This window comes from Reella acinonychis (assembly GCF_052384575.1).
Lineage (GTDB): Bacteria > Pseudomonadota > Gammaproteobacteria > Enterobacterales > Pasteurellaceae > JBQSUQ01.
The window spans coordinates 1-57671 of sequence record NZ_JBQSUQ010000019.1; the positions used below are offsets into that span (position 1 = coordinate 1).

Annotated in this window: 56 protein-coding genes (1 of these 56 running past the window's edge); 27 read left to right on the forward strand and 29 right to left on the reverse strand. The window is 38.3% G+C overall.

Annotation, left to right across the window (positions count from 1 at the left end; all coding sequences use genetic code 11):
* The 13 genes from ACT2CV_RS08950 to xylA form a co-directional block, all read right to left on the reverse strand.
* Positions 1-1498 (reverse strand): autotransporter outer membrane beta-barrel domain-containing protein (locus tag ACT2CV_RS08950; RefSeq protein WP_464974062.1); only part of this gene is annotated, 1498 nt, incomplete at its 3' end.
* A 162-nt stretch (positions 1499-1660) separates the two neighbouring features.
* Positions 1661-2245, reverse strand: a complete 585-nt coding sequence (gene slyD / locus ACT2CV_RS08955; protein ID WP_464973386.1) for a peptidylprolyl isomerase — start codon at positions 2243-2245, stop codon at positions 1661-1663.
* Positions 2246-2300: 55 nt separating this feature from the next.
* The gene (locus ACT2CV_RS08960) at positions 2301-3020 is read right to left on the reverse strand and encodes an SIMPL domain-containing protein (protein WP_464973385.1); all 720 of its coding nucleotides are present in this window, start codon (positions 3018-3020) and stop codon (positions 2301-2303) included.
* Between the two features lie 70 nt (positions 3021-3090).
* A complete protein-coding gene (gene rraB, locus ACT2CV_RS08965) occupies positions 3091-3522 on the reverse strand; it encodes a ribonuclease E inhibitor RraB (protein ID WP_464973384.1) in 432 nt (143 codons plus the stop codon).
* Positions 3523-3617: 95 nt separating this feature from the next.
* Complete coding sequence (locus tag ACT2CV_RS08970; RefSeq protein ID WP_464973383.1) at positions 3618-4598, reverse strand: carbohydrate kinase family protein; 981 nt, start codon at positions 4596-4598, stop codon at positions 3618-3620.
* Positions 4585-5469: a ketose 1,6-bisphosphate aldolase gene (locus tag ACT2CV_RS08975; RefSeq protein ID WP_464973382.1), complete on the reverse strand. Its 885-nt coding sequence runs from the start codon at positions 5467-5469 to the stop codon at positions 4585-4587. Before ACT2CV_RS08975 ends, ACT2CV_RS08970 begins: the two co-directional genes overlap by 14 nt.
* 1 nt (position 5470) lies before the next feature.
* Positions 5471-6151, reverse strand: coding sequence for a D-lyxose/D-mannose family sugar isomerase (locus tag ACT2CV_RS08980; protein WP_464973381.1), 681 nt, complete (start codon positions 6149-6151; stop codon positions 5471-5473).
* A gap of 39 nt (positions 6152-6190) precedes the next feature.
* Positions 6191-7102 (reverse strand): fructokinase, encoded by a 912-nt coding sequence (gene mak / locus ACT2CV_RS08985; RefSeq protein ID WP_464973380.1) that lies wholly within the window; start codon positions 7100-7102, stop codon positions 6191-6193.
* A gap of 70 nt (positions 7103-7172) precedes the next feature.
* Positions 7173-8102, reverse strand: coding sequence for an ABC transporter substrate-binding protein (locus ACT2CV_RS08990; RefSeq protein ID WP_464973379.1), 930 nt, complete (start codon positions 8100-8102; stop codon positions 7173-7175).
* A 34-nt stretch (positions 8103-8136) separates the two neighbouring features.
* Positions 8137-9108 (reverse strand): ABC transporter permease subunit, encoded by a 972-nt coding sequence (locus tag ACT2CV_RS08995; RefSeq protein ID WP_464973378.1) that lies wholly within the window; start codon positions 9106-9108, stop codon positions 8137-8139.
* 32 nt (positions 9109-9140) lie between these two features.
* Positions 9141-10652, reverse strand: coding sequence for a sugar ABC transporter ATP-binding protein (locus tag ACT2CV_RS09000; RefSeq protein WP_464973377.1), 1512 nt, complete (start codon positions 10650-10652; stop codon positions 9141-9143).
* Positions 10653-10902: 250 nt separating this feature from the next.
* Positions 10903-12372, reverse strand: coding sequence for a xylulokinase (gene xylB / locus ACT2CV_RS09005; RefSeq protein ID WP_464973376.1), 1470 nt, complete (start codon positions 12370-12372; stop codon positions 10903-10905).
* A gap of 60 nt (positions 12373-12432) precedes the next feature.
* A complete protein-coding gene (gene xylA / locus ACT2CV_RS09010) occupies positions 12433-13755 on the reverse strand; it encodes a xylose isomerase (protein WP_464973375.1) in 1323 nt (440 codons plus the stop codon).
* Positions 13756-14011: 256 nt separating this feature from the next.
* On the opposite strand from xylA, the gene xylF reads away from it, so the two are divergent.
* The 4 genes from xylF (at position 14012) to ACT2CV_RS09030 (ending at position 19002) form a co-directional block, all read left to right on the forward strand.
* On the forward strand, positions 14012-15010 hold the full coding sequence (gene xylF / locus ACT2CV_RS09015) for a D-xylose ABC transporter substrate-binding protein (RefSeq protein ID WP_464973374.1): 999 nt from the start codon (positions 14012-14014) through the stop codon (positions 15008-15010).
* Positions 15011-15071: 61 nt separating this feature from the next.
* The gene (xylG, locus tag ACT2CV_RS09020) at positions 15072-16586 is read left to right on the forward strand and encodes a D-xylose ABC transporter ATP-binding protein (protein WP_464973373.1); all 1515 of its coding nucleotides are present in this window, start codon (positions 15072-15074) and stop codon (positions 16584-16586) included.
* Positions 16587-16589: 3 nt separating this feature from the next.
* Entirely contained in the window at positions 16590-17717 is a 1128-nt protein-coding gene (locus ACT2CV_RS09025; protein WP_464973372.1) for a sugar ABC transporter permease, read from the forward strand.
* Between the two features lie 115 nt (positions 17718-17832).
* Positions 17833-19002, forward strand: a complete 1170-nt coding sequence (locus tag ACT2CV_RS09030) for a XylR family transcriptional regulator (protein ID WP_464973371.1) — start codon at positions 17833-17835, stop codon at positions 19000-19002.
* A gap of 186 nt (positions 19003-19188) precedes the next feature.
* On the opposite strand, the gene trmL is transcribed toward ACT2CV_RS09030, so the two are convergent.
* Complete coding sequence (gene trmL, locus ACT2CV_RS09035; RefSeq protein ID WP_464973370.1) at positions 19189-19665, reverse strand: tRNA (uridine(34)/cytosine(34)/5-carboxymethylaminomethyluridine(34)-2'-O)-methyltransferase TrmL; 477 nt, start codon at positions 19663-19665, stop codon at positions 19189-19191.
* Between the two features lie 107 nt (positions 19666-19772).
* Here trmL and ACT2CV_RS09040 point away from each other — a divergent pair, with 107 nt between their 5' ends.
* From ACT2CV_RS09040 to ACT2CV_RS09075, 8 genes are all read left to right on the forward strand, one after another.
* Positions 19773-20234, forward strand: a complete 462-nt coding sequence (locus tag ACT2CV_RS09040; RefSeq protein ID WP_464973369.1) for a YchJ family protein — start codon at positions 19773-19775, stop codon at positions 20232-20234.
* Positions 20231-21100 carry a virulence factor BrkB family protein gene (locus tag ACT2CV_RS09045; protein ID WP_464973368.1) on the forward strand — a complete coding sequence of 290 codons (870 nt, stop codon included), beginning with the start codon at positions 20231-20233 and terminating at the stop codon, positions 21098-21100. Before ACT2CV_RS09040 ends, ACT2CV_RS09045 begins: the two co-directional genes overlap by 4 nt.
* Positions 21097-21531, forward strand: a complete 435-nt coding sequence (gene dtd, locus ACT2CV_RS09050; RefSeq protein WP_464973367.1) for a D-aminoacyl-tRNA deacylase — start codon at positions 21097-21099, stop codon at positions 21529-21531. Before ACT2CV_RS09045 ends, dtd begins: the two co-directional genes overlap by 4 nt.
* A gap of 85 nt (positions 21532-21616) precedes the next feature.
* The gene (locus tag ACT2CV_RS09055) at positions 21617-22054 is read left to right on the forward strand and encodes a rhodanese-like domain-containing protein (RefSeq protein ID WP_464973366.1); all 438 of its coding nucleotides are present in this window, start codon (positions 21617-21619) and stop codon (positions 22052-22054) included.
* 9 nt (positions 22055-22063) lie between these two features.
* A complete protein-coding gene (gene secB, locus ACT2CV_RS09060) occupies positions 22064-22558 on the forward strand; it encodes a protein-export chaperone SecB (RefSeq protein ID WP_464973365.1) in 495 nt (164 codons plus the stop codon).
* A gap of 48 nt (positions 22559-22606) precedes the next feature.
* The gene (gene gpsA, locus ACT2CV_RS09065) at positions 22607-23611 is read left to right on the forward strand and encodes an NAD(P)H-dependent glycerol-3-phosphate dehydrogenase (RefSeq protein WP_464973364.1); all 1005 of its coding nucleotides are present in this window, start codon (positions 22607-22609) and stop codon (positions 23609-23611) included.
* Positions 23612-23620: 9 nt separating this feature from the next.
* A complete protein-coding gene (cysE, locus tag ACT2CV_RS09070) occupies positions 23621-24418 on the forward strand; it encodes a serine O-acetyltransferase (RefSeq protein ID WP_464973363.1) in 798 nt (265 codons plus the stop codon).
* Between the two features lie 8 nt (positions 24419-24426).
* Positions 24427-25242, forward strand: a complete 816-nt coding sequence (locus ACT2CV_RS09075) for a shikimate 5-dehydrogenase (RefSeq protein WP_464973362.1) — start codon at positions 24427-24429, stop codon at positions 25240-25242.
* Between the two features lie 51 nt (positions 25243-25293).
* On the opposite strand, the gene ACT2CV_RS09080 is transcribed toward ACT2CV_RS09075, so the two are convergent.
* A complete protein-coding gene (locus ACT2CV_RS09080; protein ID WP_464973361.1) occupies positions 25294-25977 on the reverse strand; it encodes a 2,3-diphosphoglycerate-dependent phosphoglycerate mutase in 684 nt (227 codons plus the stop codon).
* 150 nt (positions 25978-26127) lie between these two features.
* Here ACT2CV_RS09080 and envC point away from each other — a divergent pair, with 150 nt between their 5' ends.
* On the forward strand, positions 26128-27345 hold the full coding sequence (gene envC / locus ACT2CV_RS09085; RefSeq protein ID WP_464973360.1) for a murein hydrolase activator EnvC: 1218 nt from the start codon (positions 26128-26130) through the stop codon (positions 27343-27345).
* A 1-nt stretch (position 27346) separates the two neighbouring features.
* Positions 27347-28195 carry a divergent polysaccharide deacetylase family protein gene (locus ACT2CV_RS09090; protein WP_464973359.1) on the forward strand — a complete coding sequence of 283 codons (849 nt, stop codon included), beginning with the start codon at positions 27347-27349 and terminating at the stop codon, positions 28193-28195.
* On the opposite strand, the gene ACT2CV_RS09095 is transcribed toward ACT2CV_RS09090, so the two are convergent.
* On the reverse strand, positions 28196-28747 hold the full coding sequence (locus ACT2CV_RS09095) for a DNA topoisomerase family protein (protein WP_464973358.1): 552 nt from the start codon (positions 28745-28747) through the stop codon (positions 28196-28198).
* 99 nt (positions 28748-28846) lie between these two features.
* Here ACT2CV_RS09095 and ACT2CV_RS09100 point away from each other — a divergent pair, with 99 nt between their 5' ends.
* Complete coding sequence (locus ACT2CV_RS09100) at positions 28847-30325, forward strand: DNA recombination protein RmuC (RefSeq protein ID WP_464973357.1); 1479 nt, start codon at positions 28847-28849, stop codon at positions 30323-30325.
* The gene (glpE, locus tag ACT2CV_RS09105) at positions 30303-30629 is read left to right on the forward strand and encodes a thiosulfate sulfurtransferase GlpE (protein WP_464973356.1); all 327 of its coding nucleotides are present in this window, start codon (positions 30303-30305) and stop codon (positions 30627-30629) included. The genes ACT2CV_RS09100 and glpE overlap by 23 nt, the downstream gene beginning before the upstream one ends.
* A 29-nt stretch (positions 30630-30658) precedes the next feature.
* Here the strand turns inward: glpE and ACT2CV_RS09110 are convergent, their stop codons facing one another.
* Positions 30659-30970, reverse strand: coding sequence for a DUF5389 family protein (locus ACT2CV_RS09110; protein ID WP_464973355.1), 312 nt, complete (start codon positions 30968-30970; stop codon positions 30659-30661).
* Between the two features lie 47 nt (positions 30971-31017).
* On the opposite strand from ACT2CV_RS09110, the gene ACT2CV_RS09115 reads away from it, so the two are divergent.
* Positions 31018-31590 (forward strand): rhomboid family intramembrane serine protease, encoded by a 573-nt coding sequence (locus tag ACT2CV_RS09115; RefSeq protein ID WP_464973354.1) that lies wholly within the window; start codon positions 31018-31020, stop codon positions 31588-31590.
* Positions 31591-31647: 57 nt separating this feature from the next.
* On the opposite strand, the gene ACT2CV_RS09120 is transcribed toward ACT2CV_RS09115, so the two are convergent.
* The 8 genes from ACT2CV_RS09120 to rbsK all read right to left on the reverse strand — a co-directional run bounded on the left by ACT2CV_RS09120 (position 31648) and on the right by rbsK (position 40229).
* Positions 31648-32769, reverse strand: a complete 1122-nt coding sequence (locus tag ACT2CV_RS09120) for a M20/M25/M40 family metallo-hydrolase (protein WP_464973353.1) — start codon at positions 32767-32769, stop codon at positions 31648-31650.
* A 9-nt stretch (positions 32770-32778) separates the two neighbouring features.
* Complete coding sequence (locus ACT2CV_RS09125; RefSeq protein WP_464973352.1) at positions 32779-33246, reverse strand: YjiG family protein; 468 nt, start codon at positions 33244-33246, stop codon at positions 32779-32781.
* A complete protein-coding gene (locus tag ACT2CV_RS09130; RefSeq protein WP_464973351.1) occupies positions 33243-33887 on the reverse strand; it encodes a nucleoside recognition domain-containing protein in 645 nt (214 codons plus the stop codon). The genes ACT2CV_RS09125 and ACT2CV_RS09130 overlap by 4 nt, the downstream gene beginning before the upstream one ends.
* Positions 33888-34053: 166 nt before the next feature.
* The gene (locus tag ACT2CV_RS09135) at positions 34054-35766 is read right to left on the reverse strand and encodes a ribonucleoside-diphosphate reductase subunit alpha (protein WP_464973350.1); all 1713 of its coding nucleotides are present in this window, start codon (positions 35764-35766) and stop codon (positions 34054-34056) included.
* Complete coding sequence (locus tag ACT2CV_RS09140; RefSeq protein ID WP_464973349.1) at positions 35753-36730, reverse strand: ribonucleotide-diphosphate reductase subunit beta; 978 nt, start codon at positions 36728-36730, stop codon at positions 35753-35755. The genes ACT2CV_RS09135 and ACT2CV_RS09140 overlap by 14 nt, the downstream gene beginning before the upstream one ends.
* A gap of 242 nt (positions 36731-36972) precedes the next feature.
* Positions 36973-37989 (reverse strand): aldose 1-epimerase family protein, encoded by a 1017-nt coding sequence (locus ACT2CV_RS09145; RefSeq protein ID WP_464973348.1) that lies wholly within the window; start codon positions 37987-37989, stop codon positions 36973-36975.
* Positions 37990-38003: 14 nt separating this feature from the next.
* Positions 38004-39293 carry an L-fucose:H+ symporter permease gene (fucP, locus tag ACT2CV_RS09150; RefSeq protein WP_464973347.1) on the reverse strand — a complete coding sequence of 430 codons (1290 nt, stop codon included), beginning with the start codon at positions 39291-39293 and terminating at the stop codon, positions 38004-38006.
* Positions 39294-39308: 15 nt separating this feature from the next.
* On the reverse strand, positions 39309-40229 hold the full coding sequence (gene rbsK, locus ACT2CV_RS09155) for a ribokinase (RefSeq protein ID WP_464973346.1): 921 nt from the start codon (positions 40227-40229) through the stop codon (positions 39309-39311).
* A 172-nt stretch (positions 40230-40401) separates the two neighbouring features.
* Between rbsK and deoC the strand changes: the two genes are divergently transcribed.
* From deoC to ACT2CV_RS09190, 7 genes are all read left to right on the forward strand, one after another.
* Positions 40402-41076, forward strand: coding sequence for a deoxyribose-phosphate aldolase (gene deoC / locus ACT2CV_RS09160; protein ID WP_464973345.1), 675 nt, complete (start codon positions 40402-40404; stop codon positions 41074-41076).
* A gap of 20 nt (positions 41077-41096) precedes the next feature.
* Positions 41097-41849 carry a DNA-binding transcriptional repressor DeoR gene (gene deoR / locus ACT2CV_RS09165; RefSeq protein WP_464973344.1) on the forward strand — a complete coding sequence of 251 codons (753 nt, stop codon included), beginning with the start codon at positions 41097-41099 and terminating at the stop codon, positions 41847-41849.
* 89 nt (positions 41850-41938) lie between these two features.
* Entirely contained in the window at positions 41939-43753 is a 1815-nt protein-coding gene (gene tamA / locus ACT2CV_RS09170) for an autotransporter assembly complex protein TamA (RefSeq protein ID WP_464973343.1), read from the forward strand.
* Between the two features lies 1 nt (position 43754).
* Positions 43755-47669 (forward strand): autotransporter assembly complex protein TamB, encoded by a 3915-nt coding sequence (tamB, locus tag ACT2CV_RS09175; protein ID WP_464973342.1) that lies wholly within the window; start codon positions 43755-43757, stop codon positions 47667-47669.
* A gap of 15 nt (positions 47670-47684) precedes the next feature.
* Entirely contained in the window at positions 47685-49229 is a 1545-nt protein-coding gene (gene ppx, locus ACT2CV_RS09180; RefSeq protein WP_464973341.1) for an exopolyphosphatase, read from the forward strand.
* 245 nt (positions 49230-49474) lie between these two features.
* Positions 49475-50407, forward strand: coding sequence for a sugar ABC transporter substrate-binding protein (locus ACT2CV_RS09185; protein ID WP_464973340.1), 933 nt, complete (start codon positions 49475-49477; stop codon positions 50405-50407).
* Between the two features lie 78 nt (positions 50408-50485).
* A complete protein-coding gene (locus tag ACT2CV_RS09190; RefSeq protein ID WP_464973339.1) occupies positions 50486-51418 on the forward strand; it encodes a sugar ABC transporter substrate-binding protein in 933 nt (310 codons plus the stop codon).
* 62 nt (positions 51419-51480) lie between these two features.
* Here the strand turns inward: ACT2CV_RS09190 and ACT2CV_RS09195 are convergent, their stop codons facing one another.
* Positions 51481-52983: a helicase HerA-like C-terminal domain-containing protein gene (locus tag ACT2CV_RS09195; RefSeq protein ID WP_464973338.1), complete on the reverse strand. Its 1503-nt coding sequence runs from the start codon at positions 52981-52983 to the stop codon at positions 51481-51483.
* 184 nt (positions 52984-53167) lie between these two features.
* Between ACT2CV_RS09195 and dprA the strand changes: the two genes are divergently transcribed.
* Positions 53168-54280 carry a DNA-processing protein DprA gene (gene dprA, locus ACT2CV_RS09200; protein WP_464973337.1) on the forward strand — a complete coding sequence of 371 codons (1113 nt, stop codon included), beginning with the start codon at positions 53168-53170 and terminating at the stop codon, positions 54278-54280.
* 1 nt (position 54281) lies between these two features.
* Here dprA and pdxH read toward each other — a convergent pair whose 3' ends face one another.
* The 3 genes from pdxH to ACT2CV_RS09215 are packed head-to-tail and all read right to left on the reverse strand — an operon-like array spanning position 54282 to position 56486.
* Positions 54282-54914: a pyridoxamine 5'-phosphate oxidase gene (pdxH, locus tag ACT2CV_RS09205; protein WP_464973336.1), complete on the reverse strand. Its 633-nt coding sequence runs from the start codon at positions 54912-54914 to the stop codon at positions 54282-54284.
* A 10-nt stretch (positions 54915-54924) separates the two neighbouring features.
* On the reverse strand, positions 54925-55515 hold the full coding sequence (locus ACT2CV_RS09210) for an aminotransferase class IV family protein (protein WP_464973974.1): 591 nt from the start codon (positions 55513-55515) through the stop codon (positions 54925-54927).
* Positions 55515-56486, reverse strand: a complete 972-nt coding sequence (locus ACT2CV_RS09215; protein ID WP_464973335.1) for an aminodeoxychorismate synthase component I — start codon at positions 56484-56486, stop codon at positions 55515-55517. The genes ACT2CV_RS09210 and ACT2CV_RS09215 overlap by 1 nt, the downstream gene beginning before the upstream one ends.
* A gap of 98 nt (positions 56487-56584) precedes the next feature.
* Between ACT2CV_RS09215 and ACT2CV_RS09220 the strand changes: the two genes are divergently transcribed.
* Both ACT2CV_RS09220 and recA read left to right on the forward strand, forming a co-directional pair.
* A complete protein-coding gene (locus tag ACT2CV_RS09220) occupies positions 56585-57166 on the forward strand; it encodes an anthranilate synthase component II (protein ID WP_464973334.1) in 582 nt (193 codons plus the stop codon).
* Between the two features lie 148 nt (positions 57167-57314).
* Positions 57315-57671, forward strand: the 5' end (the start) of a protein-coding gene (gene recA, locus ACT2CV_RS09225) for a recombinase RecA (protein ID WP_464973973.1). It continues 705 nt past the right edge of the window; 357 of the gene's 1062 nt are visible here — the first part of the coding sequence; it begins with the start codon at positions 57315-57317; the stop codon falls past the right edge of the window.

Genomic DNA, 57671 nt, shown 5'->3' on the forward strand with positions numbered 1-57671 from the left:
TATTCGGTTTTACCTCTGGTTTATTTGGCACTACCGGTGGATTGTCCGGTGTTACCTCTGGTTTATTTGGCACTACTGGGTCTGGCAATCTTGCCTTTAACGACCAATAATAATCATTGCCGATTTTTAATAATTGCGCTTCGCCACCGTTTTGCGTAGGGGATTTACCAACAAATAAATTATTTGCGTGTTCGCTCGCTACCTTCACAACAGGTAATGATAAGAACTGCTCTTCTGTGGTTTGTGTAATATCGCCCCATATGCCATTTTTAGTTTTTACTGTGGTGATACCATCTGGATTAATATTACCTTTAATATGCAAGGTATCCGTACCCGAAGTTTGAGTATCTTTATTCCATAAAGAATCCACTAAAAGCAAACCACCACCTTTATAATTTTCAACAGTAAATTCTGTGAATTTCGGCGAATTGGTACCATCTGCTAAATCTAATATACCTAAATGCTCAAAGTTTTTTGCTTTAACATCCGTAGCACCTACAGCTGCGGGATCTGTTTTTCCAATATTGGTTAATGAGAAGGTAGCACTAGGTTTTAAATCTATTAAGTATGAAGTTTTAAAACTATCAAACGTATTTTGATCTTCAATACCTACTGTGCCTTTATTGATTCTGAGCAATCCAGTCGTGATCGCTTTATCACTATTTTTAAACAAAAACAGAGATTCATTAGCATTATGCTGAATAGATATGGATTCGCCATTGAGAGGCAAAATAATTTTTTCTTCAGCCAATTTATTTACAACTAAGTTGGCCCATATAGTGATACCTTCTGCAAAATTAACAGCTCCCCCTTTTGTGCCATCATCACTACCTATTTGTAAATTTCTAACAATTAATGGTTTTTGAACAATCAAATTTCCACTGCGATTAAACACTTTATCTAACCATACTTGCCACTTACCATTAATCTCAAGGGTACCACCATCTTCTAAATACACTTCACTGTCTAAAGTTGATATTCCTCGTTGTCCTAAATTTAAGGTAATTTTTGAATCTTTACCTTGAACATAAATACGAGCAGTTTTGGGTGCTGGCCCATTTGGTGTATCATATCCAAAATAATTATTATCATGTACAGCATTAGATTGGATTAATTCAGCACCATTTGTCACATAAAGCGTACCTTTGGAAGATGAACCTCCCACATTTAAACGATTATTAATAATTTCAATTTTTGTACCAGCACCATCAACTATTAATGTACCATCACCTGTTCCATTATTTCCAACATGAATTTCACCTGTTTTTAACTTCGTACCATTATTTACTATGACCTTCCCAGAAGGTCCAGGACCAATATACAGATCGCCAAAACTATAATATCCACCAGAATCAGCTTGCTTACCAGCTAAAGCATCACCAATGATTGGCTTATCAGGTTTTTCAAGCACAGTTCCTTCAGCAAACATATCAGCATAGGCAAATTGCAATAGGAAGAAGATATTAGAAAGTATTAGGGCTAGTTTTGTCTTTTTCATAAAAAATTTCCGCTTAAGTTTACAACTACGCAATATTATAAATTTTTTTGAAAAAAGTATATTATTCACTCAGAATTTGATCAAAAAATTACTGAAATAAACATAATTAAAGCCGAAATAACGCATGTCATTTCGGCTTTATCTAATTAATGGAAGGATTTATTAATGGTGTCCGCCACAACCGCAACCACCGTGTCTATGGTCATGATGATGGTGGTGATGTGCACCGCCACAGCAACTATGACCTTCATCTTCATGATGGTGGTGACCACAACAACCACCTTCTTGGTGGATATGACCATGTGCGATTTCTTCTAAGGTTGCTTCACGTGTTGCTACAACTTCTACATTAAATAAAAGTTCTTGACCCGCTAACATATGGTTACCGTCCACCACAACATCACTTTCACCTACTTCTGTGATGATCACTGGTAATGGTCCCATATCTGTATCCGCAATAAAACGCATACCCACTTCTAACTCATCAACACCTTGGAACACTTCTTTTGGTACACGTTGCACCATATTTTCATTGTATTCGCCATAACCTTCTTCTGGTTTAACACGCACTTCAAATTTATCGCCAACTGCTTTACCTTCCAACGCATTTTCCAAACCAATCACAAGATTATTATGACCTTGGAGATATTCTAACGGTTGATTTACAGGTGCTTCATCCACTAATACACCATCTTCTGTACGAACTTGATAAGCAATGCTTACCACAACATTTTTTGCTACTTTCATATTATTCTCCTCAAAATAAAAGTGTGTTCATTCTAGCGGAAATCACCGCAAATAGCTAATTTTCAATTAACTCAATTTGCGCATCCACACGCGCTTTCACGCTGGCTTTACCGCCCTCTAATCGCACAGGCTCTGCCATTTTTTCACTGCTCATTGACACCGCAGCATAAGGCATAGCACGATTATAACGCATATCATAATTAGGCTCATTTAAGCTTGGCATATCTAAAGATAAAATGTGGTACTCTTTTGCTTGTAATGACTGTTTGATTAAATCTGCTTTATGACGGAACTTAGCCAACGCCTCTTTTGATAAATCATCTTCTAATTTACCCAACGCTTCCGCAGATAAAATAGAATCAATGTTCTCAATAGAAAGCACATCAGAAACCTCTTCGATCAATTGTGATAAGGCATAAAAATCTTTACTTTCTAACACAAATTCTGCGCGCTCTAACCAACCATTTTTACGCCCTTTTTCGTTATAATTCACATTGGTATAACGATTATTGCTTTTAATTTCAACCGCTGATTGCGCTTTAATTTTTGCTAACACTTGTGCCACTTTATCGGAAACTGTTTTATGTAACGCTTTCAAATCCGCATTTTCTTCCTGCACAAACAATTTCACTTGTAATACATCGAAAGGCACATTTTTTTCCACTTCAACGCTAAAACGCACTGTATTTTTTGGCTCATCACCTTTCACTGTATCAGTCGCGAGCGCAAAACAAGGCAATGCCAACAAGGATAACCACAATGCTTTATATTTCATAAAAAACTCCTAAAAAAATCACCGCACTTTACGGATGTTCCTTTGACCGAAAAGTGCGGTGAAAATTCAATTATTTTTGTTCTTCTTCATCATCAAATTCATCTTCGAAGAATTCGCCATCATCGCCGTATTCATCTTCGTCTGCATTGGGATCTTCAAAATAAGTGCCCCAACCATCGTATAAACCACCATGCTTAGTAATCAATGGCAAGAGTTCTTTTTGTTGCGCATCAATAATTTCTGGTTTTAATTCCACCTCGGCAATAATATCAAAGCAGAATAACAACTTGTCATTATCATCTTCAAATTCTTCCGCTTCAGAAACCTCATAACCCGCTTTAAACGCATCCACAGCGATTTTTTCTAATTTATCAAAATCATAATGCGCCACATGATGCTCAACAATATAAAGCGCGTTAGGATCGCTGCCATCATTGAATAGATCTGTAATAATTTCTCGGGTTTCTGCCTGCAATTCCGCTGGTGTTGGGTGATTAGCCATGTTGTTATCCTCTTAAGCTAAAAAGTTGGCTTATACTAGCACGAAATAAAAAAGTGCGGTGGATTTTTCATAGATTTTATGAGCGAAAATTCACATCATTCCGATTGCTGAATAAATGCTTGTAGTTTCGTATAATCGACTGCACCGCCCGTCGCTGATAATGAAAATAGGTTGAAATAAGCCATCCCATGCCCTAATTTTAAAATATCAGGGAGATCAAGATGTTGATGTAAACCATACAACACTCCTGAACAAAAAGCATCTCCGGCACCTAAGGTACTAATAATTTGGCTTTTATCTAACCAATAGGAAGGTTGTATCGCTAATTTATTGCTTTTATCTACTGCGACAGCCCATTTAGGATGGTGCACAACCACAGTCTCTCTAACACCTCGCGCCATCAAATCCTGTGCCATTTGTTGCAATAACGCTACATTAGATTCTTTATCTTCACAATTCGTTAACCATTTAGCTTCGACATCATTAATGATCAGATAATCTATATCAGAAAGAATGGGTAATATTTGTTGATTAAAAAGCTGCTTATCTGAAACAGACACCAAATCAATAGAAATAAGAAAACCATGTTGTCTTAAGTAGTTTAAACTTTGTTTTAGTAATGTAATTTGTCGTAATTTAGGCAATAAAGGGAGATAAGCAATATGTGCAATTTTTGCATAGGGTTGAATATTCACTATTTGTTCTACACCATATTCAGCCATTGCGCCAATATAATGAAAAAATGTGCGTTCACCTGTTTGTGAATTAATCATCACGTCTGTAAAGGAGGTGGGCAAATCAAACTTAACGACATTTTCTATATTAAGATTTTGTTGACTCGCCTGTTCCAAGATAAACTGCCCTTCACTATCTTTACCTATTGCGCCAGCTAAATATAAAGGCAACTGGGGATCAAGTTTAGCCAAATTAAACAATACATTAGTACAACCACCTCCACAATGGCGCTCCATTGTGGAAATAGTTGCTAACATTGATTCTTTCGGGTAATCAGAAATGACTAAGGCGCGATCAACTAATAAATTGCCAATCGCTATAATGCCATTACGCATTGTCATATAACTTAGCCTTATTCACACTACCAAATATATTCATTTGCTCCGCAACGGTATGACTAATTGCTTTACGCATATTTTCCATCATCATTGGATAGTAATTATATTTGGTCTCAAGCTCAGCAGTTTTAATCACCGTTTCCAAGCATTGCAAAGCTGATTGTGACATACCTGTGAAAAAGTTAATTTTACAAATACCAAGTTGAATTGTTTTTTGGAAATCTTCCACACTTAGTCCTGAACCGCCATGTAAAACCAAAGGTACTGAAACTGCTTGGTGAATTTGAGATAAGCGTTGGAAATCTAATTTTGGAACACCTTTATATTTACCATGTGTATTACCAATAGCAACCGCTAAAGCATCAATTCCTGTTTCTTGTACAAATTCAACTGCTTGATCAACTTTGGTATATAACGCTTCATCAGCACAACTTTCTAAAGCACCACCTTCATCACCACCTACTGCGCCTAACTCTCCCTCAACAGAAATACCATAATTCTTACATAACTCGACCACCTTACGCGTATGAGCAATATTTTCTTCATAACTTAATTGCGATCCATCAAACATAATTGATGAAAAACCACATTTAATTGCACGTTCTATGGTAGAAAACGTTAAACCATGATCCAGATTTAAACAAACAGGCACCCCTGTTACTTGCGCTTTTTTCTTGATATATTCCGTTGTCGATTCTAAATCAAGGTAAGGTAAATGAACTTCAGCTACATTAATAATAACCGGTGATTGTTGCTCTTTAGCCGCAGAAAAAACTGCATCAACAAAGTTAGAATCAATTGCATTAAATGCACCAACCGCAAATTTATGTTTATTTGCAACAGCAAGTATTGATTGTAAATTTAATAATGCCATTTTAAGCTCCTATATAATTTGAGTAGTCACTGCATAACAAATACATTGGCGGTTCATCTTCATCAATTTGAGAAAAACGTCCTAGAGGTTCCAAAAAACGATTATCGGTCAAATCATCATTTGCCATTGATACTTCTCCAGCTAATACCGTATCACCTTCTGCCCAAAAACTATGATATAGCAATTGAGGTAAACAAATACTTTGCCCTGGTGCTAATCTGACAACCTCACCCGCAGGAACCGTTAATTGCTTACCATCAACAGTCACCTGAATTTCTGTTTTCTCATCCAATAAGTCGGTTTGTTCATCTCGCTTATATAAACGAATGGCTAAGGTGCCACCACCGCGATTAATGATGTCTTCCATTTTCTTCCAATGGTAATGCATTGGCGTAATTTGCCCCTCTTTGACCATCATAATTTTTTCAGCGTAGGGCTTATTATTCAAGCTTGACTGATTACGTAGCGTAAAGAGGGCTAAGCCAAATTGAGTGAAATTATTTAGATTAAAGTCGGTGACATCCCAACCAAGACGGGCGTCCAAGATCTCTTGCTGAGAAGACAAATCGATTTGCTGCCAATCGGATAAGCGATAATGTGCAAAACTTGGTAAATGGAAGCAATAACGCTGCATAAGCGCTTTTGCTTCGTTAAGGATTTGATTAATTTCAGAACGTTTCATATTGCGCCTCTTAACCAGAAAAGTGCGGTGGATTTTTGCTTATTTTTCTAACGGCCACAACCAAGCTGCACCACGTACACCGCTCGAGTCACCATGTTTTGCTTTTCTAATTGGTGTATTGAATTCTTTACCAAAAATATAATTTGGCATTAATTTTGGTACGTTTGTATAGAGGCGATCAATGTTGCAAACACCACCAGCAAAGACAATGACATCAGGGTCAAGCATATTGACATAGGCTGCTAAGGATTTAGCTAATCGACGTTCGTAGGCTTGAATAGATTGTTCTGCTAACTCATCACCTTGTTCAGAAAGTGCTAAAATTTCATTACCTTTGAGGCGTTTTCCAGAACGGCGTTCGTAGTCATCACATAAGCCTGTGCCTGAAATAAACTGTTCAATACAACCATGTTTGCCACAATAGCATTGGTTGTTTCGGCTCACTTCTTGTTCTTCTTCATCTTGCCAAGGCAATGGATTATGTCCCCATTCACCGCCAATACCGTTACCACCATTATGTGGCTTACCATTAATCACAATACCCGAACCACAGCCAGTGCCTAAAATTAAGGCTAAAACCACCGCACTTCCTGCACCAGCACCATCTGCCGCCTCGGAAACTGTCATACAGTTAGCATCATTTGCCACTCGTACTTCACGATTTAATAGAGTACACAAATCTTTATCTAAAGGTTGTCCATTTAACCACACTGAGTTGGCATTTTTGACTTTGTGGCTAAAAGGCGAGACCGTTCCAGGAATACCAATACCAACCGTCCCCGTTTGTCCCGTTGCCTGTTCAGAATCATCCACTAAACTTTTAATGGCTAATAAGGTTTCCTGATAAGAACCTCGCGGAGTGGCAATTCGTTTGCGAAATAACTCTTCGCCTTCATTAGACAGAGCGATCACTTCAATTTTTGTACCACCTAAATCAATACCAATACGCATAACAACCTCATATTTATTCATTGCTTAAAAGAAAGAAGGGACGGTATAAACCGTCCCTCGTGTCAGACGATTATTTTACAGTCCAACCTTTATAGTCTTTGATATTGTCACGATTAATTAAGCTTACGGGGATTAACACTGGCTCTTTTGGCGCAGGTTTACCTTGTAAAATATCGTAACCGATTTTCACCGCTTCAGCTGCCATCACTTGTGGATCTTGAGCTGGTGTACCGATAAATAATGTACCATCTTGTTTTAATGCTTCTTCAGCATCTGGCGAGCCATCTACACCAAGAATAAAGAATTCATTGCGTTGTGCTTGTTTTGCCGCTAAATCTGCACCAATTGCTGTTGGGTCATTGATAGCAAATACCGCATCAATTTTCGGATGAGCGATTAATAATGAAGTCATTACTTCTAAACCACCCTCACGACTACCTTTTGCATTTTGGTTGTGAGATAACACTTTGATGTCAGCGTGTTTAGCAAACACATCTTGGCAACCTTGTACACGATCTTGTACTGCTGATACTGGTGGTCCATTGATGATAACAACATTACCTTTACCATTTAATTTATCAACGATAGTTTGACACGCAATTTCACCCGCTTGGTAGTTGTTTGAAGTTACTGTTGCATCTGCACCATCCGCAGCTACGTCAACTGCAACCACAACAACACCTGCATCACGTGCACGTTGCACTGCTGGCCCAATACCTTTTGAATCCGCCGCATTTAAAATAATCATATCGGTTTTCGCAGCAATAAAGTTATCAATTTGAGCCACTTGTTGACCTAAATCATAACCACTGGATACAGAAACCACATTCACTTTGTCACCAGCTAATTCTTTTGCTTTTAACTCCGCACCTTTAGCAATTTGCACGAAGAATGGGTTAGCAAGATCCCCTACAGTAACACCGATAGATTTTAACTCTTTTGCTTGCGCAAAAGGTGCCACTGCTAACATTAAAGATACAGCTAAGGTTTTTAATTTCATTACAATTTCTCCTCTTTGAAGTTTGAAGTGAAGTTTAAGCTGAACGGGTACGGTATTTATCGATTAAGACAGCTACGATGATTACCCCACCTTTAATAACGAGTTGCCAGAAATAAGACACGCCCATTAATGTCATACCATTATTTAAGGTTGCGATAATCAAGGCTCCAATAAGCGTACCTGTAATAGTACCGATACCGCCCACAAAGCTGGTGCCACCTAAAATAACAGCTGCAATCGCATCGAGTTCATAACCGACACCAAGGTTACCATTGGCGCTGTATAAACGAGATGCACTCATTACCCCACCTAAGCCTGATAATAGGCCACTGGTAGCATAAACGAAGATTAAAACCACAGACACTTTGATACCTGTCAAACGTGCTGCTTGTAAGTTACCGCCCACTGCATAAATATGCGTACCTAATGTGGTGCGGCGTAAGATAAACCAACAAATTGCGATGGTCGCGAAAGCAATAATCACTAACCAAGGGACTGAACCTAGATAACCATTACCAATCCAACTAAATGAAATTTTTGAGTTAATCACTGTTGTACCATCTGCAACAAGGTAAGCTGCACCACGAAGTGCGGTGTAAGTACCGAGCGTAACGATGAATGGTGGTAATCCAGCAAAGGCAACTAATAGGCCGTTGAAAATCCCCATCCCCAAACCAGCTAACAGGGCTAAAGGTACCGCAAACTCTGCTAGTGCAGGGTTTAATGAAGTGACTAATCCAATAACGGCAGTTACCCCTAATATTGAGCCAACAGAAAGGTCGATCCCCCCAGTCAAAATAACGAATGTCATCCCTGCTGCCAACACAATATTAATAGAAGCTTGACGTGTAATATTCATCATATTGGCTTCGGTCATAAAGTTTGGTGCAACAAATGAAAAGACAATTACAATTAAAACTAAAATTGGCAGAATACCCATGGCTTGCATGCTATCTGCCAGCGCCATTTTCTTAAATCCTGCTTTTTCTGGTTGTGTTGTTCCCATTTTACTTCTCCTCAAATATGAATTCTGCTCAGTTATTCCGCGCCACAAGCAAATGCCATAATGCGCTCTTGATTAATATCATCACCTGTTAATTCGCCTACGGTATAGCCTTCTCGCATCACATAAACGCGATCGCTCATGCCCACAATTTCAGGTAATTCACTGGAAATCATCAAAATTGCCACGCCATTTTTCGCCATTTCGATCATCATGCGGTAGATTTCACTCTTCGCACCAACATCCACGCCTCTTGTTGGTTCATCCAAAATAAAGAGTTTTGGATTAATCGCTGCCCAACGAGAAAGTAACACTTTTTGTTGGTTACCACCTGATAAACCACTCACATTCACATTGGCACTCGGCACACGCATTTTTAATCCTTCAATTGCAGCTTGTGTGGCTTCTTTGCCTTTTGCTTGGTTGATCACCATCATGGTTGCATCGCGTTCCATGGTTGCCATAGTGACATTTTTTAAAATATTTAAATCAAGGAATAACCCTTCTTCCTTGCGGTTTTCAGGTAGTAATGCCACATGATGAACAATGGCATCTCGTGGAGAACTAAAACTAATTTCACCACCACTTAAGTAAATTTTACCTTTTGTCGCAGGTTTTACCCCAAATAATAAATGGGCTAACTCTGAGCGACCTGCGCCAACTAATCCAGATAAACCAATAATTTCACCCGCTCTCACTACTAACGAAGCATCCTGTACTTTATTGCCATCGGACAAATTTTCTACTCGCAATACTTCTTCGCCAGCAAGCACTTTTTCTTTATTAAATAAATCTGTTAGCGGACGACCCACCATCATTTGCACTAAGGTGGATGAATCTAAATTCTCACGCGTGAGCGATCCCACATATTTGCCATCACGTAGCACACTCACACGATCTGCTAATTCATAAATTTCCGCCATACGATGACTGATGTAAATAATCGCCATACCTTCATCGCGTAATTTTTTCACTAACGCAAACAAACGTTCGGTTTCACGCGAAGAAAGTGCCGCTGTTGGCTCATCCATGACTAAAATGCGACTATTACGATGTAAGGCGCGTGCAATTTCAACTTGTTGTTGCTCTGCAATGGTTAAAGAAGAAACTTTTTGCGTGGATTGAAATTGCGCACCTAAACGATCGAGCACTTTTTGTGCTTCTTCTGCCATGGTTTTACGATCTAAACCAAAGAAATTTTTGATTTCACGCCCTAAAAAAATATTTTCTGCTACAGTCAGGTTTGGGGAAAGATGAATTTCTTGATAAATCAAGGTAATACCTGCTTTAATCGCATCATTAGGCGAAGAAATATTGAAAGGCTGTCCATCAATCTTAATCTCACCAGCAGTGGCGGTATAAGCCCCTGCCAAAATCTTCATCAACGTACTTTTGCCTGCTCCATTTTCCCCCATTAACGCATGAATTTCGCCACGATAAATGGATAAATCCACATTCTGCAAGGCATAAAATGAACCAAAACGTTTCTGAATACCTTGCATTTCAAGGAGAGGAAGAGGAGTCGAAGCACTGTTCACTTGTTCCATCTTAAAAATCCTCTGTCACATTAAACATGGTAGAATTTAAACATAACCATATGAATACACAATGTAAATTTGCTTCGTAGCCTCTGTTTTTTCTGATTATGTGAGCTATATCACGAAATAAAACGCGTAGGGAAAATCAATCTCAAACGATGAACTAAAAGTGCGGTGGATTTTTGTGCTACTTTTATGAAATAGGAATGGAAAATGAAAGGTGAAAAAATAGGCTAAGTTAAACTTAGCCTAATTCATGTTAATAATATTGTTTTAGATAGCCTAGATAACGCTGATAAACTTCCTCGTATTTCACCGCACTTTGTGGGTTAGGTTGCACCTTGGATTGTTCATCTAAATGCACGAATTCACGACATAGGGTTTCCAAATCTGCTTCGCCATTTGCCCACATTGCCTGAATAGCACCACCCAATGCTGCCGCCTCTTCTTCCTGTAAGCAAACCACTTCAGCATTCATTATATCAGCAATCATCTGCCGCCAAACCGCACTTTTCGCACCACCACCAATTAAGCGAATTTGTGAAGTCGATAAACCAGCTTGACGGAATAAATCTAACCCATAACGCAAAGTAAAACTCGCCGCTTCCATCATCGCTCTGCATAAATTGGCTTGTGTAAAGTTCGCTGCATCAAGTCCTAAAATACTGGCTTTCGCTTGCGGTAAAGCCGGCACACGCTCACCGTTAAAGAAAGGCAAAATTGAAATACCCTCTGCACCAATAGGGCTTTGCTGGATTAATTCATTAAATTGTTGAACATTTATTTGTAATAAATCCATCATATTTTTATTGGCAGAGGTCATATTCATCACACAAATTAATGGTAACCACCCACCACTGCTCGAGCAAAAATTCGCAATTTCCATTGGCAATGCAGTTAATGGCTGATCCGTATAAGCATAAAGCGTACCCGAAGTACCCAAACTCATGGTGGCAATACCTTGCTTAATATTACCCGTACCAATCGCCCCCATCATATTATCACCACCACCTGTGGCAACAATCACATTGTCAGATAAGCCAAGTAAAGCGGCAATTTCAGGACGCACTGTGCCTATTTTCTGTTGAGCAGACACCAATGTCGGCAACACCGTATTAGCGTCTAATTCAGGGGCTAACAAGGCAAAGGCTTTATGATGCCAAACACGATGAATCACATCAAAATAACCCGTACCAGAGGCATCACCATATTCCATACAAAAATGACCTGTTAGCCAATAATTGAGGTAATCATGCGGCAACATAATTTTTCTAATACGTTGATATTGTTCAGGATAATGTTTTCTAAACCATAAAATTTTAGAGGCGGTATATCCCGTTTGAGGCATAATACCTAATTCAGCAAATGCCTGTTGCTGACCGCCCAATAAATCGATGAATTCTTGATTCTCTTGCGCTGTTTCCGTATCACACCATAATTTTGCATTATACAAAGGCTGATCATGCTCATCTAACATAACCAATCCATGTTGCTGCCCAGAAACTCCGATGCCTTTAATCAAGTGCGGTTCAATTTTTGCCATTTTTATGGCATCACGCAATGCACTAATTAAGGCATCAACCCACCATTGTGGCTGTTGTTCACGCCGCCCATTACTCTGTTCAATTAACTGATGCGCGGCATACCCCACACCAATCACCTTTTTGTTTTGGCTATCAACAACAATCGCCTTTGTCCCTTGCGTACCGCAATCAATCCCAATATACATTTTCTCCTCCAAATGAAAAGTGCAGTATAAAATTGTTAGAAATTATACCGCACTTTATGCCTAGTGATTAAAAATATATTGATTTACTAGATTCTCGAGATATTCTTGTTGACCAGAAACTGGTTTAGGATCAACACCTTGAGTTTCAACCCATTTTGCTAGACTTTCTAAAGAAGCATTACCTGACAAAATTTGTTGACCAAATTCATTATTCCATCCAGCATAACGTTGCTCAACAACTTGTTGTAATACTTGCTCTTCCAACATTTTAGCTGCACGTTTTAAGGATAGAGCAAGCACGTCCATCGCACCAATATGTCCATGGAATAAGTCATAAGGATCTGTACTTTGACGTCTAATTTTCGCATCAAAATTAAAACCACCTGTTTTAAATCCACCAGCTTTTAAGATTTCATACATAACAAGCGTATTTTCTTCCACACTATTTGGGAATTGATCCGTATCCCACCCCAATTGAGGATCGCCTCTATTGGCATCAATCGATCCGAAAATATCTAATGACGCAGCTGTTGCAATTTCATGTTGGAATGTATGACCAGCTAATGTAGCGTGGTTTGCCTCAATATTAACTTTAATTTCGTTCTCTAACCCAAATTGTTTTAAGAAACCATATACAGTAGCTACATCATAATCATATTGGTGTTTCGTTGGTTCCTGTGGTTTTGGTTCAATTAATAATGTACCTTTAAAACCAATTTTATGCTTATGCTCCACAACCATTTGCATAAAGCTGCCAATTTGCTCACGTTCACGTTTTAAATCCGTATTTAATAAGGTTTCATACCCTTCTCGCCCACCCCATAATACATAGTTCTCACCACCTAAACGTTTTGTTGCATTCATTGCAGTAAATACTTGTGCTGCTGCCCAAGCAAAAACTTCAGGATTTGGATTCGTCGAAGCACCAGACATATAGCGAGGATTAGTAAAGCAATTCGCCGTTCCCCATAATAGTTTCACTCCTGTATCTGCTTGTTTTTGCTCAAGGATATCAACCATGGTATTGAAATTAGTTAGGTATTCTTTAAACGAATTTCCTTCGGGGGCAACATCTACATCATGGAAACAATAAAAAGGCACACCTAATTTGCTAAAAAATTCAAATGCAATATCTGCTTTTTGTTTTGCCCCCGCTAGCAAATCACCTGTTTTCTGCCAACTACGATCTAATGATCCTACGCCAAACATATCATTTCCTGTCCAACAGAATGTATGCCAATAACAAACTGCTAAACGTAAATGTTCAGCCATTGTTTTTCCTAAAATAATTTCATCGGGGTTGTAATGTTTAAAAGCAAAAGGATTTTTAGAATGCGCTCCTTCATACTGAATTTTTTCAATCTTCTCAAAATAATTAGACATGATGCTTTCTCCTACAAGTTTGAACTAAGACGATAGAGTCGATAGCATAATGATAAAAATCACATTAACTCTCAATTACGTTATTTCACTTTTCTATTGAGATTATTCGTTATTGTGTACTAAGTCACAAAAAACAAAAAACATAATAGCATTACGAGATCTGATAATTGCGCTCTGTTCTTAATATCCTCAAACTACCAATGAGTAAATTAAACCTTACTCTAAATATCACTTATTCAACTCATTGAGGTGTCATATGAAAATTAAATCAACATTATTGGCTATAACTGCCGCTCTTATGGTTTTTGGTAACACAGCTGTAGCTAAAGATCTAAAAATTGGAATGTCCATTGATGATTTACGTTTAGAACGTTGGCAAAAAGATCGTGATATTTTCGTTAAAAAAGCTGAATCATTAGGCGCTAAAGTATTTGTACAATCTGCAAATGGTGATGCCACAGCACAAATTTCTCAAATTGAAAACATGTTAAATAAGGATGTAGATGTGCTGGTCATTATTCCATTTAATGGAGAAGTGTTAACTAATGTTATCGCTGAAGCGAAGAAAGAAGGTGTTAAAGTCTTAGCCTATGACCGATTAATTAATAATGCAGATATTGATTTTTATGTTTCTTTCGATAATGAAAAAGTAGGCGAATTACAAGCACAGAGCATTATTGATAAAAAACCTGAAGGTAATTATTTCTTAATGGGAGGTTCACCTGTTGATAATAACGCCAAATTATTCCGTAAAGGACAAATGAAAGTGTTACAACCACATATTGATAGTGGCAAAGTAAAAGTAGTTGGCGATCAATGGGTTGATTCATGGTTAGCTGAAAAAGCTCTTCAAATTATGGAAAATGCGCTTACTGCAAATAAAAATAACATTGATGCGGTTGTTGCTTCGAACGACGCAACTGCTGGTGGTGCAATTCAAGCATTAAGCGCTCAAGGATTAGCAGGAAAAGTGGCGATTTCAGGACAAGATGCAGATTTAGCTGCAATCAAACGCATTATTGATGGTTCACAAACAATGACTGTTTATAAACCAATTACTAATTTGGCTGATAAAGCAGCAGAAATTGCAATTGAGCTGGGTAAAGATCAAAAAGTTGAAAATAACTCAACATTAAATAATGGCTTAAAAGACGTACCAGCTTATTTATTAGAACCTGTCGTAGTCACAAAAGACAATATTGAAGAAACTGTTATTAAAGATGGTTTCCACAAAAAAGAAGCAATTTATAAATAATCCTCTTTACTCAGCATAGATGGCAGAAAATATTTCTGCCATCTTTAAAAGGGAGTCAATTATGGCGAAATTACTAGAAATGAGAAATATCACTAAAAAATTTGGTGATGTCGTTGCATTAAATGATATTTCTATTTCGCTAGAAATGGGCGAGGTTCTTTCTCTTTGTGGAGAAAATGGATCGGGCAAGTCGACCTTAATGAAGGTATTATGTGGTATTTACCCATTCGGTGATTACGAAGGAGAAATTTATTTCTCTGATGAAAAGCTTATTGCTAAAAACATTAAAGATACGGAAGAAAAAGGCATTTCAATTATTCATCAAGAATTAACTTTAGTAAAAAACATGTCGATTCTTGAAAATATGTTTCTCGGCAATGAAACCGTAAAATTTGGTCTTGCTGACGATAATGCAATGTATCTACGCTGTAAAACATTATTACAACAAGTGCAGTTGGATGTAGACCCTAATACAAAAGTCGGTGAATTAGGTTTAGGACAACAACAATTAGTTGAAATTGCTAAAGCCTTAAATAAAAAAGTGCGGTTGCTTATTTTAGATGAACCTACCGCTTCATTGACAGAAAAAGAAACTGCCATTCTATTGAATTTAATTAAAGACTTACAAGCACATAATATTGCTTGTATTTACATTTCACATAAACTCAATGAAGTAAAAGCAATTTCAGATAATATCTGCGTTATTCGTGATGGCGAACACATAGGAACCTTACCAGCGAAAGGCATGACGGAAGACGATATTATTACAATGATGGTTGGACGTGAAATAACTTCTCTCTATCCTCATGAGCCTCATCCAATTGGCGAAGAAATCTTGCGTATAGAAAACTTAACTGCTTGGCACCCAACAAATACACATATCAAACGTGTTGATAATGCAAGCTTTAACTTAAAAAAAGGAGAAATTTTAGGGGTTGCAGGGCTTGTAGGTTCAGGTCGAACGGAAATGGCACAATGTATTTTTGGGTCTTATCAAGGAAAAGCCGAAGGACAGATTTTCATTCATAACAAACCGGTAAAAATTAGAAATTGTCCTCACGCTATTGAAAATGGCATTGTAATGGTACCAGAAGATCGAAAAAAACATGGCATCATTCCAATAATGGGTGTAGGAAAAAATATTACTTTATCCTCGTTATCTCAATTTTGCTTTAATAAAAAAGTAATAAATGAACCCTTAGAAGAAACCATTATTAACCAATCAATAGCTAAATTAAAAGTAAAAACATCTTCACCTGAACTTGCAATTGGTCGTTTAAGTGGCGGTAATCAACAAAAAGCTATTTTAGCCAAATGTTTATTACTCAATCCTAAAATATTAATTTTAGATGAACCAACAAGAGGCATTGATGTTGGTGCTAAATATGAGATTTATAAGTTAATCAATCAACTAGCTCAGCAAGGAATAGCAATCATTGTCATATCATCTGAATTACCAGAAGTTTTAGGGATAAGCGATCGCGTACTCGTTATGCACCAAGGAAAAATTAAAGCGGATCTTATAAATGATCATTTAACTCAAGAGCAAGTTATGGAAGCGGCACTTAAGGAGTAACCTATGAATAAATTAAAAAATATTAATTTACAAGTTTACATCATGTTGATGGCTATTGTTGTCATTATGCTGTTTTTCTCTTTTGCAACTGATGGGGCTTACTTAAGTGCACGAAATATATCTAACCTACTGCGTCAAACATCCATTACTGGAATTCTGGCAATTGGGATGGTATTTATCATTATTTCAGCAGAAATTGACTTATCCGTTGGCTCTTTGATGGGGTTATTAGGGGGATTTGCAGCTATCACAAATGTTTGGTGGAATTGGCCACTACCACTCACAATTATTGTGACATTATCTCTCGGATTAATGCTTGGCGCATGGAATGGATGGTGGGTTGCTTATCAGAAAGTCCCTTCATTTATCGTAACCTTAGCTGGTATGCTTGCTTTTAGAGGAATTTTAATCGGTTTAACCAACGGAACAACAGTTTCACCTATAAGTTCAGAAATGGCATCTATTGGGCAAGGGTATTTAACTGATATAACAGGAATGATTATTGGTGTTATCGCAGTCTTTTGTTTTATCAGTTGGGGAAGTTATCAACGCAAAGCGAGACAAAACCTCAATCTGAATGTGCCATCAATTAGCAAAGACACATTAAAATATGCTGTTGTAGCAATTCTCTTATTAGGCGCCATTTATTTATTAAATAATTATCGTGGTGTGCCATTCCCAGTATTAGTGCTCGCATTCCTCACTGTAATTGGTACATTTATTGCAAGAAAAACTGCATTTGGTCGTCATATCTATGCTATTGGTGGCAACATTGACGCTGCCCGTTTATCTGGCATTAAAGTTGAGAAAGCAAAACTTACCATATTTGCAATCAATGGATTACTTGTCGCTATCGCAGGTCTTATTTTAAGTGCTCGATTAGGGGCTGGCGCACCATCTGCAGGACAAAATGCAGAATTAGATGCGATCGCAGCTTGTGTTATTGGTGGGGCAAGTTTGGCTGGAGGTATAGGTACAATTTATGGCGTTGTAATAGGCGCATTCATCATCGCCCTACTTGATAACGGAATGAGTATGTTAGACGTCCCAACATTCTGGCAATATATCGTTAAAGGCAGCATTCTACTTTTAGCTGTTTGGATGGATACCATGAGTAAGAAAAAAGCTTAGCCCTCCCTTTATTCCACATCAAATGCACCACAGCATAAAAACTGCGGTGCATTTTTCACAATTTTGCCAAACCTGCTTTTTTATCTTATAGTTATCTTCAACATAGGAGGTAAAAATGCCAGAACAATACTATAAAGTCGCCTTACTATTTAATGCTAATAAAATCTATGATCGTGGCGTTATTGAAGGTATCGGACAGTATATTCAAGCGTCTCAATGCAATTGGGATATATTCATGGAAGATGACTTTACTTACCATAAAGATGAGATAAAAAATCTCTCTATTGATGGTATTATTGCTGATTTTGACGATATAGAAACAGCCAAACTATTACATAATATGTCGATTCCCACCATTGCTGTGGGAGGATCCTATCAAAATACTGATGATTATCCTCATCTACCTTATGTGGCAACAGATAATTACGAACTAGTCCATACCGCATTCTTACATTTAAAACAAAAAGGATTAAGTCATTTTGCTTTTTACGGCTATCCAACAGAAAATCAAAAGCATTGGGCAGTTGAAAGAAAAAATGCATTTATTCAGATCATGGAAAATAACGAACATCAGCCACGCTACTATTTAGGAGACAAAACGCAAGCTGATAATTGGGCTGAATCCCAAACAAAACTCTGCGATTGGATAAAAACATTACCTAAACATACGGGGATTATTGCAGTAACAGATGCCAGGGCAAGACATTTACTACAAGCCTGTGAACACCTCAAAATTGCTGTTCCTGACGAGATATGTATTATTGGTATTGATAACGAAGAATTAATCCAATATCTTTCTCGGGTATCTTTATCTTCTGTGGTTCAAGGTACAACTCAGATAGGTTATCAAGCCGCCAAGTTATTACATCGTTACTTAAATGGCCAGCAAATATCTCATACCCCAATCCTTGTTCCTCCTGTAAAAGTAGAGGAACGGCGCTCGACAGATTATCGTTCTTTACAAGACCCCCTTGTTATTCAAGCAATGCATTTTATCCGACATCGAGCTTGTCAAGGCATAAAAACAGAACAAGTACTAGATCACTTACGTATTTCCCGCTCGAATTTAGAGCAACGTTTTAAATTAGAAATGGATAAAACCATCCATCAAGTTATTCATGAAGAAAAATTAAATCGAGCTAAACAACTATTGCAACACACAGATATTTCAACTCAGGAAATATCCGAGATTTGTGGCTATCCCTCATTACAATACTTCTATGCTGTCTTTAAAAAAGAATACAACAAAACCCCAAAAGAATTCCGATATTCGACGAATATCTAGCCAAGATCTTTACACTTCTTTTACACTATTTGAATTTACAGCAGGGATTTTTTATCTATAATGGTCATCGCCTTATCGTGATTAGGGACGCGAAATAAGGTAGGTTTAGAATAAAAAGAGGATTGAGTTCCTCTCAAATACTGCGGTGAAAATAATGAGATTTTCACCGCATTTTTTATGCCTTTCTTAAGGCGCTAAATTCACTGCACCCTGGTAGCCAAATTGTCGCCAAGCTTCATATACGGCAACGGCAACAGAATTGGATAAATTCATACTACGACTATTTTCTGCCATTGGAATGCGAATTTTCTGTTCCATAGGCAAGGTATCCAAAATTGACATTGGAATACCGCGGCTTTCTGGTCCAAACATTAAATAATCACCTTGCTCAAACTGTACTTGACTATGTGCAGGGCGACCTTTCGTTGTCATGGCAAAAAGACGAGTTGGCTTTTCATTTTCAAGGAATTGTTCAAATGTTTTATGTTTTTTGATGTTAACAAATTCATGATAATCCAAGCCTGAGCGGCGTAATCTTTTGTCATCCCAAGTAAAACCAAGAGGTTCAATTAAATGCAAACGAAAACCTGTATTGGCACATAGGCGAATAATATTTCCTGTATTTTGTGGAATTTCAGGTTCGTAAAGTACAATATCTAACATAGATGTTCTCGCAATAAAAATAATAGCGAATTGTAGCCTACCCCTAAGCAACTTTCAATTTTCTGCGCTTATGTTATGCTACAAAGGTTTAAATGGATGGAAGATGTATGACGATGAAATGCCCTTGCCAATCAGGTCAATCTTATTCAGAATGTTGCCAACCTTATCATTTACAGCAACAATTTCCCTCAATGGCGGAACAATTAATGCGTTCTCGCTATGCTGCTTATGCATTAAAAAACATTGATTACATTGTGCAAACCACTGCGCCTTCTCAACAATGCTTATTAGATCAAGCCGCTTTACAACAATGGGCAGAGCAAACCCAATGGCTAGGTTTACAAATTGTCGCACAACAACAGTTATCCAAACAGCATAGTGCGGTGGAATTTAACGCTTTTTTTGCCGCCGAAAATGGCGAGCAAACCCATCACGAACATTCGCTTTTTGTGCAAATTGATCAACGCTGGTATTTTGTTGATCCAACCGTTCCCTTGCCCACAATGAAGCAAGCTTGCTTATGTGGTTCAGGCAAAAAATTTAAACATTGTTGTGGAGGTTATTTATGAGCAAAAACACCTCGTTTTTCACCGCACCTTTATTGTTCTTAAACGTATTTTGGCAGCGATTCCAGCAAAACAAACTGACACAAGCAGCAGGTTCACTCACTTACAGCACCATGCTCGCGATTGTGCCATTGGTCATGGTAATTTTTGCCATTTTTTCTGCGTTTCCCATGTTCAATGAAATGACCAGTTCCTTAAAAGAACTCATTTTTGATAACTTTGCCCCAGCAGCGAGCGGTGTCGTTGGGCAATATATTGATGAGTTTGTGCATAACTCTAAACAAATGAGCGCCATTGGGATCGTCAGTTTAATTTTAGTCGCATTGATGTTGATTAATTCAATTGATCGCACCTTAAATGATATTTGGAATGCTAAAAATCGAAGTGCGGTGTTTTCTTTTGCGATTTATTGGACAATTCTGACATTGGGACCTATTTTCATTGGTGCAAGCATTGCTATCTCAACCTATGTGTCTTCCTTTGAACTGTTTGATAACGAGATCAATCTGCCCTTTGGTTTAAAAGTACTTAGTTTGGTGCCATTTTTTATTACTTGGTTAAGTTTTACTTTAATTTATATGTTGGTACCCAACCAAAAAGTCTATATGAAACACGCAGCAGCAGGCGCTTTAGTTGCAGCAATCTTCTTTACTTTAGGCAAAAAAGCATTCACTTGGTACATCGCAACTTTCCCGTCTTATCAACTGATTTATGGCGCCATGGCAACCTTACCGATTATGTTATTATGGTTCCAATTAAGTTGGATTTTTGTGTTACTTGGTGCTCAGTTATCCGCCGTATTAGGCGATATGAGATTAATTAAATTGGGCGAATTAAACTTACAAGAAATTAAGGAACATAAAGAATGATTGGATTAATTCAACGTGTAACGCAAGCGAAGGTAGATGTTGAAGGAAAAACAGTAGGTGAAATTGGCAAAGGGTTGCTTGTTTTACTGGGCGTGGAAAAAGAAGACGATCGACAAAAAGCTGACAAATTGCTAGAAAAAGTCCTGCATTATCGTGTATTTAGCGATGAAAATGGCAAAATGAATTTGAATGTACAACAAGCAGGCGGTGCAGTTCTAGTGGTTTCTCAATTTACCTTAGTAGCGGATACAGAACGCGGTTTACGTCCAAGTTTTTCCAAAGGCGCATCACCCCAAGTTGCCGAACAACTTTATGATTATTTTGTGCAAAAGTGCGGTGAAAAAATTACCGTTTCTAGTGGGCAATTTGCCGCGGATATGCAAGTGAGTTTAACCAATGATGGTCCTGTTACCTTTTGGCTTACAGCATAGCAGATCGAAACTAAATTAATTTTTGCAAGACGAAGAAAGTCGGTTATACTTAACACCTATTTTATTCACTTATTTTGAGAACAACATGGAAGAATTTATGCCCTTGGCAATCCAATTTGCCAAAAACCATACCTTACTTGTAGCGGCTTGGTTCGCTATTTTTGGTGCGACCATTTACGTTTTCGTAAAAACCGCATTAAGTAAAGTTAAAATCATTTCTAACTCACAAGCCGTAGCATTAATGAATAATCAAGATGCGGTTATTATTGATTTGCGTAGCATTGACGAATTCAAACGTGGTCACATTATTCATAGCCAACATTTCTTACCGACAGATATTAAAAATCACAATTTAGGTAAATTAGAACAACACAAAGACAAGGCTGTGATTTTAGTTTGTGCAACAGGTATGAATGCACGCACATCAGCAGAAATTTTAGCCAAACAAGGTTTTAGCCAAGTACATGTATTACAAGAAGGTATTGCTGGCTGGAACGGAGCAAACTTACCATTAGAAAAATAAGGATTGTCTATGACTGAAGAAAATAAACCCGTTGAGCAACCAGAAGTGGTTTTCCAAATTCAACGTATTTATGTAAAAGATGTGTCATTTGAAGCACCCAATTTACCGCAAATTTTCCAACAAGAATGGAAACCAAATTTAAGTTTTGATCTCAGCACCGAAGCAAAACAATTAGACGACGATTTATACGAAGTAACTTTAAATATTTCTGCTGAAACCACTTTAGAAGACAGTGGCGATGTAGCATTTATTTGCGAAGTAAAACAAGCAGGCGTATTCACTATCAGTGGCTTAGAAGATATGCAAATGGCGCATTGCTTAACATCACAATGCCCAAATATGCTTTTCCCTTATGCGCGTGAATTAATTTCTAGCTTAGTAAATCGCGGAACTTTCCCACCATTAAACCTTGCACCAGTTAACTTTGATGCATTGTTTATGGAGCACTTACGCCGAATCGAAGAAGAAGAGGCGAAAGAAGAACAGCAAGAAACCACACATTAAATCTTAACAGGCCTCTCAAATTGAGAGGCTTTTTTCCAGGAGCATTTTATGACGGCGCAAACACCAATTACCGTACTTGGTGCTGGTTCTTATGGCACTTCACTGGCGATTGCTTTTTCTCGTAACGGTTTCCCCACTTATCTTTGGGGACATAATCCCGAACATTGCCAACAACTTGCTGTTGAGCGTCAAAATGCCCGCTTTCTGCCAGATATTCGATTCCCAGACGCATTACATATTGAGGCAGACCTAAAAACTGCGGTGCAAAAATCACGAGATTTACTCATTGTTGTACCCAGCCATGTGTTCGCTGAAATAATCGACCAAATTAAACCGCACTTATTGTCTCATCATCGTATTGCTTGGGCGACAAAAGGCTTAGAACGTGATACCGGGCGTCTATTACAAGAGGTCGTCACCGAAAAATTAGGAAACGATTACCCTCTTGCTGTTTTATCTGGCCCTACTTTCGCCAAAGAATTAGCCGCTGGTTTACCAACAGCAATTGCCCTTGCGGCAAATAACACTGAATTTGCACAAGAATTTCAAGCAAGAATCCATTGCAGTAAACATTTCCGCGTTTATTTAAACCAAGACATGATCGGCGTGCAATTAGGGGGTGCAATCAAAAATGTGATCGCCATTGCCGCAGGCATGTCCGACGGCATGGGCTTTGGTGCCAATGCACGTACTGCATTAATCACACGAGGTTTAGCAGAAATCAGTCGTCTTGGTGCTTCTTTGGGTGCTAACCCAACAACTTTTATGGGAATGTCAGGATTAGGCGATTTAGTCTTAACCTGTACGGACAATCAATCTCGCAACCGCCGCTTCGGTATGATGTTGGGACAAGGTATTCATACCGAACAAGCCATGGAAGAAATCGGGCAAGTAGTCGAAGGTTTTTATAATACAAAAGAAACCTTTGTGTTAGCACAACGTCAAGGCATCGAAATGCCGATTACAGAGCAAATGTACCACGTGTTATTCCATGGCAAAAATGCACAAGACGCGGCAAGTACCTTATTAGGACGTGAAAAGAAAGGCGAATAGGAGGACGCAATGTTAAATCAAGTTTGGCATAAAATTCGGACAGAAGCGAAAGAATTAGTTGAACAAGAGCCTATGCTTGCGAGCTTTTTCCACTCCACGATTCTAAAACATAAAGATTTGGGCAGTGCATTGAGCTATATTTTGGCCAATAAACTCGCGACCACCACCATGCCAGCCATTAGTCTGCGTGAAATTATCGAAGACGCTTATCAAGATGATCCGAGCATTATTGAAAGTGCGGCGGCAGATATTAACGCTGTGCGCCAACGCGACCCAGCCGTCGAGCTGTGGTCAACACCATTGCTCTATCTCAAAGGTTTCCACGCTATTCAAAGTTACCGCATTACCCATTATTTGTGGCAACAAAAGCGACAATCTCTTGCTATTTATCTGCAAAACCAAATTTCTGTCGCCTTTGATGTGGATATTCACCCTGCGGCTCGCATTGGTTGTGGCATTATGTTCGACCACGCGACCGCAATTGTGGTGGGTGAAACTGCGGTGATAGAAAATGATGTTTCCATCTTACAGGGCGTTACTCTAGGGGGAACGGGCAAAGAATGTGGCGATCGCCATCCGAAAATTCGTGAAGGTGTGATGATCGGTGCTGGAGCAAAAATTCTCGGTAATATCGAAGTGGGGAAATACGCTAAAATCGGTGCTAATTCCGTTGTATTACAACCTATCCCTGAATATGCAACCGCTGCAGGTGTGCCTGCGCGCATTATTAGCAAAGATACGCAAGCCAAACCGGCTTTTGACATGAATCAGAACTTCATTGATAACGATCATATGTGTAACATTTAGGTACAACCATGCTCAATAAAGATACACAACTTTGTATGTCCTTAGCGGCAAGACCAAGCAACTTTGGCACAAGATTTCATAACTATTTATATGAAAAACTCGATTTAAATTTTGTTTACAAAGCTTTTACTACAACGGATATCGAGCACGCAGTAAAAGGTGTCCGCGCTTTAGGAATTCGAGGCTGTGCAGTGTCCATGCCTTTCAAAGAAAGCTGTATTCCTTTTTTGGATGAACTATCCACATCAGCCAAAGCGATTGAATCAGTCAACACCATTGTCAACAACGATGGCTATTTAAAAGCTTATAACACCGATTATATTGCCATCGAAAAGTTAATTGAAAAATATCAATTAAATAGCCAATCCAGTGTTATTCTCAGAGGCAGTGGCGGCATGGCTAAAGCGGTCGCTGCTGCTTTCAAAAATGCAGGATTCAACCAAGTCACAGTATTAGCGCGTAATGAAAAAACAGGCAAATATTTAACCGCACTTTATGGCTATCAACATATCACTCAGCTTGAAGACCAACAAGCCGATATTCTCATTAATGTAACGCCAATAGGTATGGCAGGTGGAAAAGAAGCAAATGAACTTTCATTTCCTGAAAGCTTAGTAGAAAGAGCTACCACCATTTTTGATGTGGTCGCTATGCCAGCGGAAACACCATTAATCAAATACGCTCAACAACAAGGCAAACAATGTATTTCAGGGGCAGAAGTTGCCGTATTACAAGCCCTTGAGCAATTTGAACTCTATACTGGCGTTCGCCCAGCTGAAACCTTAGTCAAAGAAGCAGCCGACTTTGCCCGAGCGAATTTATGACAATAAAAAAGTGCGGTGATTTTCACCGCACTTTTTCTTAACTTACTGAAATTATAAATAATATTTTTTCAATACTTTGAAGTTGTCATCTAAATCATAAACCAATGGCTGACCAGTTGGGATTTCTAAATCCATAATGTCAGCATCAGAAATACCTTCAATGTGTTTTGCAAGTGCACGTAATGAGTTACCATGTGCAGTCACTAACACGCGTTTACCTGATAATAATGCTGGCGCAATTTGATCTTCCCAGAATGGTAATACACGCTCAAGAGTGATTTTTAAGTTTTCTGCATTTGGCACGACATCGCTTGGTAAGTGAGCATAACGACGGTCGTTATGTGCAGAGTTTGGATCTTTTGGATCTAAATCTGGAGGAGAAATATCGTAAGAACGGCGCCAGATATGCACTTGTTCGTCACCATATTGTTCGGCAGTTGCTTTTTTATCTAAGCCTTGTAATTTACCGTAGTGACGTTCATTTAAACGCCAGTTTTTTACTTGTGGAATCCATAATTGGTTAGATTCTTCTAACACGATGTTACAAGTTTTGATTGCACGAGTTAACACAGAAGTGAAAGCAATATCAAATTCGAAACCAGCTTCAAGTAATTTTTTACCAGCGGCTTTTGCTTCTTCGATACCACGTTCTGTTAAGTTAACATCACGCCAACCTGTAAATAAGTTTTTTGCGTTCCATTCACTGAAACCATGACGGATAAAAACTAATTGCATAAGGAACTCCTCATTAATTAAAAATAAACAAAATCTCTCCGCACTTTATAACAAAATTCCTCTGGATTTAAAAGTAAAAAGCCAATGTTTCCTGATCTTTCGCAAAAATAATGGTATATTTAGCTCAAAATTGATTTGGATTACAAAAGTATGTTGCAGCCTTTCTCTGTCAAAAAATTCATAAAATACACCGCACTTTGTTGTGGTGCGTTACTCTTGTCGCTTTCTAGTCAAGCCAGTGATTTGCAGAAGATCCAGCAACAAATTAAACAGCAAGAACAAAAAATTGCGGAACAAAAACGCGAACAAAATAAATTGCAATCCACTTTAAAATCCCAAGAAAACAAAATTAACGATGTCGTTGGCGTATTGCGAGAAACGGAAACCAGTTTAAAAGAAACCAAGAAAATCATTGCAGAAACCACGCGCCAAATTCAACGTTTACAGCAACAACAAAAATCACAGAAAGAAAAACTCGCCAAACAATTAGATGTGCTTTATCGCGCAGGCAATCCTAATTCCGTTATTGAGCATTTATTATCAGAGGATGCGAAAAATAATGATCGCATGATGATGTATGCCAAGCATATGAATCAAACACGCCTACAATTAATTGATGAATTAAAGGCAACAAGAGCGCAATTAGAACAACAAAAAGCCTATTTGTCAGGACAACAAAAAGAGCAACAAACACAGCTCTCCGAACATAAAAAACAACAACAAGAGCTACAAAAAGCAAAAAATGAACGCCAAAGTACGTTAAATAAATTAAGTAAAACGTTAGAGCGTGATCAAAATAAATTAGACACTTTAAAAGCAAATGAAAATGCGTTGCGCAATGAAATTCAACGAGCAGCACAAGCTGCGGCGCAGCAAGAAAAACAAGAACGTGAGCAGTTAACTCAGAAAAAACAAGCTGAAGAAAAACGCACTAATACCGTCTATCAACCAACGGAACAAGAGAAAAAATTATTACGTTCAGGTGCTGGATTAAGTGGTAAATATCCTCGCCCTGTGGCTGGAAAAATTCTGCATAGTTTTGGTTCAACCCAAGTGGGTGAAGTCAAATGGAAAGGCATTGTAATTTCCGCTAGCGCTGGCACAGCAGTGAAGTCCATCGCTGCAGGACGCGTTATTCTGTCTAGTTGGTTAAGTGGTTATGGTCAAGTTGTGGTGATTGATCATGGCAAAGGCTATATGTCCTTATATGGTTACAACCAAGCTGTGTTCGTCAAAGCGGGAAGTTTAGTTAATGGCAGGCAGAAAATCGCGGAAGTGGGCAATAGCGGCGGACAAAATCGTTCCGCACTTTATTTCGAAATTCGCCGCCAAGGTAATGCGGTTAATCCAATGAGTTGGTTGCAATAACATGAAATGCCGTTGTCTTTTAAGTGCGGTTAAAAAAATCCTCTTTTTTTGTACCGCGCTTTTCACGCTAAATCTACAAGCACAACCCGCTAAGTTAGCCATTGTGATCGACGATATTGGCTATCATCCGAAAGAAGACGCAGCGATTTATGCGTTACCGAAAGAAATTTCTGTGGCGATCATTCCAGTTGCTCCTTATGCCAAACAACGTAATCAGCAAGCCAAAGAACAAAGCAGAGATGTTCTGATTCATCTGCCCATGCAGCCTCGTCAAAAAATAAAAATTGAAGAAGGTGGATTGACCTTAGGCATGTCTGCGCAACAGGTGGCACAACGTGTGAATAATGCCAAACAAATCGTTTCTGCCGCCATTGGTTTAAATAACCACATGGGCAGTGCAGCGACTTCTGACAATCAACTTATGACATACTTAATGCAAAGTTTACGTCAGCAAGGCTTATTTTTCTTAGATAGCCGCACCATAGGTTCTAGCGTGGCGGGAAAAGTAGCAAAAGAGCAAGGTGTGAATGCCTTAGATCGCCACATTTTCCTCGATGATAGTGATAACTTTGCCGATGTTCAACGACAATTCCAACTTAGCTTACAATATGCGCGTAAACATGGCACCGCGATTGTTATCGGACATCCACGAAAAAACACCGTTGCGGTTTTACAGGCAGGATTACGTCAATTACCTAATGATATTCAGCTAGTTGGCATGGGCAGTTTATGGCGTAATGAAAAAGTGGTGCCAACAAAACCATTTATTCTCTTGTTTAGCGATTTACCTGCTCCAACAAATATCAGTCCTTATCGCCCCATCCCAATGCTACGAGGCATCCCAGAATAATTATTTGGCGATCTCAAATTGATGTTTACAAGCTTTGTTAGCACAAACTAACAACAAATGGGTGGCAGTGCTTTTCTTTAAACTCGCCAAATTTCCACCGCACTTTTCACAACAAATTTTGTAGGGCTGGCTGGGTAAGGTAAATTTACATTGTGGAAATCGGTTGCAAGCATAGAAAGTTTTACCTTGTCGTCCTTGACGCGCCACTAACTCGCCCTCTTGACATTCAGGGCACATAAATTGTTGATCGCCGGATTGCTCTACCTCATCTTGCACAATAAAATGACAATCAGGATAGGCGCTACAGCCAATGAAAATCCCAAAATGTCCTTGTTTTACTTGCAATAAATTGCCACATTCAGGACAAACCTCCTGTAGCTCTTTTAACACTTTGCTTTCATGATGAGGTTGTAATGGCTTGAGATAATCGCAATCAGGGAATGTAGAACAACCTAAAAACAAGCCCTTTTTGCCTTGCTTAATAACCAAACTGGCCCCACATTGTGGGCAGTTTTCTTGCTGTTTTTTATAATGAAAAAGTTGTTCTTTCATCGCCACTGTTGCCACTAAAATAAGAAAATTTACCTATATACTGCCTGATTTTACGCATTTTCGTTTATACTAGCCACCTATTTTCACAAGGAATTCACTATGCAGGCACTGTTACAAAATCCTTATTTTTTAACCGCACTTTTCTTCGCATTGTTATGTTTCATTTTGATTTTCTTGCTAGCACGCCGTAACCGAGATGTAACGGAGCTACAACAGGATTTAAATAAAAACATTTTAGATTACAATGCATTAGTCGAAAAATTTGATCAGATCAATATCATTAAAAATCAACAAGATTTAGCCATTGTTCAGTCGCAAACTCGCCTTGAATATTTACAAAATGAGATCACAGAACGCGATGAACTGATCAAACAAAAAACAAACGACTTAGAAAAAACGCAGCTAAATTTAACCGCACTTCAGCAGCAAGTGACTGCATTTAAAATTACTTTATCAGAAAAAGAAAAAAGTTTTGCAGAGCAACAACAGCAATTTTTACAAAGTAAACAACTACTTAGCACTGAATTCCAGAATCTAGCCAATCGCATATTAGAGGAAAAAGCGCAATCCTTTAATCAAACGAATCAAGCCAGTTTGGATGCGTTGCTTAAACCTTTCCGCGAACAAATAGAAGGTTTTCAAAAACGCGTGAATGAAATCCATTCAGAAAATGTGAAAGGCAATGCAGGGCTCGAAGCAGAAATTAAGAAAGTGTTAGAGATTGGTTTATCCATGTCGCAAGAAGCTAATAATCTGGCGTCAGCATTAAAAGGTGAGAAGAAAACCTTGGGCAATTGGGGAGAAATTCAGTTAGAAAAAACGTTGCAGCTGACAGGTTTAATATCAGGCGAGCATTATCAACCGCAAGCGCATTTTAAAGATGAGCAAGGGCGAAACAATTACCCTGATTTTGTTATCAATCTCCCCGACAATAAGCAACTGATTATTGATAGTAAAATGTCATTGGTCGCCTATGAAAAAGCAATGAGTAGTGAAGATGAAACAGAGCGTCAACAATATTTAAAAGAGCATGTCAAAGCCATTCGTCAACATATGGCTGACTTATCGCAAAAAGATTACAGTAATCTTATTGGTATGCGTAGCCCAAATTTTGTGTTAATGTTTGTCGCCGTTGAGCCAGCCTATATTGAAGCCATGAAAGCCGACAGCGAATTGTTTAACTTTGGTTATCAAGAAAATGTAATTTTAGTTTCCCACACAACTCTCATGCCGATTTTGCGTACGGTGGCAAATTTATGGCGAATTGAACGTAGTAATACAGAAGCCAGAGAAATCAGCGAACGTGCGGGCGATATTTATAATCAGGTTTGTTTGCTGGCAGAACGCTTCGTCAAACTCGGCGGCACCATTGCCAATGTGAATACGCGTTACAATGAAACCGTTACCGCCTTGGTGGGTCAACAAGGATTATTTGGTAAAATTGACCGCTTTAAAGATTTGTCAGCCAAAGCCAACAAAACATTGCCTGAGGTTGAATTATTACATGCCGATATTAATACGGAAAAATTAGCTATTTTAAAAGGAACAACATCCAATGACACAATTAATCGAAATTAGCCCACAGCAAGCTTGGGATTTAATGCAGCAAGAAGATTGCGCCTTATTAGATATTCGCGATCTCCCGCGTTATCGCCAAAGCCACGCGCAAGAGGCTTTTCATTTAACCAACCAAAGCTATGGTATTTTCCAAGATGAATATGATTATGACCAACCAGTGATCGTGATGTGCTACCATGGCGTAAGCAGCCGCAATGTTGGTGCGTTTTTAATTGAACAGGGTTACGAACAAGTCTATAGCGTTGAAGGTGGCTTTGAAGCCTGGGAACGTGCAAACCTTCCTATTGAACGTGAATTTCCATAACAAGAAAGGCTTCCAATTGGAAGCCTTTTTTAAAATCCATATAATGCGATGTAAAGAAAAACTGCAATAAAAATCACCGCACTTATGATTAAGATTCGTTTTGCTAGCCTTGGTTGAGTTGGTTGAATTTTAAAACTCATTCGAGCAATAAGTCCCAACACAAAGGGATAAAACCACATTGAAAAGGACATAAAAGTGCGTTGCAATTCGGTTAAATTTGGATTTTCCAATATAGCTGGCGAAAGTAACAAGGCTAAAGGCCATAATAAAATCGGTGAACAAAAACCCGCAATGATCCAACTAAATCGGCTAAAACCTTCGGGCAAACTTCCATTTTCCATTTTAATCCCCATATTAATGTGACTGAATTATGAAAGGAATATAACAAATGCTATCCATTTTTAGAAGTCATCCACCTAAATTTACCCTATTTATTACCGCACTTTGCGGCATTTTATTTATTTTCAGCCACTTGATTGATTTTGATGTTTTAATCAACTTCTTTAACTTTCCTATTGATTACAATGAACAGCAGGATTATTGGCGCTATTTCAGCCATACGCTTATTCACCTGAGTATTATGCATATTGGTTTTAATCTCAGTTGGTGGTGGTTATTTGGTGGAGCCATTGAGAAAAAATTTGGCACCTTCAGTCTTGTGATACTTTATTTTTTATCCGCAATCATCAGTGGTTTCGCACAGAATTGGGCAAGTGGCCCTTTGTTCTTTGGGTTATCTGGCGTGGTGTATGCTGTAATGGGCTTCGTATTTATCGTAGATAAACTCAATCCTCATACTCAATTTGACCTGCCAGAAGGCTTTTTTACCATGATCATCGTTGGAATTTTATTTGGTTTTGCCGCCCCATTAATCGACGTAGCTGTTGGTAACGCTGCCCATATTGCAGGCTTAATAACTGGGCTAGCTTATGGCTTTTTGTTCACGAAAGTGAAAAAGTAGCAAGAAAAACACCGCACTTTTTGGGATCAAAGTACGGTGTTTTTTTAGATAGTTTTATTAAGCAAATAATTTCTTGATGACAGCTAACACCAAATTACATTTAGGCACAACAGAATCGACAACTAAATATTCCGTTTTAACATGCATATTTCCACCTGTTGGTCCAAGCCCATCAATAGTCGGGCAACCGGCAGAAGCAGCAATGTTTCCGTCACTCAATCCACCTGCATCAACCCATTTTATAGGCACATTAAGTTCTCGACCCGCTTCATCAAAGAGCATCTTGATTTTTGGCAAATGCACCAAATCTATCATTGGTGCTTCATCATTGAGAAGGATTCGCTTATGGGTAACCCCTTCTACAAAAGGATGATTCAACACACGATCTAGCTGTTGTTCAAAATAGGCAGCTGAAGAAGGTTGAACATAACGCATTTCAATGGTTAGTGAAGCAAAGTCTGCGATAACATTATGTGCGGTTCCACCATGGTTCATCACGCAATTGAATGTATGTCCGACAGAAAAGTCATTCAATTTGGAGAACTCAACAATAAAGTTCGCAGCTTCAACTAAAGCTGAACGACCTCTCTCTGGGTTGTTGCCTGCATGCGCTGCAACGCCATGAAAATCTATTTGATAGCTCACCATGCCTTTACGCGTTGCAACCATTGAACCATCTTCTCGAGCAGGCTCCATAACAAAACAATATTTAGATTTACGTGCATATTCACGAATGCTTTCTTTCGCATAAGTAGAAGATGTTTCTTCATGGGAATTAAGGAAAATCGCAATATTGAATTTTGTTAAGTCTAATTCTTGCAGAATATAGAAAGACAATAACGCCCCAGCTTTATCATCAATAATACCTAATGCATTGATATGATTGCCTTGTTGAGTAAACGGCACATCTTTTCCATATCCTACAGGAAACACTGTATCCATATGCGCAACAAATAAAATATCAAATTTTTCTGCATCTAGGTTGTTACTAATGACTAAGCAATCTGCAACCTTATCTGTCTCCATCGAAATTCTCGTATGAGATAATCCGAGTTGATTTGCTTTATTAATAAACCAATCTGCAACTAAATTAACGCCTTCAATAGATGAAGTTGGACTTTCAATATCAGTAAGCTGTTTTAATTCTGCAAGGAAACCATCTAATTGTTGCTGTTTCATTGTGTCCTCCTAAAGAATAAAACGCATTAATAACATTGCTAAATAAGCGTTCACAATACAAATACCAAATAGAACGAGATAATGTTTGCCTGGCACACCCAACACGCCTAATACCCGTCCCATATATTGTACTGTGGAGCCAACTAATGCCATGCCAGGTAATAAAATAGCAACATGATGTGCATTTAGTGTACCTTCTTGTAATAAGGCAACTAATACCCCCGCAGAACCACCCCAACTCAAAAATGCAGCTAGAAATACCGCAATAGACTCACCTGGCAATCCCAAAGGTGCCATAATAAAGCCAATATATTCACCAAGTAATTTTAATAAACCTGAAGCATTTAAAATATAGATGATGACAAAAGCCATGATCACATTAGGAATGGTACTATGAATCGCAATATTCCAACCTTTTCTAGCACCTTCAACAAAGATATCTGTGATCAATTTCTTTTCAGTTGTTACATTACTCATACTTCCACCTCATCATCTTTAACGAATTTACTCACATACAAACGCATTAAATTTGCACCAAACACTTTAAATAAGAAAATCACCCCTAAGCACATAGCAATGGACATAGGTACAGAATTATTTGCCTTATCAGTGAGTAAAAGTAATGGCGCAAAAGAAGCTAGAAAGTTCGTTAAGAATGCACCAGCACTAAATTGAAAGGCTGCAAAAATTAATAATTCTTTATGTGTAATTTGCCCTTCATTACGTAAAAATTTAGTGGTAGAACTTCCTGCATCAGTACTTTGCGTACTTGCGATCAATGAAATAGAACATACACCTGGAATACCAACTAATGGTTTCAAAATTGGGCTTAACCACTTAGATGCAGCAATTAATGCACCATAATGTTCGAAGATGGCAACGAAACCTAACGCAAGCATCACACTAGGTACTAAGGTCAATGCAAAAAGAAATCCTCCTTTAGCACTGGTACCACCAGATGTTTTTAACCACTCAGGGAAATGGCCCGTTAACTTACCAAAATCAAAAATACCGCCAAAAATTTCTTTAGCAAAACCACCAAAGAAAACAACGGCACATAATAATGATAAAGTACCAATAATCAGTGTTTTTAGACTGACATTATCTTTACTACTCATACCTCTCTCCTTACCAGTTAGAATGACTATTTTTACTGTACTATAAACTCATCGTAGAAACCATGAGCTATATCACAAAAGTGAAATCTCATTAAAATTCCACCGCACTTTAACCAACAAAAAAGCCTTATCTTCACAGATAAGGCTTTTAAACGGGGAATAAGAATTACCCTTCACAGCTTGAACAAGTACTCAATAGGTTACGGTTAAATACCTGTGCTGCACTCATTGAATATTGGTAGTAAATGGATTTTAATCCTAATTCTTCCGCGGTTAAGTATAACTGGTTCAAGTCACGTGCTGGGGTAGATGGATGTATCATAATATTGATACTTTGCCCTTGGTCAATATAACGTTGACGCTGTGCGGCTTGTTGAATCACACTTAATTGGCTAATTTCAGAGAAGGTTTTAAACACATCTTTTTCTTCTGCACTTAATTGTTCTAAATGCTGAACAGAGCCATCGTTGTGTAAAATACTTTCCCAAATTTCCTCACGATCTAATCCTTTCTCTTGTAATAATTTTTCCAAGAATGGATTTTTATAAACCGTTTTAATTTTCGCCAAATCTTTTACATAGTAATTTGATTTGAACGGTTCCACCGAAGGCGAAACGCTGCCTAAAATAAAGGAAGAAGATTTCGTCGGTGCAATACTCATTAAAGTCGTATTACGGCGACCATAACCTTTTAACAATTCAGGTTCACCAAAACGCTTCGCTAAATCCTGTGAAGCAGCAAGGGTTTTTTCTTGTAATGTTTTGAACACTAAGTTGTTTTTCTGCATGGCTTCAAAGCTATCGAATGCGATGCCATTTGCTTGCAAATAGCTATGCCATCCCAATACCCCTAAGCCTAAAGCGCGGTGTCTTCTCGCAAACTTATTGGCTTTATTTAAGAATGGAATATCATTACTTTTCTCGATGAATTCAGTCATCACAACATCCAAGAAATAAGTTAATACTTCTGGTGCATCTGTGTCTTTCCACTCATCAAAATAAAGTAAATTCATTGAAGATAAACAACAAACGAAACTTTCATCTGCACTTGCTGGCAACATAATTTCAGTACAAAGATTTGAGGCATGAACCACCATATTTTTATCTTTGTACACATCTGGACGACCTGCGTTCGCATTATCTTTAAAGAACAGATAAGGGATACCTGTTTCTGTTTTACGTTGTAATAATTTCGCCCAAATCTGACGTTTGTAAGGATCGCCGGCTTTCATGCTTTCTAGCCAATCATGTCCTACACATACACCGTAATACATTAATTGGATTGGGTTACCTTCAGTATGAATATCTAACCATTCATCAATATCGCCATGTTCAATATCAATATAACCCGCAAATTGACCTTTGCGTGATGTTCCTTGCGAGATAACATCAATTACCGTATCAAATAATTTCGTGAAATTAAATGAACCGTCAGACTTACCATTATTTTTAATTGCCGAACCACGTGGACGGATATCACCAAAATAAGCCGACGTACCACCACCAATTTTGCTCATCATGCCAACTTCAGCTGTTGTTTCCATAATATTAAAAATGGAATCGCCAATATAGCTACCAAAACAAGAAATCGGTAAACCGCGATCTAAACCAAAGTTAGACCAAATAGGTGAAGAAAGAGAGAAATAACCACGCCCCATATAATAGTAGAATTTATCTGCAAAACCTTCTATGCCTAATCGACGTTCAGCATGTTCTGCAATAAAACGAATACGGTCTAACGCGGTGGTTCCTTCTAATAAGTATCCACGTTGTAAAAATAAACGACTATCGTCATTTAACCATTCAAAGTCAGGACGATTTGTATTGGTGTAGCCAAGGTCGAAGAGCTTTGGCTGATGGTAAGCATTAGAATAAGTCATCGGCGGTAATCTGTTTCATTTTTTTACTATAATCGGTACTACGTTTGTTAAAGAAATCTGTTTCTTTAGTGGACAGAATTTCAATATCAAACCACTCGGTTTCTTTTAATAAAGTCGGATTGATATCATGTGGCGGTTCCAATCCTAAGATCATTAAAGAATTGTTATAACGACTCTTAATATAATTCGCTACCGTTTCCTTACTGATAAAGCTCAAATCGCCACCTTCAAAAATCCAATCTAAAATACCGCACTCTGCTTCAAATGCTTGATCAGAAAGTTGTTTTAATTCAGCAAAGAATTGATCATCAAATAAATCTGGGTGTTCGTCACGTAAAATTTCATATAACGCGATACCAAAACGACCATGAATTTCTTCTTCTTTAGAGGTTGCTTCCACCGCATTAGAAATACCTTTAAACAAGTTTTTATGCTTATTAAAAGACATCATAATTAAGAATTGGCCAAACAAAGAAATATGCTCAACAAATAAAGAGAAAAGAACAAGTGATAAAACAAATTCGCCCTTGCCTGCGTCTTTATCGCGCATAAAGCTTTCCATATAACGAATACGGTTCATTAATGGCTCAATGTCTTGAATTTGAGCAAACATATCGTTTAAACCCAACTTCTCCAACAAGAAAGAATACGCATCTTTATGACGAACTTCTGATTCTGCGAATGTACCACCTACATCATCCATTTCTGGTTTTGGGAAATAGCGATAAAGTTCGCCCCAGAAACGTTTTACATTCACTTCTACTTGCGAAATCGCTAGCATAGCTCGGGTTAACACATGACGTTCATGATCATTAATCGTTGTACGATAATCTTGAATATCACCAGTGAAATTAAATTCCGTATGTAGCCAATAAGAATGACGAATCGCATCCTTAAACTCAAGCAACTCAGGGTACTCATAAGGCTTAATGTTTAAGCGTTTTTCAAAAATATTTCTGGACATAGGCGTTCACTTATTTTGAGCTGTAAATGGGCATTATTTTAGGTAAAAAAAAGTTGATGAACAAGACTTGACAACGCATTATTCCAGTAGATAGGTATTAGACAATTGATTTATAACGAAAAATATTTTTTGGCATATATATGGTGTTTTTATATCAACAACCACTAGATATAGTATTGAACAAACAAAAAGTGCGGTTAAAAACACCGCACTTTCTATTAGAAATCCGATGAGGATTTAAGTTATTCCTCAATACCTGTTGTCACAGTAAAGTGTCTTGTTTCATGAGGTTGTAATTTAATTAAAGCCCCTGATTTTTCAGCAGCAAGATAGCCCTCTGGGCGACAGGTTGCTGGTAAAACAAAAGCACCTACTTGTTGATCAGCATTATATAAAATCCAACGTGTCGCATAATTAAATTGACTTGATGAGAATTTCGCCAAATAATTATGACCTTTTGGAGAATGCATACGATATTCCAAGTTCTCTTGATATTGTTGCAAATTATCCATAAAGAACACAATTTCTGGATTATATAGCTCATCATTTTCCAATGCATCAAGGCGATATTTTCCTTGATTAATCTGCTCATTGAAGGCTAACCACTCTGGTGTTGGTTTAACATGACCAGGAATAGTTTGGCGTAATTGCACCGCACTATCAGGAATATTTTGGCTAAATGTTGCACCATGTTCATAACAATAATTCATGTGACACATATATTGTAATGGCATTTCTACGCTTGCCAAATTGGTCACTTTCATATTGATATCAAATAATGAACTGTCCGCTTTTAAAACAACTTCTGGTTCAGCTAAATAATGGTCACCAAATCCTTTTACATACTCAACCTGACCACCTACACCTAATGAATCTTCATCAATAACTAACCAAATTTTATCCATCGCAGCACATGGCATTTCGCCATGTAAAGGATGATCATCTTCAGGGCTAGGGCAACCATTGCGAATTAATCCAGAGTGGAAGGCAAAGCAACCATAAGTATCAATAATAACGGATCCCTGTTTAGGCTCGCTGAACATATTTTTCATTTTCAGGGTTTGCCCATTAAATTCAGCATCCCAAATAATTTGTCCATAAAAAGGTAGTACAGTGATAAAACCTTTGCTATTAATTAGTTTGATTGCTTCTATCCCTGAATCATATTTAAAACTCACCGCACTTAGCTTGTCATTTTTAAAAATAACACGTTCTTTCTCACTAAACTGTTCTTTACAGAGATAAATATAACTTTTCATCTTATCCCTCCTCATTAAGCGTTATTTTTTAATTTGCCGTAGAAATAATAACCTACATAGGCAAAGCATAATAATGGCACAACAAAGGCTAATTGAAGTGAACCAACAGAATCTGATACATAACCATGAATTGCTGGAACAACTGCTGCACCAATGATAGACATAACAACTACTGCGCCACCCACTTCACGATGTTCTTGTGATACGGTACCTAATACGGAAGCATAAATTGTCGCCCAGCATGGCCCAAATAAAACGCTAGCAAAAATAGCAGCATAAACAGCAGAGAAATCATGCACAAAAGCCGTATAACCAAGCGTAATAACACCTAAAATAGAATACCAAAGTAATACTAAATCAGATTTGAATTTGGTCATTAAGAAGTTAGCAATAAATTTACCAACAAAGAAACCAATGAAACTGTACACCATGAAGTTAGACGCATCACGCTCATTCATATCACTTAAATTTAATGCTAGACGAATAGTGAATGACCACACTGCAACTTGCATACCAACATACAAGAATTGAGCCACAATTCCTTTCTTAAAGGCTGAATTACCTGCTAAATATTTTAATGTATCAGTAAATTTAACTTCTGATTTGGCGTTACCCGCATTTGCTACTTTACATTTCGGGAATTGTGTAACTAAGAATAAAATGGTTACGGCAATTAATACAAAAATCAGATACTTATATGGCTGTAATGTATGCTCTAACATTGAAAGTTTGAAATTATGGATTTGTTCTGGCGTCATTCCTGCCATTTGTTCTTCAAGGCTTGCACCTTCTTGGAAAATTAAATATTTACCTAATAAAATCCCTGCAATCGCACCAATTGGGTAGAATGTTTGGCTAATATTCAAACGTAATGTAGCGTAATCCTTATGACCAATCATTGAACTATATGTGTTCGCAGATGTTTCTAAGAAACTTAAACCAATAGCGATAGAGAAAATAGCGGCTAAGAACATGGTATAAGTTGCCATATGAGAAGCAGGATAGAACATTGAACAACCTGCAATATATAGCGTTAAACCAATCAAAATGGCAATCTTATAGCTTGTTTTCTTAATAACTAAAGACGCAGGAATTGCAATTAAGAAATAACCTCCATAAAACGCACTTTGTACTAAGGCGCTAGCAAAATCACTTAATGTGAATACGCTCTTAAATTGTGTAATTAAAATATCATTCAAACTTGCTGCGGCTCCCCATAATGGAAATAAGCAAGACAATAAAATAAATTGAAAAATAGGGGTCTTATTAAGATAGCCATCTGGCATTTGTTGTATATCTTTCATGATATGCTCCTTCATTTATTGTGCTGTTTTTTGGAATTTCTCAAATTCTTCTTTATTAGGATAAGAGGATTGCGTTCCTTGACCGGTTACGCTATAAGCTGAATAAAGCGAAGCCATTTGCATTGATTTCTCAACATCGCCCGTTGCAATATAGTAGCGAGAGAAGCAACCAATAAAGGCATCACCGGCACCACTGGTATCAATCGCATTCACTTTATGTGGTGCAATATGTGTTACTTCGTTTCCGCGCAACCAAACAGAACCTTTTTCACCCAATGTCACAATGAGATTTTTCAAGCCTTTTGATAATAGGCTATTCGCTGCCGCTTGAATTTGCTCCATTGTTTGTACCGGCATGCCTGTTAAAATTTCTAGCTCAGTTTCATTTGGCATAAAGAAATCACACTTACAAGCGTAATCAATATCTAATTCTTTGCTTGCTGGTGCTGGATTTAAAATGACTGGAATATGATGTTTATTGGCAAAATCAATTGCGTAATAGACCGTTTCTAATGGAATTTCCAATTGTAAAATAAATAACTTACAATTTTTTAACCGCGCTTCTGCACGATCAATGTCAGCAGGTTTTAAATGAGAATTAGCACCCTTAATAATTAAAATGCGGTTTTGTGAAGACTGATCAACAAAAATAGGTGCCACACCACTTGATACGCCTGGTACTTTTTCAACAAATTCTGTATCTACGCCATAGTGTTGAAAATTACGAATGGTGTTGTCAGCAAAAATATCATCACCGACTTTTGTCATCATCATAACCGATGCACCCAATTTAGCCGCTGCAATAGCTTGATTCGCGCCTTTACCGCCACAGCCCATTTTGAAATCAGGAGCTTCTAGTGTTTCTCCCATTTTTGGCATCTCATTGATATAAGCAATAAGATCCACCATGTTAGAACCAATAACAGCAATATCCATACATACCTCCTCGATTAATAATGTTATAATTAGAACAATTATTGGATGTTTTTAGTATAATTCAAACAAAATGTTAAAAAAGTGACATTCATCACAGTTTTAAAATTTTTTTGATGTATCATATAAAAAAGTTAAAATAAATCATCTCAACTCGTTTTAAGGAGACATTACTATGCAAGCAAGTCAAATTGCACAATTCATTGACCATACTGCTTTAACAGCAGAGAAAACAGAAGCAGACATCCTACAATTATGCCAAGAGGCCATTGACAATCATTTCTTCTCTGTCTGCATAAATTCAGCTTACATTCCTCTTGCAAAACAAAAACTTCAGAATACAAATGTGAAAATCTGCACAGTTGTAGGTTTCCCTCTTGGTGCAAATTTACCTTCAGTAAAAGCCTTTGAAGCACAACAATCTATTGCAGAAGGTGCGGAAGAAGTGGATATGGTGATTAATGTTGGCTGGATCAAATCCAATAAATGGGACGATGTAAGAGCTGACATCCAAACTGTTTTAGAAGCTTGCCAAGGCGTTACCTTAAAAGTAATTTTAGAAACTTGCTTACTCACCAAAGAAGAAATCGTTAAAGCCTGTGAAATTTGTCGAGATCTCAATGTAGGCTTTGTGAAAACCTCTACAGGCTTTAATAAAGGTGGCGCAACTGTAGAAGACATCGCACTTATGCGTAAAACCGTTGGTGAAAAATTAGGTGTGAAAGCCTCTGGTGGGGTACGTGATACTGAAACCGCCATTGCGATGATTAATGCAGGTGCAACGCGAATTGGTGCAAGCGCAGGGATTGCTATTATTAAAGGTTTGAAGGACAATAGTAGCACCTACTAAAGCAAAATAGGAGCAGCAAAATGGATAAAAAAATACAATCACGTATTCAAAAGTTAGAATTTTTGCTTAAACAAATGGATAAAATCCATTTACGCGATGCGGCAAATATTCTGAATGTGTCAGAAATGACAATTCGTCGTGATTTAAATGCCCATTCTGGCTCCATTTTGTTGCTTGGTGGCTATATTGTAAAAGATTTACAAAAAAGTAATGAACATAGCTACCAAATCTTTGAACATGAAAATAAACATATTGCAGAAAAAATGGAAATTGGACGGCTCGCTGCGAATCTTATTGAAGAAGGTGATGTCGTCTTTTTTGACTGTGGTTCTACCATTCCTTTCATTGCCTCTCAAATAGATTCTTCGCTAAAATTCACCGCACTTTGTTGCTCTATTAACACTTTCCTCATTTTACAAGAAAAGCCTAACTGCGACGTGATTTTATGTGGCGGCAATTATTCACGCCATAATTCTTTCTTAACGCCGATCCAATTAAACAATGAGCTTGATGCAATTTGCACCGATAAAGCCTTTATTTCCGCTGCCGGCGTGGACCTTCAACAAGGTGTAACTTGTTTTAATTTTGAAGAAGCGAAAACAAAACATAAAGCAATGGCGAAAACCAAACAAGCCATTTTAATTTTTGATCATTCTAAGTTGCATAAAGTACAGAAAGCTTATGTTGCTAATGTCAATCAATTTGACTTACTCATTTCTGAACAAGCGCTGCCTGACGCCTTTGGTGATATTAAACAAATTTATACGAAATAAGCCAATTACCGCTTTCTATAATTGCGCATTACCCTGTTAGAAAGTAAACTAAGGGCAATAAATATAAATCTGTCCGAATATAAACACCAATGAAATTAACCCGATCTCATCTATCTCTATTATGCTTTATTTGGTTTGGTTATAGCCAAGCAAGCTTCGCTGAGCAATCTGCTCAAGCAGAAGAAACAACGCCAGAACAAAATATTGAACAACAATTAAATAATTCAGCGGCAAGAAAAGTTGACGTAAAGATTACTGGGCTTAAACAGGAAAGTTTAAAAAATAACGTTCAAATTTATATTAATGACATTAATGCGGAAGAAGCGGATGGTTCAGAACGTTATCAAGAATTGGTAAGAGAAGCCATCTACAAAGGCTTACGCGTGTTAGGTTATTATGACTACCAACTCGATTTTCGCCTTGACCAAGGTAAAAAGAAACCTGTTTTAATTGCAGATATTACCTTAGGGAAACCGGTACGCCTGGCTGAAACGGATGTTCGTATTGAGGGCGCGGCTGCTGAAGATGAAGCATTTCAATCGTTGCAACAAACTTTACCTAAACCAGATACCATTTTAAATCACGAAACCTACGAAGATTATAAAACTGCATTGCAAAAATTAGCCGTTCAACGGGGTTATTTCGACGCAGATTTTACCGTTCATCGTTTGGAAGTCATGCCTGAGACCTATCAAGCCTGGTGGCGATTATTATTTGAAAGTGGCGCACGCTATCGTTATGGCGAAATACGATTCCAAAATTCCCAAATTCGTGAAGATTATTTACAAAATATTCTGACTATTCATCCTGGCGAAGACTATTTGCTCAATGATGTGTTAAAAGTCAGTAATGATTACACTTCATCTGGCTGGTTCCAGTCCGTTTTAATGCAACCCACATTAAATGAAAAAAACAAAACAGTGGATTTTGATATTCTGTTCCAACCGAAAAAGAAAAATGCCATGGAAGTGGGGATTGGTTATTCTTCCGATGTTGGCCCTCGTTTTCAGTTAGGCTGGAAAAAACCTTGGATTAATAGCCGGGGACATAGTTTTACCTCCAGTTTTTATATTTCATCACCAAAACAAACCGTTGAAATGGCATATAAAATGCCATTATTGAAAAATCCCCTTTATGAATATTATCAATTCTCTTTTGGTATCGAAAATGAGAATGATGCAAAAACTGACACAAAATCCACCGCAGTTACAGCTGGGGCATTACGTTATTGGGAATATCCTGACGGCTGGCAATATTCATTGGGCTTAAAAGCTCGTTATGATCGCTTTACACAAGCCGATCAAACAGATAAAACCTTACTTGTATATCCAACAGCAAGTATCAGTCATAAATATATGGTTGGCGGTATCTTCCCAACTTGGGGGCACAATATCAGTCTTAAAGTGGATGTTGGACAAAAGCTGTGGCTTTCTGATGTGAATTTTATCCGTCTCAGAGCCTCCGCAGCAGTCATCAAAACCTTTTTTGAAAATCATCGAATGGTAAGCCGCGTTGATCTCGGTTGGCTACACACAAAAGATTTACAACGAATGCCACCTGCAATGCGTTTCTTCGCTGGTGGCGATCGTAGCGTACGCGGTTATGGCTATAAAAAAATCTCACCAAAAGACAATAAAGGCAAATTGATCGGCGCCTCGCGTTTACTAACAGGATCATTGGAATATCAATATCAAGTGTACCCAAGTTGGTGGCTTGCTACCTTCTATGATGTCGGACTCGCAGCTGATGCTTATAAAGTCAACGAATTACGACATGGGGCAGGTCTTGGCGTGCGTTGGGCGTCACCAGTAGGGGCGATTAAATTTGATATTGCAACCCCTGTTCGAGATAAAGATAACAGCAAAAATATTCAATTTTATATTGGTTTAGGGGCGGAGATTTAGTATGACAGAGCCAGTTGAACAAACACAGGACAAGGAACAAAAATCAAGCCAACCTGCTGCTAAATCCAAAGGGAAAAAATCGAAAATTTTCTACCGCACTTTAGCCGCCACTGGCGTGTTAGTGGCTTTGCTTGGCGTTGGCGTAAGTGGCATTTTAGGTTCTGAAATAGGTACTCATTGGGCAATCTCACAAGCAGAAAAATGGGTGGATGGCCTAAAAGTGGGCGAAATTGAGGGCAAATTACAAAATGGCTTAAAACTAAAAGATGTTCAATTTCAATCCGATGGCATCAATACGCAAGTGCAACAAGCAGACCTTCAATTAGATTTTTCTTGCTTGCTCAAAGCGAAATTGTGTATTGAAAATCTGCAGTTACAACAAACAAATATTGAAATAGATACCGCATTATTGCCACCTTCTACCGAACAAACACAAGAGAAAACCACCATGAAACGCCTGAGTTTACCGGTGTCTGTGGAAGTGAAAGATGTCGCGGTAGATAATGTCAATCTCAGCATTGATCAGGATAAAATTAACCTTGGGCAATTTCATACCGCGATTGATTTAAATAATCAGACGGGTCTCACCATTGCACCGACAGAAATCAACAATCTCAGCTATGTGCTTAATACACAAAGTAAAAAACAAGCTCAAATCAAAGAACAACCAAATCAACCTATCGATTGGCCAAGCCTAGAACAACAGCTAGCTAAGCCGCTCCTTGCGGATATACCAGAAATCATATTGCCTTTTGATATGCACATTCCCGACATCAGTGGTAATAATTGGACCTTTGAACAATTCACCGATGGCAAACTAAGTCAACGCATTGATATTCCTAAGGTACAAATTCAGGCAGATGCAACTGGGGCGGATGTGCAGTTAAATAAATTAGCGATTAATAGCTCTGTGGGAAACCTGCAAGCAAGTGGCAAATTTCAGTTAGATCAGGATATGCCCGTTGATTTAACTCTCCATTCGGATATCAACAGCTTTAAACAAGGCGACAGCGTTTTATTACCTCAATCTGTCGTTGATTTATCCGTATCTGGAAATCTGAAAAAAAGCACCGCACTTTCGATTAAAACACAGGGTGCTATTGAGGCAACATTGAATGGTGACGTACAGCTTAACGCCGAAAAAACACCATTTAATCTCAATTTATCTGCCTCTAAATTCCAATACCCTTTTGATAAAACAGCTGACCCTCTCAAAGCCAAAGAGATTCATCTCAATGCGCAGGGTAATTTGCTCGATTATCAAGCTACCTTAAAAGGTGAAATCGAAGGAATGGGCGCACCTAAAACGCAATTAGATCTCCAATCGAAAGGCGGTTTATCTCATTTAGATATTGAGAAATTACAAGCCAATGCCCTAAATGGTACATTAGGATTACAGGGTAATCTTGACTGGAAAACAGGCATAAAATGGCAAACTGCAGCTGATTTAAATAAAATTAATTTAGGTGCTTACATTAAAGATTTTCCAGCTATTTTATCGGGTAATCTAACAAGCAATGGCGAAGTCAATCAACAGGGTTGGACTGTTGATGTTCCCAATATTGATGTGCAAGGTTCAGTTTCTCAACGCCCATTAACGCTAAAAGGTGCACTTCACTCAAACCAAAAAGAATTGCTCAATACGCCGAAACTGAATTTAGACTATGGTAATAATCACATTGTGCTTAAAGGGCTGCTTGCTGAGCAAAATTCAGATTTAAATTTAGATATTAACGCCCCTGATTTACAAGGGTTGCTCCCTCATTTTGCCGCTTCATTAAAAGGTAAAGCGCATATTAAAGGAAAAGTGCAAGAACCTCATCTTGATGTGGATTTGGTCGGTAGTAACATTCGTTTCCAAGATTTAAAAATTAACCAAGTCTCCGCCAAAGGCAATATCACAACGGAACAACAAATCCAAGGTAATTTAGCCGTTGATCTCAATGGCTTTAGCCAAGGTGATATTAAACTTACTAATGCAAAATTGACCGCTTCGGGCAATGAGAAATCACATCAAGTACAACTCCGCTCCAATGGTGATCCTGTTGCGGCTAACCTCAATATTTCGGGAAATTTTGACCGCAGTTTGCAATTATGGAAAGGCACCGTTAGCCAAGTGGCAATAGAAACGCCAATCGGAAATGTGAAAAACAATCAAAATATCGAGGTTGCGTTTGATAACAAGCAGACTATTGCTACAATTTCGAGCCATTGCTGGCAGCATGCGGAGATTGATCTTTGTTTTCCACAAACGTTTAAAGCGGGCAAACAGGGCGAAATTCCATTTGAACTCAAACGGTTAGATTTAGCATTAGTGAATAAAATCAGTAAGCAAAACAATTTATTACAGGGTAATCTTCGTAGCAACGGTAAATTCAGCTGGTATGAAAATAAACCTGTTAAATTAGATTTGCAGCTTCATTCTGATCAGATAAATATCGCACACAAACTAGATTACCGCACCTTCAAATTAGCTATTCCAAAACTTGCTATTAATGCACAATTGGAAAACAATAATTTAGCAGTTAATTCGGATATTCAAATCCAAAATAATGGACAAATTAAAAGCGATATCAAAATTGCGGATATTGCCAATGGGCGCAAGCTGAGCGGCAATCTCAATATTGATGGGGTTAATTTAAATCTAGCGAATCAATTGCTGTCAAATGGCGAGAATGTATCGGGTAATCTTAATTCTCGTTTAAGCTTTGCTGGAAATCTTAATGCACCTTTATTAAATGGCAGTTTAAATATCAACCAATTGCGTTTAAAAATGAAATCGAGCCCAGTGGAAATTAATAACGGTACAGTGGCATTAAATTTCCATGGTAACAGTTCAACTTTACAAGGTGATATTCAAACCTCAGAAGGCAACTTGAGCCTAGATGGTGATGCGCAATGGAAACATTTAGATCGTTGGAGTGCGCGAGTTCATGCTAAAGGAGAGAATTTCTTAGTCAATATTCCTTCTATGGCGAAAGTAAAATTAACACCTGATGTGACCGTAAATGTTGATCCGAAAACACTCGAATTGACAGGAAATATTAATATTCCATGGGCAAGAATTCGGATTGAAAGTTTGCCTGATAGTGCTGTCAAAGTGAGTGAAGATGAAGTCATCCTCAGCGGAAAAAGTGCGGTAAATAATAAAGATATTTTTGCTTCACGTCCAATGGCTGCCACCACCAAATCAGGCATGGCAATTAAATCTGATTTGAAAATTAACATTGGTGATGATGTTCAAATTAACGCCTATGGTTTAAATAGTGAATTGCTTGGCACACTTGAAGTACGCCAAGAAAAAGGAAAATTGGGGCTCTTTGGGCAAATTAACCTCAAAAATGGACGCTATGCCTCTTTTGGCCAAGACTTACTCATTCGCAAAGGGCGCATTGGCTTTGCAGGCATGCCATCTCAACCTATTTTAGATATTGAGGCAATTCGCAATCCTGAAGCGATGGAAAAACGCAATATTGTCGCTGGTGTGAAAGTCACTGGTATTGCAGAAGCTCCGACAGTTAAAGTCTTCTCGGAACCAAGTATGCCACAGGATCAAGCGCTCTCTTATATTCTCACTGGACGCTCACTAGAAAACAGTGGCGAAGCCGGTTCTGGTGGTTCAATCGGTGCCGCATTATTAGGCATGGGATTAGCCAAAAGCGGAAAATTAGTGGGCGGTATTGGCGAAGCTTTCGGTATTCAAGACCTGAACTTAGGTACCGCAGGTGTTGGCGATAGCTCAAAAGTTGTGGTCAGCGGCAATATTACACCACGCTTAAAAATTAAATATGGTATCGGCTTATTTGATGGCTTAGCAGAAGTCACATTACGTTATCGCCTTTTCCCACAAGTTTTCTTACAATCTGTATCTGGGGTTAACCAAGCTGTTGATTTACTTTATGAATTTGAGTTTTAATAACGTTGCAGGATTATGAATAATATTAATTTAATCAGAAAAGCCACCGCACTTTCCAAAGTGGGAACACATAATGTGCGTGAAATCGCTGCCATTGATTTAGGCTCAAATAGCTTCCACATGATCATTGCACGTATTGTGAACGGCTCAATTCAAATTTTATCCCGTTTGAAACAAAAAGTGCAGCTTGCTAAAGGCTTAGACGAACATGGCGTGTTAGATCAAGATGCCATTAATCGCGGTGTTAATTGCCTTGCTCTGTTTGCTGAACGCTTACAAGGTTTCCCAGCGGAAAACGTTAATGTTGTCGGCACTTATACCCTCAGAAGTGCGGTTAATAATGACGCATTTTTGCAACAAGCCAAAACGGTCTTCCCTTATCCAATTAATATTATTTCAGGTCAAACAGAAGCCAAAATGATCTATGCGGGGGTTTCACACACTCAGCCTGAAAACGGACGCAAGTTGGTGATTGATATTGGTGGAGGCTCCACAGAAATGATCATCGGTGAAGGATTTAATCCGATTATTGCCGAAAGTCGTGATATGGGATGCGTCAGCTTTGCTAAACAATTTTTCCCACAAGGCGAAATTTCGGCACAGAATTTTGAACGTGCACGCCGTACTGCCTTAAGCCGCATTGCAGATCTCCGCGAAACTTATCGCCAATCAGGCTGGCAATATGTACTCGGTTCTTCTGGTACAATTAAAACCGTTTATCAAGTCATCATGGAAAATATCGATCCAGATGGCATCATCACTCCTGGCCGTCTCGACTTTCTAATTGAACGGACCCTCAAGGTCACCCATTTTAATCAATTAAAACTCTCAGGTTTAAATGAAGATCGCGCAGATGTTTTTGTGCCGGGGTTAGCCATTTTAAGCGCGGTGTTTGACAGCTATGGTATTGAACAAATGCGATACTCTGATGGCGCATTACGCGAAGGGGTAATGTATAGCCTCGATCAAGATTTTCAGGTCATCAACATCCGCCAGCGTACCGCGGAATCCCTTGCCAAGCAATTCAACATCGACCGTTTACAAGCGGAGCGTGTCAGTCAAAATGTGGTGCAACTCACACAACAAATGAAAGCATGGCAAGAACCACATTTAGCAGATGAAATGGAAGAAATTCTGCTTTGGGCAGCGTTGCTACATGAAGTGGGTATCGTTATAAACCACAAAAACATGCCCAAACATTCCGCTTATATTTTAGCAAATATGGAATTGCCCGGCTTTGATAAAGAGCAACAACGCCTTTTATCTGCTTTAGTACGTCTACAACAAAATCCATTTAATATTGAGGATATCCTGCAATCTGCACGTTATCATTCACAGGATATTTTGTCCCTTGTGCGTCTATTACGCCTCGCTATTCTGATCTGCCGCTCTCGTCAAGCAACGGAATTGCCTCAAAATATTCATCTCAACGTAACCCCACAACAGTGGCACCTCAAATTTGAGCAAGCATACCTCGATCGTAACCCTCTGATTAAACAAGATTTATCCAATGAGAAAAAATACCTGAAAGACATTGGGTTAGGGTTTGAGTTTGCATAAAAGTGCGGTGAATTTCACCGCACTTTTCTCTTCAAAATCACTGCATATTTAATGCTACACCATCAAAAATACGATCTAGTTCACACTTTTGTATCTGCAACATTGCTTAAAATATAGCTTAATGATATATATCAAAAATGAACAAATCATTCCATATTGTTCATGCATTGAAATTTATATTTTCTATTCTAAGAATTATTAATTCTTATCAGCTAATAAAACCTTTAATTCGAAGGAGTTAAACTATGAAAAAAGCATTACTCGCCGTACTATGTGGTAGCGTATTACTCAGTGCACAGGCTGCAGCAAAAAATGTGGTTATTGGTGCACCAATGGTAGCGTTCTCTGATAAATGGCAAACTTATTTACAAGATGCTGTTCGTGATTTCGATAAAAAACACGATGACGTAGAAATTAAATTAGCAGATGCTAATGGAGACCCTGCAAAACTATTAAGCGATGTGGAAACCTTTATTGACCAAAAAGTCGATGCGCTTCTTATCGTACCAACAGACCCAAACATCGTTAAAGTGATTGGTAAAAAAGCGAAAAAAGCCAATATTCCGCTTGTAGTGGTAAACCGTAAACCATTAGACGAAGATATGAAATATATTACAAGCTATGTAGGTTCTGATGAAATTACCGGTGGTCAAATCCAAGCTGAATATATTGTTAAAACCTTAAATGGCAAACCGGCTGAAGCAGCAATTTTAATGGGACCTCTAGGTCAAGATGCCCAAATTAAACGTACTCAGGGTAACAAAGACGTCTTCGAGAAAAATAGCAATATTAAATTGTTAGCAGAACAAGAAGGCAAATGGGACCGCGCCAAGGGTTTAGAAATCGCAGAAAACTTACTTGCAGCGAATAAAAACCTCAATGTTATCGTCAGCAATAATGATGAAATGGCAATTGGTGCAGTGTTAGCAAGTAATAAGCTCAAAGTAAAAGATGAAGATATTATTATTGTGGGCTTAGATGCAACTCCTGATGCACTTGAATACTTAGGCAAAGGCTTAGATGCAACCGTATTCCAATCTGCACAAGGTCAAGGTACCACAGGTGCTGAAATGGCATATAAAGCAGCAAAAGGCGAAGAAGTCCCTCATGTTAAATGGGTGCCATTTGAACTTGTTACGCCAGACAAAAAAGAAGAATACAAAGCGAAATATAAATAATCTCAACAATGAAGGGTGGATTTTCCACCCTTTTTTATCAATGGCAACCCGTTAAATCATTATGTAGAGGTTTTTATTATGGTTAAGAAATTACTCACTTTATGCCTATTAACAGGCTTAGCTTCAACTGTATCCGCAAAAGAAATGACGGTTGGTGTTTCAATGTATAGCTTATCCGATAAGTATCCAACCTATGTGCAAGATGCCATTCAAGCTTTTGATGACAGCAATGCAGATGTCAAATTTAAATACGCAGATGCAAATTCTGATCCCGCAAGAATGTTAAATGACATTGAAACCTTTATTGATTCCGGCGTAAATGCGTTATTAGTTTTCCCAACCGATCCTGATATCATTAAAGCCATTGGTGTAAAAGCTAAAAAAGCCAAAATTCCACTCATTATCGTCAATGGAAAACCAAAAGATGAAGACATGAAATATGTCACGAGCTATGTTGGCTCAGAAGAAATTCAGGCGGGCGAAATGCAGTCGGAATTTGTCATTAAAACATTAAATGGCAAAGCGGCAAAAGCGATTATTCTGATGGGACCACTTGGCTGGGATGCTCAAATTAAACGTACCGAAGGGAATGAAAAAGCGCTAAAAAACAACCCTGAAATTCAAATTATGAGTAAACAAGAAGCACGTTGGGATCGCGCCAAAGCAATGGATGTGACACAAAATCTACTTGCTGTACACAAAGATATTAATGTGATTTTAAGTAACAATGATGAAATGGCAATTGGTGCTCTACTTGCTGCAAGAAAAATGGGCATGAATGATGAAGACATGATTGTCGTAGGAATTGATGCAACACCTGATGCACTTGAATACTTAGGCAAAGGGCTAGATGCAACTGTTTATCAATCTGCAGCGGGTCAAGGAAAAGTGAGTGCTGAAATGGCATATAAAGCGGCAAAAGGCGAAAAAGTTGCCCAATATAACTTTATTCCTTTTGAACTTGTTACCCCAGATAAAAAGCAACAATATTTAAATAAATACAAAGAATAACTTGTAACAAAAAGTGCGGTGAAAAACACCGCACTTTTCTTTAAATACCCAATCTCAACGCATTATTTTTTCAATGCACCTAAAATCCCGCGCATGATTTGTTTAGTAACTTGGTTACGAATGTTGCGACCAACGGATTTTGCCACGCCACTCACCAATTCTTCAGTTACCGTCAGTTTTTCACCGCGCTTTTTGGTACCAAAAATCATACGGCTTAAACTGCCCATAATGCCTTCCTCTTCTTCCTTCTGAGCCTGTTCAGCTTGCTTTTGCGCGACTTGTTCTAAATTCGCTTGTTCTGCCAACATTTCAAAAGCAGAATAATTATCCACATAATTATTATAATATGAATAGAGAGCATCATCTTTTACCCAAGCTTGACGCTGTTCTGCACTTAAAGGCGCAAGCTGGCTTTTTGGCGGATAAATCATGGCAATTTCTACGGGTGTCGGCATGCCTTTTTCATCTAAGAATGAAACCAATGCTTCACCCACACCTAAAGTTGTAATCGTTTCAACCACATTCACCCCTTTATTTGCTCTAAAGGTTTCTGCTGCGGTTTTCACTGCTTTTTGATCACGAGGCGTGAAGGCTCGCAACGCATGTTGCACACGATTACCAAGCTGACCTAACACTGTCTCTGGCAAATCTAATGGATTCTGTGTGACGAAATAAATCCCCACACCTTTGGAACGAATTAAACGTACAACCTGTTCGACTTTTTCAACTAAAACACTCGGTGCACCATCAAAAAGTAAATGTGCTTCATCAAAAAACATAACAAATTTTGGTTTATCAGGATCACCCACTTCTGGCAATTGCTCAAATAATTCAGACATTAACCACAGCAAAAACGCGCTATACATACGAGGAGAATTAATAAGTTTCTCTGAATTCAAAATATTAATCACGCCACGACCATCAAGTGTTTGTAGCCAATCTTCTAAATTCAATGCAGGTTCGCCAAATAATTTATCTGCACCTTCATTTTCAAGTACCAATAAAGCGCGTTGAATGGCGCCCACGCTCGCTGCCGAAATATTGCCATATTCAAGCTGAAATTGTTTTGCGTTATCTGCTAAATATTTCAACATCGCACGCAAGTCTTTTAAATCCACCAGCAATAATCCCTTATCGTCCGCAACACGAAAGAGAATATTGAGCAGTCCTTCTTGCGTTGGATTTAAATTTAATAAACGTGAAAGCAGCATAGGTCCCATTTCTGAAATGGTCGTACGTAATGAGATACCTGTATTACCAAACACATCCCAGAAAGAAACAGGGTAGCCATCTAAATAACTTTCGCCACCTAAATCAAACTGCGTAATACGTTCTGCAATTTTGCCTTGCATGCTGCCTTTGACTGTCATACCTGATAAATCGCCTTTTACATCAACGAGAAAAACAGGTACACCACTATCACTAAATGCCTCAGCAAGTTTACGTAACGTAACCGTTTTTCCCGTTCCCGTCGCACCAGCAATTAAACCATGGCGGTTTGCCATTTTTGCAGTAACACCAAAACTCTGTCCATTCGCATTTCGTGCAATTTCAAATACGCTCATAATCTGTCCTTTCTTTGTTAGCCCTATGGCTACGCATAATAAGAGAAAAACAAAGTGCGGTCAAAAAATTAACCGTTTTTTCTCCATTTTGTGATCTGTATTCCAAGAAAAAACAGAGCCAATTGGCAAGCAATAGGGTGGTAGTTAAAGTTCGATGAGATAATGAAAAAATAAGGACATAAGAATGATAAATTCTACTGAAATTTTGCTGCGTTTAATGCAAGTTCCTCATTTAGGTGCGCATAGTATTTATCAAATCTTATCGCATATTTCCCCTGAAGAATTGTTGAATTACGACAAAACAACTCTACAACAAATAGGTTGGCGCCATAATCAAATTGAACGCTGGTTTACGCCGAAAAAAGCTTATATTGAGCCTGCATTAATGTGGCAAGATCAGAAAAACAACCAACATATTATTTCTTATTTTGAACCCCAATATCCTTATTTACTCAAACAAATTGCCCAACCACCACCTTTACTCTTTGTTAAAGGTAACCCTGAAAATCTGAACTGCGCACAAATTGCTTTGGTTGGTAGCCGAAGTTGCTCTCATTATGGAGAATATTGGGCAAAATATTTTGCGATGGAATTATGGGCAGCCGGATTTATTGTAACCAGTGGGTTGGCGATAGGGATTGATGGCATTGCCCATCAAGCTGTGGTCGATATTGAAGGCAAAACCATAGCAGTGCTTGGTAGCGGATTAAATCGAATTTATCCAGCTCAACATAAAAAATTAGCCGAAAAAATTTTAGCCTATGAAGGTTGCTTGGTTTCAGAATTTCTACCCGATCAGCCACCCGTTGCCGCCAATTTTCCCAGACGCAACCGTATTATTAGTGGCATGGCACAAGGGACCTTAGTAGTAGAAGCAACGGAGAAAAGCGGTTCATTGATTACAGCACGCTATGCCATTGAACAAAATCGTGAAGTTTTTGCAGTGCCAGGCAACCTCAACAATGCTGCCAGCCAAGGTTGCCACCGGCTAATTAAACAAGGCGCTATTTTAGTTGAGAATGTGAAAGATATTATTGAAAATCTCTCGCCTTATCCGACACAATTACCGATACAAATTAGCCAAACATCAATTACAGGATCAACTCAAGAGCCAAAAGAAACAGTCCAACCCACTTTTCCCGAACTCTATGCGCACATTAGTTATCATCCCATTACCATTGATGAGCTAGCAGAACGCACTCAACTGCCAGTAGAAATCTTATTAACACAATTACTCAGTTTAGAATTAGATAACTTAATCGAATGTGAACAAGGCGCATACAAACGTTCGCTATAAACTATGGCGAGAGGCGTTCTGTTACCCACACTTGCTGTTCTAAACGATAACGAATTCTGTCATGTAAACGACTTGGGCGACCTTGCCAAAATTCAATTAAATCAGGCAGCACAATATATCCGCCCCAATGTTCAGGTCGCGGAACATGCATTGGATGTTTAGCCGCAACAAGTGCAGCTTTTGCTAACAAGGTATTTTTACTGGTTAGTACCGCACTTTGCTCACTCGCCCAGGCACCAATACGGCTAGTATAAGGACGAGAAGCAAAATAAGCATCCGATTGTTCCTCAGCCAATTTTTGCACGCTGCCCTCAATACGCACTTGGCGTTCCAATTCTGGCCAAAAGAAATTCAATGCTGCAAAAGGGGTTTGCGCTAACGCTTGTCCTTTTTGGCTCAAATAATTAGTAAAGAAAACAAAACCTTCTGAATTCACTTCTTTGAGCAAAACCACTCGGCTATTAGGCCGACCTTGTGCATTAATCGTGGCCAAATTCATTGCGGTGGGTTCGTTTACTTGCGCCTTTATCGCTTCATTTAACCAATTTTCAAATTGTTTTATCGGATTGGGATCACATTGCTTACGCGACAACGCTTGTTTGCTGTAATCCTCACGAATATTATGTAAATCCATGTTGCCTTCCTCAGTATTCATCCAAACCATTCATCGCGTTAATGATCCGAATTTCATCAAATTTAGCGATATCTTCAGCGAAAATGGGGATTGCTTTAATTTTCTTCTGTTGTAACAAATAAGCCCGCTGAGTACCCTCTAATAAAGGGGAATCTGGTGTGAACCATTGCTTGTTTTGACGGAAAATCAAATTACCAATGCTACAATCCGTCACCTTGCCCTGCTTAATAACAATGATTTCATCGGCATCGCCTCGTTGTGCCAACAGTTTATTCAACCGATCGCGGTTTTGGTATTTCAAGCCATAATCAATATCATCGCAAACAACAGGGTGAAAACGTTGGTAGCTCTTGCGCTGATAAGGAAATAATTCAATGTTCACATCTTGAGCATTATAAGATAAGCGACAGCGACAAAGGGCATTAAAAAGTGCGGTGTGAAATTCCCGCTTTTCTTCTATTAATGCCAAAAGATCATAAATTTTCACCGCACTTTTACCATAAAAGTGCAGCAAAGATGATTGATAGCGCTGCTGATGAAAAGCAATATTCTTTATTTTGCCTTGCTCAATACAAATGGTTTCAAATAAAGGAAAATCCATTATTTTATCAGTGGCACATACACTTTCTGACATAATTCATCGTACTCTTGTTGTAATTCACTTTGTTTGGTAATACCACCGCCACTGCGAAAATACATTTTCCCATTGCGTTGCTCAATAAAGCGGATAGCAACCGCGCTATCAACAGTTTCACCATCAAATAAGCCAAAAATACCGGTGTAATATCCTCTGGCTTGCCCTTCCGCTTGCTGAATAATCTCAACCGTTTTTTCTTTTGGCGCACCACTGATAGATCCTGCGGGCAATAATGTAGTTAAAATTGTGCCAATATTATCTTGCCAGTTCAAAGCAAGATTGCCGACAATTTCCGAACTTGTCTGCAAAATTGCGCCTCTTTCCGTTTCAATGCGATCAATATAACGAAAGCGTTTTACCTCAATATGTTGCGCAACAAGAGCCAAATCATTACGCATTAAATCCACAATCGTGTAATGCTCACTTTCTTCCTTAGCAGAAGCTAATAATTGCTGCTCTGCATCAGGTAAAGTCGCATCAATAGTGCCTTTCATTGGATAAGTAAAAATCTGATTTTGCTCAATTCGCACAAAACATTCGGGTGAAAAGCAAACAAAGTTATTTTGATAATAGAGTTTATAAGGTGCTTTTGTCTGCTGAAAAAATTGTAATAGCGAATAATTTGTTTCAATTTCAGTAGGATAAGTCAAATTGAGCAAGTAGGAATTGCCTTTTTGTAATTCCCGCTGCACCAAATCAAAACCTAATTGATACTCCGTCAATGACATAGGAAAGGCAGTTAAATTTAAGGGTAAATTTGACCACACTTTTTCTTGATTAGCGATACCTCGAATATCAAAAAACAATCCATTTTCTGCTGCTTTATCCACAGGACAAATCAGCGGTTTTTGTTGTTCAAAATCAATTAAAAAGAAAAAAGGTTGGCGTAATTTTCCAAAAGCATTCGCCTGTTGAATAAAAGAATTAAGTGGCATTATCAATTAAAGAAATAAATAAAATATCCGCAAGTTTAGCCTAAAAGCCACGAAAAATCATTTATAATTAACGCCACAAATTGTACATACAGTAACTTATGACAACATTAGCCATTATCAATAATCACGATTCTTTCACCTATAATTTGGTGGATCTTGTGCGCCGTTTAGCAGTAGATTTTCAAGTCATCAATGTGGAAGATTTACAGTTGGAGCAATTGGAATCGACAAGTCACATCATAATTTCACCTGGTCCAGACGTACCTAGAGCTTATCCTATTCTCTTTGATATGCTGCAGCGCTTCTATCAGCAAAAAGCTATTTTTGGGGTGTGTTTAGGTCATCAAACCCTATGTGAATTCTTTGGTGGGCAACTGTTTAATCTTGCTGACGTTCGCCATGGGCAAAGGAAATCCGTAAAAGTGCGGTCAAAATCCCCACTGTTTCAGCAACTGCCAGCAGAATTTAACGTAGGTCTATACCATTCTTGGGCGGTATCACCTGAACATTTTCCCGAACAATTAGAAGTGACAGCCACTTGCGACGATGAAATTATTATGGCATTTCAACATAAAACACTGCCTATTTTTGGGGTACAGTTTCATCCTGAATCCTATATGTCCGATTTCGGTGAAAAGATATTGGCGAATTTCTTACAACAAAATCCAATGAGTAACTAAAAATTTCTCTGTTTTGGAATCAAGATCTCAGATTAAATTAAAAGTCAGAAAAACGCTTGATACTGTTTTTAATAACAGTTATTATATGCACAAATTTACAGATAACAAATTAAAGGAAAGAATTATGGCAATCGCGAAAGACAATAAAATAGCTACTCAAGATGAAAAAGCAAAAGCACTTGCCGCCGCCTTAGGTCAAATTGAAAAACAATTTGGTAAAGGTGCAATCATGAAACTAGGGGATACTCAAACCTTAGATGTCGAAGCAATTTCTACAGGGTCTATCGGGCTAGATGTAGCATTAGGTATTGGCGGTTTGCCGATGGGACGTGTTGTTGAAATCTTCGGACCAGAATCATCAGGTAAAACAACCTTAACCTTATCTGTTATCGCACAAGCACAACAAGCAGGTAAAGTGTGTGCATTTATTGATGCGGAACACGCTTTAGATCCGATTTATGCAGCTAAATTAGGTGTTGATGTCAAAGAATTATTAATTTCTCAA

Excerpts from the sequence above, each read along its gene's own strand:
- envC (WP_464973360.1), top strand. The coding sequence starts at position 26,128 with ATGTTGCAGCCTTTCTCTGTCAAAAAATTCATAAAATACACCGCACTT.
- dtd (WP_464973367.1), top strand. The coding sequence starts at position 21,097 with ATGATTGGATTAATTCAACGTGTAACGCAAGCGAAGGTAGATGTTGAA.
- ACT2CV_RS08960 (WP_464973385.1), bottom strand. The coding sequence starts at position 3,020 with ATGAAATATAAAGCATTGTGGTTATCCTTGTTGGCATTGCCTTGTTTT.
- ACT2CV_RS09075 (WP_464973362.1), top strand. The coding sequence starts at position 24,427 with ATGCTCAATAAAGATACACAACTTTGTATGTCCTTAGCGGCAAGACCA.
- trmL (WP_464973370.1), bottom strand. The coding sequence starts at position 19,665 with ATGTTAGATATTGTACTTTACGAACCTGAAATTCCACAAAATACAGGA.
- ACT2CV_RS09140 (WP_464973349.1), bottom strand. The coding sequence starts at position 36,730 with ATGTCCAGAAATATTTTTGAAAAACGCTTAAACATTAAGCCTTATGAG.
- ACT2CV_RS08975 (WP_464973382.1), bottom strand. The coding sequence starts at position 5,469 with ATGGCATTATTAAATTTACAATCAATACTTGCTGTTGCAAATAAACAT.
- ACT2CV_RS09135 (WP_464973350.1), bottom strand. The coding sequence starts at position 35,766 with ATGACTTATTCTAATGCTTACCATCAGCCAAAGCTCTTCGACCTTGGC.
- ACT2CV_RS09095 (WP_464973358.1), bottom strand. The coding sequence starts at position 28,747 with ATGAAAGAACAACTTTTTCATTATAAAAAACAGCAAGAAAACTGCCCA.
- cysE (WP_464973363.1), top strand. The coding sequence starts at position 23,621 with ATGTTAAATCAAGTTTGGCATAAAATTCGGACAGAAGCGAAAGAATTA.
- xylF (WP_464973374.1), top strand. The coding sequence starts at position 14,012 with ATGAAAATTAAATCAACATTATTGGCTATAACTGCCGCTCTTATGGTT.
- ACT2CV_RS09120 (WP_464973353.1), bottom strand. The coding sequence starts at position 32,769 with ATGAAACAGCAACAATTAGATGGTTTCCTTGCAGAATTAAAACAGCTT.
- slyD (WP_464973386.1), bottom strand. The coding sequence starts at position 2,245 with ATGAAAGTAGCAAAAAATGTTGTGGTAAGCATTGCTTATCAAGTTCGT.
- dprA (WP_464973337.1), top strand. The coding sequence starts at position 53,168 with ATGATAAATTCTACTGAAATTTTGCTGCGTTTAATGCAAGTTCCTCAT.
- glpE (WP_464973356.1), top strand. The coding sequence starts at position 30,303 with ATGACACAATTAATCGAAATTAGCCCACAGCAAGCTTGGGATTTAATG.
- ACT2CV_RS09110 (WP_464973355.1), bottom strand. The coding sequence starts at position 30,970 with ATGGAAAATGGAAGTTTGCCCGAAGGTTTTAGCCGATTTAGTTGGATC.
- ACT2CV_RS09210 (WP_464973974.1), bottom strand. The coding sequence starts at position 55,515 with ATGGATTTTCCTTTATTTGAAACCATTTGTATTGAGCAAGGCAAAATA.
- ACT2CV_RS09030 (WP_464973371.1), top strand. The coding sequence starts at position 17,833 with ATGCCAGAACAATACTATAAAGTCGCCTTACTATTTAATGCTAATAAA.
- deoR (WP_464973344.1), top strand. The coding sequence starts at position 41,097 with ATGGATAAAAAAATACAATCACGTATTCAAAAGTTAGAATTTTTGCTT.
- ACT2CV_RS09195 (WP_464973338.1), bottom strand. The coding sequence starts at position 52,983 with ATGAGCGTATTTGAAATTGCACGAAATGCGAATGGACAGAGTTTTGGT.
- ACT2CV_RS09025 (WP_464973372.1), top strand. The coding sequence starts at position 16,590 with ATGAATAAATTAAAAAATATTAATTTACAAGTTTACATCATGTTGATG.
- ACT2CV_RS09185 (WP_464973340.1), top strand. The coding sequence starts at position 49,475 with ATGAAAAAAGCATTACTCGCCGTACTATGTGGTAGCGTATTACTCAGT.
- ACT2CV_RS09220 (WP_464973334.1), top strand. The coding sequence starts at position 56,585 with ATGACAACATTAGCCATTATCAATAATCACGATTCTTTCACCTATAAT.
- ACT2CV_RS09090 (WP_464973359.1), top strand. The coding sequence starts at position 27,347 with ATGAAATGCCGTTGTCTTTTAAGTGCGGTTAAAAAAATCCTCTTTTTT.
- ACT2CV_RS08970 (WP_464973383.1), bottom strand. The coding sequence starts at position 4,598 with ATGACAATGCGTAATGGCATTATAGCGATTGGCAATTTATTAGTTGAT.
- ACT2CV_RS09100 (WP_464973357.1), top strand. The coding sequence starts at position 28,847 with ATGCAGGCACTGTTACAAAATCCTTATTTTTTAACCGCACTTTTCTTC.
- rbsK (WP_464973346.1), bottom strand. The coding sequence starts at position 40,229 with ATGGATATTGCTGTTATTGGTTCTAACATGGTGGATCTTATTGCTTAT.
- xylA (WP_464973375.1), bottom strand. The coding sequence starts at position 13,755 with ATGTCTAATTATTTTGAGAAGATTGAAAAAATTCAGTATGAAGGAGCG.
- ACT2CV_RS09045 (WP_464973368.1), top strand. The coding sequence starts at position 20,231 with ATGAGCAAAAACACCTCGTTTTTCACCGCACCTTTATTGTTCTTAAAC.
- ACT2CV_RS08990 (WP_464973379.1), bottom strand. The coding sequence starts at position 8,102 with ATGAAATTAAAAACCTTAGCTGTATCTTTAATGTTAGCAGTGGCACCT.
- secB (WP_464973365.1), top strand. The coding sequence starts at position 22,064 with ATGACTGAAGAAAATAAACCCGTTGAGCAACCAGAAGTGGTTTTCCAA.
- xylB (WP_464973376.1), bottom strand. The coding sequence starts at position 12,372 with ATGTATATTGGGATTGATTGCGGTACGCAAGGGACAAAGGCGATTGTT.
- ACT2CV_RS08995 (WP_464973378.1), bottom strand. The coding sequence starts at position 9,108 with ATGGGAACAACACAACCAGAAAAAGCAGGATTTAAGAAAATGGCGCTG.
- gpsA (WP_464973364.1), top strand. The coding sequence starts at position 22,607 with ATGACGGCGCAAACACCAATTACCGTACTTGGTGCTGGTTCTTATGGC.
- ACT2CV_RS09190 (WP_464973339.1), top strand. The coding sequence starts at position 50,486 with ATGGTTAAGAAATTACTCACTTTATGCCTATTAACAGGCTTAGCTTCA.
- deoC (WP_464973345.1), top strand. The coding sequence starts at position 40,402 with ATGCAAGCAAGTCAAATTGCACAATTCATTGACCATACTGCTTTAACA.
- mak (WP_464973380.1), bottom strand. The coding sequence starts at position 7,102 with ATGCGTATTGGTATTGATTTAGGTGGTACAAAAATTGAAGTGATCGCT.
- xylG (WP_464973373.1), top strand. The coding sequence starts at position 15,072 with ATGGCGAAATTACTAGAAATGAGAAATATCACTAAAAAATTTGGTGAT.
- ACT2CV_RS09130 (WP_464973351.1), bottom strand. The coding sequence starts at position 33,887 with ATGAGTAGTAAAGATAATGTCAGTCTAAAAACACTGATTATTGGTACT.
- tamB (WP_464973342.1), top strand. The coding sequence starts at position 43,755 with ATGACAGAGCCAGTTGAACAAACACAGGACAAGGAACAAAAATCAAGC.
- ACT2CV_RS09215 (WP_464973335.1), bottom strand. The coding sequence starts at position 56,486 with ATGCCACTTAATTCTTTTATTCAACAGGCGAATGCTTTTGGAAAATTA.
- ACT2CV_RS08980 (WP_464973381.1), bottom strand. The coding sequence starts at position 6,151 with ATGAAACGTTCTGAAATTAATCAAATCCTTAACGAAGCAAAAGCGCTT.
- ACT2CV_RS09080 (WP_464973361.1), bottom strand. The coding sequence starts at position 25,977 with ATGCAATTAGTTTTTATCCGTCATGGTTTCAGTGAATGGAACGCAAAA.
- fucP (WP_464973347.1), bottom strand. The coding sequence starts at position 39,293 with ATGAAAGATATACAACAAATGCCAGATGGCTATCTTAATAAGACCCCT.
- ACT2CV_RS09000 (WP_464973377.1), bottom strand. The coding sequence starts at position 10,652 with ATGGAACAAGTGAACAGTGCTTCGACTCCTCTTCCTCTCCTTGAAATG.
- ppx (WP_464973341.1), top strand. The coding sequence starts at position 47,685 with ATGAATAATATTAATTTAATCAGAAAAGCCACCGCACTTTCCAAAGTG.
- ACT2CV_RS09040 (WP_464973369.1), top strand. The coding sequence starts at position 19,773 with ATGACGATGAAATGCCCTTGCCAATCAGGTCAATCTTATTCAGAATGT.
- ACT2CV_RS09145 (WP_464973348.1), bottom strand. The coding sequence starts at position 37,989 with ATGAAAAGTTATATTTATCTCTGTAAAGAACAGTTTAGTGAGAAAGAA.
- rraB (WP_464973384.1), bottom strand. The coding sequence starts at position 3,522 with ATGGCTAATCACCCAACACCAGCGGAATTGCAGGCAGAAACCCGAGAA.
- ACT2CV_RS09055 (WP_464973366.1), top strand. The coding sequence starts at position 21,617 with ATGGAAGAATTTATGCCCTTGGCAATCCAATTTGCCAAAAACCATACC.
- ACT2CV_RS09115 (WP_464973354.1), top strand. The coding sequence starts at position 31,018 with ATGCTATCCATTTTTAGAAGTCATCCACCTAAATTTACCCTATTTATT.
- pdxH (WP_464973336.1), bottom strand. The coding sequence starts at position 54,914 with ATGGATTTACATAATATTCGTGAGGATTACAGCAAACAAGCGTTGTCG.
- tamA (WP_464973343.1), top strand. The coding sequence starts at position 41,939 with ATGAAATTAACCCGATCTCATCTATCTCTATTATGCTTTATTTGGTTT.
- ACT2CV_RS09125 (WP_464973352.1), bottom strand. The coding sequence starts at position 33,246 with ATGAGTAATGTAACAACTGAAAAGAAATTGATCACAGATATCTTTGTT.